The organism is Sphaerisporangium sp. TRM90804 (genome assembly GCF_029846175.1).
Lineage (GTDB): Bacteria > Actinomycetota > Actinomycetes > Streptosporangiales > Streptosporangiaceae > Sphaerisporangium.
The window spans coordinates 283751-340036 of the sequence record NZ_JARWAC010000011.1; the positions used below are offsets into that span (position 1 = coordinate 283751).

The window sequence follows — 56286 nt, forward strand, 5'->3', positions numbered from 1 at the left end:
CCGCTCACCTCCCACCTGTCGGCGGACCTCAAGAAGGTCGGCTGACCCGCTCCCGAGGCGCCTCGCGGGGCGTCGCCCCGGCCCCGGCCGCCGCCGGGGCGGGCCGGCCGGATCTCGGTTCTGTCCGGCTTGAGACGCGTTCCAAACGGTTCTTCCTAAAGCTGTGGATCACCCCTAGGGTCTGGCGTGAACAGTGGCGGTTTCCCCCCGCGAACCGGTCCGGCGCCGGACCGGCGAGTGGCTGATCCCTAGGAGAGCACGATGGTGTTCCGCAAGCTCATGGCGGCGTTCGGCGCCGGCGTCGAGGTCGACACGGTCCTGAACAACGCGACCGTGCGGCCGGGCGAGTCGCTGCGCGGGGTGGTGAACTTCCGCGGCGGCGGCTCCGAGTACCGCGTGGAGGGCATCTACGTCGACCTGACGGCCGTGGTCGAGGTGGAGAGCGGCGACAACGAGCACAAGACCACCTACAGCTTCCTGCGGCAGCAGGTGGCGGGATCGTTCCAACTGGGCGCGGGCGTGGCGCACGCCCAGCCCTTCGAGATCCCGGTGCCGTGGGAGACCCCGATCAGCGCGATCGGCGGCCACTCCCTGTACGGCATGAAGCTCGGCGTCTCCACCGAGCTGGCGCTGGCCGGCGCCCTGGACAAGGGTGATCTCGACCCGCTGTTCGTCTCGCCGCTGCCCGCCCAGGAGCACATCATCATGGCGCTCGACCGCCTGGGCTTCCGCTTCAAGAAGGCCGACCTGGAACGTGGCACGCTGCGCGGCTCGCACATGCCGTTCTTCCAGGAGATCGAGTATTACGCGGGCGGCCAGTGGCGCGGCCACTTCAACGAGCTGGAGCTGACCTTCATCGCCGGCCCCACCCAGATGGACGTCATCCTCGAGGCCGACAAGCGCGGTGGGTTCCTGACCTCCAGCCACGACACCTACAACCGCTTCACCGTCCGCTACGGCGAGCACCCCGGGGCCGCGGAGCAGGCCCTGCAGAACGGCCTGCAGCAGATGGCCCGCCGCCGGGGCTGGTTCTAGACACGTAAAAACCCCGGGCGCGCTCCGCCTCTTTGGTGAGACGGGCCGACTGGACCATGAGGGGAGTTCGCTCCCCTCGCCGGCTGCCCGGGGTTCCGGTGTCTGCTTGGATTCGCCGGACGCCACCAGTGCCCCGGAGGGCACGACGTCTGGACGGAGGTCCTGACTCTGGCGATGTCCTAGCGGACAGCCACCTCGCTAGCCCAATAATGATCAACCATTGTTCGGACCACCTCCCTTCTGCGTGCTAGTAAGTTATGCGACGCCTCGGCGGCAGGCAAGCGAATAACCCGCGCGCCGCCCCGCCGCCCGGGACCCCTACGACGTGCCGCCGCGTGAGCGAACAGCCCGCCCGCCATCACGCTGCGCGGGGCCCTACGGCGGGTCGCGGCGTGAGTGGACAACCCGCGCGCCGTCCCGCCGGACGGGCCTCTACGGCGGGTCGCGGCGTGAGTGGACAACCCGCGCGCCGCCCCGCTGCCCGGGCCCTCTACGGCGGGCCGCAGCGTGGCGGCCTGTCCTCGGGGCCGGGGCCGGGGCCGGGGCCGGAAACGGCCCGGCGCGGGCGCACGGCTCCTCGCGTGCGGGCCCTGCCGCCCGCGCCGGGCTCGTACACTCGGTTCATGACCGGGACATGGCACGAGGAGTTGCGGGCGCGCGGTTACAGAGTCACTCCGCAACGGCAGTTGGTGCTGGAAGCGGTCGCGCGACTCGGCCACGCCACCCCCGAGGACATCTGCGGCGAGGTCCAGGAGACGGCGAGGGGCATCAACATCTCCACCGTCTACCGCACCCTCGAACTGCTCGAAGAGCTCGGCATGGTGACCCACACCCATCTCGGGCACGGCGCGCCGACCTACCACCTGGCCAGCGAGGCCGACCACGTCCACCTGGTCTGCCGCGAGTGCGGCAACGTCACCGAGATTCGCCCCGAGCTCGTGCAGAACCTGGTGGCAACCCTCGACAACGAGCTCGGCTTCACCACCGACGTCCACCACCTCACCGTCTTCGGCCAGTGCCGCGACTGCCGCTCCTGAGTCACCGGAGGCGGCCGCGGCGCAATAGCCTGGGGGCATGCGAAGCCCTCTGCTCGACACGCCCGGAGCCGTAGCCGCCCAAGCCCCCGACGAGGCCGTCGCCGCGCACTACGGCGAGCCCTACGCCGAGCAGCGCGCCCTGGCGGCCGGGCAGGCCCTGGTCGACCGCAGCCACCGCGAGGTCGTCCGCATCTCCGGGCCCGACCGGCTGAGCTGGCTCAACGACCTCAGCTCGCAGAAGCTCGACACCCTCACCCCGGGCACGCCCGCGCAGACGCTGTTCCTCGACCCGCAGGGCCGGGTGGAGCACCACCTCACGCTCGTCGACGACGGCGAGTCCGTCTGGGGGCACGTCGAGCCGGGCGCGTCCGCCGGGCTGGTCTCCTGGCTGGAGAAGATGCGCTTCATGCTGCGCGTCGAGGTGTCCGACCTGACCGCGGCCTACGCCGTCGTCACGGTCCGGGCCCCGGGCGCCGGGGAGGACGCGGGCCCCGTGCCCGCCGTCGAGGGCGCGATCGCGGTCGGCGGCGACCTGCTGGTCCCGCGCGAGCGGCTGGCGGGGCTGCCCGCCGAGCTGGGGCTGCGCCCGGCGGGCCTGTGGGCGTACGAGGCGCTGCGCATCGAGGCGTACCTGCCCCGGCACGGCTTCGAGACCGACCACAAGACCATCCCGCACGAGATCGGGTGGATCGGCAGCGCCGTACACCTCAGCAAGGGCTGCTACCGGGGCCAGGAGACCGTCGCCCGGGTGCACAACCTCGGGCACCCCCCGCGCCGCCTGGTCTTCCTGCACCTGGACGGCAGCGCCGACACCCTGCCGCCGCACGGCACGCCGGTCACCTTCGGCGTGGGCGCCCCGAGGGAGGCCGACCCCGAGGCGGCCATGGAGGGAAGCGCCGAGCCGGGCCAGGTCGGGTTCGTCGGCTCGTCCGCGCGCCACCACGAGCTGGGCCCCATCGCCCTGGCCGTGGTCAAGCGCACGGTGCCGGTGGACATCACCCTGCTGGCCGGCGGCGTCCCCGCGAGCCAGGAGGTCATCGTCCCCCCGGACGCCGGCCGCAACGTCAGCATCGACCCCGCCCTGCGCCGCCGCATCCGCTGACCCGGGCCGGCATCCCGGCCGATCGCCCGCCCCCTGGTCCCCAGCGGGGCGGAAACGTCGTCCCTTCCGGCAGGCGTGTCAGCGCCTTCGCTGTGGATGCCGGGAGTCCCGCGACCGTGTGACCGGGATCGGCGGCCGGGCCGTCGTCCGCTTCGGGTGGTGTCCTGTGGCCTTCTCGGGGCGTGGGGAGTTCCCGCGAGCGGTGTGGCTGGATCGGCGGACGGGGCCGTCGTCCGCTTGGGGCGGGGCTTCGGGCGGGCCCCTCAGATCTCCACGATCAACGTGATGGGGCCGTCGTTGACGAGGGAGACCTTCATGTCGGCGCCGAACACGCCGGTCTCCACGCGGGCGCCCAGGGCGCGCAGCTCGGCCACCACCGCCTCGACCAGGGGCTCGGCCACCGGGCCGGGGGCGGCGGCCTGCCAGGTGGGCCTGCGGCCCTTCCTGGTGTCGCCGTACAGGGTGAACTGGCTGACCACGAGAAGCGGCGCGCCGATGTCCGAGCACGACTTCTCGCCCGACAGCACCCGCAGGCCCCACAGCTTGGCGGCCAGCTTCGCCGCCTCGGCCGGCCCGTCGCCGTGGGTCACGCCGACCAGCACGAGCAGGCCCGGCTCGTCGATCGCCCCCACGCTCCGCCCGTCGACCACCACCGACGCGGACATCACCCGCTGAACTACGGCTCGCATGGTCCCCGATTCTCCCACCCCCGGCGCCCACCCCGGCGCGGCGCGGGTTTCCGCAGGCGTGCGGAGATGGGCGGCGGCCTGAACGGAGCCGTTCCGGCGTCCGTACACTCATGCACGAAGGGAGATTACGTGTCCGTTGCGCCATTGATTGTGGAAGTTGTCCGTTCTGGGTTCGTCGAGTCGGTGCACCACGCCCGGGTGTTCGCCATCGACGCCGAGGCCGCCACGGTGGCCGCCTACGGGGACGTGGCCGCGGCGGCGTCGCCGCGCTCGTCCATGAAGCCCCTGCAGGCCCTCGGGATGCTGCGCGCCGGGCTCGACCTGGACGGGGAGCTGCTCGCGCTGTCGTGCGCGAGCCACTCGGGTGAGGACTTCCACATCGAGGGGGTCGGCAAGATCCTCGCCGGGGTCGGGCTGGACGCCGGTGCCCTTGAGTGCCCCGAGGACCTGCCCCTGGACACCGCGGCCGCTCACCGGGTGCTGCGCGCGGGCGGCGCGCCGGCCAGGATCACCATGAACTGCTCGGGCAAGCACGCCGCGATGCTCGCCACCTGTGTGGCCAACGGCTGGCCGACCGACGGCTACCTGCACCCCGCGCACGCGCTGCAGCGGGCGATCCGCGCGACCGCCGAGGAGCTGACCGGCGAGCGGGTGGCCGCGACCGGCGTCGACGGGTGCGGCGCGCCGCTCTTCTTCGCCTCGATGGCCGGGATCACCCGTGCCTACCGTGCCCTCACGCTCGCCGCCCCCGGCACGCACGAACGCCGCGTCGTCGACGCCATGCGGGCCCACCCCGAGTGGACGTCCGGCACCACGCGCGCGGAGGCCGCACTGATGCGGGCGATCCCCGGCCTGGTGCTCAAGTCGGGCGCGGAGGCCTTCGACGCGTTCGCGTTCGAGGACGGCCGCGCGGCCACCGTGAAGATCGAGGACGGCGGCCAGCGTGCCCGGGTGCCGGTGACGGTCGCCACCCTGCGTGCCCTCGGCCTGGACGCCCCCGAGCTGAACGCCCTCGCCACACCCCCGCAGCTCGGCGGCGGCCGCCCCGTGGGGGAAGTCCGCGTCCGCGGCCGTCTCTGACCCCGTCAGACGACCCGGAACCACCGAACGCCACGCCCCCGGGGCCGTGCGCGTGGACCGGCGGACGAGACGTGCCCGCTCGGTCGGACGGCGGGCAACCGGCGGATCACCGGGGCCCGGCGAAGCGATCGTGCCTGTGGACCGGCGGACCGGACGGGCCGCTCGGTCAGACGGCGCGAGACCGGCGGATCACCGGGCCCGCGAGGCGGTCGTGCGTGCGGGCCCTCGGTCACAGGGCGCGGCGGAACTGGCGGGAGGCCGAGATCGCGCCTGAGGTGGTGAGGGTGAAGGTGCGCATGGAGTCGGCGAACTTGGACAGGTCCCACTCGGCGGGGCCGTGGTACCAGTACAGGTTGTCGGCGCGGGTGCCGTCGCCGTTCATCGAGCTGACCACGCGGGCCCAGCGGTCGACGTTGTCGAACACCACGGCGTACGGCAGGTAGCGGGAGAACAGCTCGATGCGCTGCGCGGCGGGCACCTCCCCGACCGCGCCGGAGGCGAGGTACTCGCGGAAGCCGAGGGTGTGGGCGAGCGCCGACGCGCCCTTGGAGGTGCGGGCGGGCATGTACTGGCCGCCCACCGACAGCGCGGCCCCCGCGATGATCACCGCGAGCCCGAGCAGGCCGTAGGTGGTGAACCAGGCGAGCGCCACGGTGGCCAGCACGCCGAGCCCGGCGACGATCACGCCGAGGGTGGTCCAGCGGGTGCGCACGGAGTCGGGACGCCGGGCGAACCAGCCCTGGGTGACGACGTCGCGGTACAGCGCGTCGCGCACCTTGCCCAGCCTGGCGGCGAACGAGCCGTGCAGGTGCGAAAGCAGCACGGACTCCTCCCCGTCGAAGATGGCGTTGTACAGCGCGCGCTCGTAGTCGAGCAGGGAGTCCACCGGCGCGCCCGGCACCTTGACCAGCAGCCAGTCGGGCGCGTCGTAGGCGCCGCGCGGCTGCTCGTCGATGCGCAGGAAGCCGCGCACGGCGAGGTCGACGACGGTGGCGGTGACGTCGATCACGTCGGCCTGCTCGTCGAGCAGCGTGCCGATCTGGCCCGGGCGCACGCCGTCGGGCGGGGAGAACCGGCCGTTCTCGATCGGGGTGACCGCGCCGGCCTCGCTGTCGATGACCCTGGCGTCCCTGCCGCGGGTCCAGTAGAGCAGCGCGACGCCCCCGAGCAGCAGCACCAGCAGCGCGGCCAGGGCGCCGCCCGTGACCGGGCTGAGCGTGAAGGCGCTGGCGAGCTCGAACCTGCGCTCCAGGATGGGCTTGGCGCCGCTCGTGCCCGGCGGGAAGCCCACGACCACGGTGAACGCCTGCGAGGGCCCTAAGCCCTGCTGCTCGAACTCCGCCCGCGTGCCGCTCTCGTCCATCGACGCGGCGGTGCAGCCGGTGGCCGCGGTGAGGTCGCCGGCGAAGCAGGAGAGGTTCTGGACGATGCTCGGCCCGGTGAGCCGCACGACCGCGCCGCGCACCGGCGCCGACCAGCCGTTGACGGCGAACCAGCGCAGCTCCTCGCCGCCGCCCACGGGGGTGACGGCCCCGGTGACGTCGTACTCGATGGCCGCCCTGCCGCCGCCGCCCAGGGTGATCACGCCGTCGGCGAGCGTGCCGTCGCCCTTGAAGCCGGTGACGCGGTAGAGGCGGTCGTTCGCGTCGTCGTGCCGCACGCGGGTGATCAGCGTGCGCCGCACCTGACCGGTGTAGGAGATCTGCTCCTTGACGTGGAGCACGCCGTCGCGGCGCAGCTCCATGGTGATCTGCGTGCTCTCCACGGCGTCGGCCCCGGCCAGGGCCGGGGTGGACAGGAGGACGGGGGCGGCGACGAGAAGGGCCGGCACGGCCGCGGCCAGGAGTCGACGGGCTAGATCCACCATGGGGCGTCAGCCTAGCGGCGAACCCCCGGGCGCGTCGTCAGACCACCGGCGCCTGTGGATGACCGCGCGACGGCCCGCGAGCGGCGTCCACAGGACGCCGCTTTCTGGGGACGACCGCCCGCCGCCGGCGCCGGAGTCGGCGCGGCCGACGATCCCCGGCGAGGCTGAGGTGGCACGGCCCCCGGCGCGGCCGACTGGCTACGGCCCCGGCGCGGCGCGCCCTCCGGGACGGCCTACCAGCCGCCGTACGGGCCGCCGCCGCTGTTGCCCCGGCCGATCTCGTTGACGGCGGGCTTCACGTCGGCCAGGTAGATGCCCGACCCGATCACCGAGGCGATCGTGAAGATGCTGAGCACGTTGAGGTACTGCACCGCCGCGGCGAAGGAGAACAGGCTGCCCAGGATGAGGATGAGCAGCCAGAGCTTCTTGCTCAGCTTGCCCGCCATGGCGAACGAGCGGGCGGGGGTCCTGACGGCGTGGAACAGCGCCCATGCGCACAGACCGAACGCCCCGATGGCGAGCACCCAGAAAATGAGATCCAGAGCACTGTGAATCTCGATCATCGTCTCTCCCGTGGTCGTGTCAGGGGCGGGGGTGAACGGCCGGGTTCAGCCTAGCTCGCCAGAAGACGGGCTTGGGGGCCTGCCGGAGCTCACGACGCCGCCTGGACGTGCGGCTGCGTGGCGCCGGCTCCGGCTCGGGGCCGCATGGGGGCAACGTACGCGGCCCGCCCCGGGTTCCCGGGACGGGCCGTGGACGCGGAGCGGCTCAAGCCTTGGTGGTGCCGGTGCCGCGCGGGCCCTTCTTGGGCTCGGTGGTCCGCGAGGCGATCGCGGGCTCGGCGGCGGTGGAGACCTCTTCCAGCTCCAGCGCGGCCTCGCCGCTCATCTTGCTGACGACCTTGCGGCCCCGGTTGGCGAACTGGTCGTACAGGGCCGCGGCCCTGGAGGACAGCGTGTCGGCGTACTCCTTGGCCTTCTCGGGCAGGTCGCGGGCCACGGCCTCGGCCTTGACCTGGACGGTGCTCGCGTACTTGCGCGCCACGGTCGGCAGGTCGCGGGCGACGTCGCGCGCCTCGCCGCGGCGGGACTGCAGCCGCTGGATCTGCTCCGGCAGCTCGCGCAGCTTCTCGACCGCGAAGTCGCCGGCTCCGGCGACGGCGTAGAACGGCTTGGACTCGGCGAGCTTCTTGACCTCGGTATTGATGGGCATGGGTTAACCTTCCTTGGGTTCTGATTGACCGCGGCCGATCCGCGAGGGGGCCACACCCTCTTCCGGAGGAACCGTGTCCGTGCCTGACGGCTCCGGCCCGGGCTGAGCGTTCTGGGAGGTCCGCTCAGCCTCGGCCGCCGCCTCGGCCTGGTTCTCCTTGCGGAACGACTCGTATATGTCGAGCAGCACCTGGCGCTGCCGCTCGCTGAGCTCCTGGTCGGCCCTGATGGCGGCGAGCACGTCGCTGTCGGGCTCGCGGTCGTCGATGAGCCCCGCCTGCACGTACAGCGCCTGCGAGGAGATCCGCAGCCCCTTGGCGATCTGGTTGAGGATCTCCGCGCTCGGCTTGCGCAGCCCACGCTCGATCTGGCTCAGGTAGGGGTTGGAGACCCCCGCCTGGGTGGCGAGCTGGCGCAACGAGATCTTCGCCTGTTGCCGCTGATCGCGGATGTACTCGCCGATCGAGCCGACCTTCGGCAGTTCCATGCCCCTAGTCTGCATCAGCCTGCTTGCAATTGCAAACAGTTGAGCATGCATCAGCAAGCATCGCAGGTGAGAGGGGGTAGACAGGCCTCGCCAGGTGAGGAATGAAGGGCTCGGGGCTCAACCCGGGTAGATCCACAGCAGCGGCGCCGAGACCGCCAGCAGGACGGAGAACGTCACCAGGCTGTAGCTGAACCGCCTCGGCAGCGCGGCGCCCGGCTTGATCAGCCGGTTGACCCGGGCCATCACCTGCTCGCCGGCGGCGCCCATGGCCCCGTTCGGCGCGGGGACGGCTCCGGCGGTGCCGAAGCGCAGCAGGGCGGTCGCCAGGCGGCGCGGCGAGCAGTAGCGGCGGGCGCGGTCGTCGGCGGCCATCTCGACCAGCAGCGCGACCGAGGAGTGGGCGTTGCGCACCACGCTCAGCCAGGGCAGCGCCCAGTTCAGCGCGGTGAACGGCAGCAGCACGAGGTCGTGCCGCTCGCGGACGTGGGCCGTCTCGTGGGCCAGCACCGCGGCCAGCTCGTCGCGGTCGAGCAGGGTCAGGGTGCCGGCGCTGACCACGACCTCCGACCGCAGGCCGGGCAGGCAGTACGCGGCGGCGCCGGGGTGGTCGACCACGCGCACCCCGGGGACGCCGGGGTCGTCACGCGCGATGAGGGACAGCAGGACGCGGTGCCGCCGCCGGGCGCGCAGGGTCTGCACCCCGGCCAGCAGCAGCACCGTCACCAGCACCGCGAGCACCGCGAGGCCCGCGGCCAGCGAGGCCAGGCGGGTGGGGTCGTAGTGCTGCGGCAGGCCGTGGCCCGTGCCGAACGAGACCGCCGACTCGGCGAAGGCGTGCAGGCCGTAGAGCACGCCGCTGCCGTAGGGTTCGAGCGCGTACGCCAGCAGCGCCCCGACCCCGGCCAGGCCCCACGTGACGCCGAGGGACTGCCAGAGCAGGATGGCCGCGCGCGGCGCCCGGTAGGTCCAGCGCGCGGTCGTGAGCCGCCAGGCGCCTACCGCGCACGCCAGGGCGAGCGCGGTCAGGACGGCGGCGGCGATCACTCTTCTTCCAGCTCCGTAAGTGCTTTGCGAAGGATTTCGGCTTCTGAGCCGGAGACCGTCTGCGCGAAGCGCGTGAGCGCCGCCGACCGGTCGCCGGTCATGTCGAGTGCCTCCAGCATAAGCTCGGCGACGTACGCGTCGCGGCTGGCGTGCGGTTCGTACCGCCAGGCCCTGCCGTCGCGGGTGCGCGTGAGGAAGTTCTTGCGGGTGAGCCGGTCGAGCACGGTCATCACCGTGGTGGGCGCGAGGTCGCGGTCGGCGATCAGCCGGCCCACCTCTCGGGCGGTCAGCGGGCCCTCCTGGGCCCACAGGATGTCCATGATGCTGCGCTCAAGCTCGCCGAGACCCTTCACGAGAACAAGGCTACCCCGGGTAGTACTACGTCGCGTAGAGGGATGCCCTCCACCTTGTGATCCGTTCTCTCCCGGGCCGGTGGGCGCGGCCTTCCGGAGCGCCGCGAACGGACGGCTCCGCCCGCCCGGCGGGCGGTTCGGGGGGCGCCGCCCGTGCCGCGGTTAGGCTCGGTCCATGGACACGACGCTGGTACGCGGGGACATCACCGAGCAGGCCGTGGACGCCATCGTGAACGCGGCCAACTCCTCCCTGATGGGCGGCGGCGGGGTGGACGGCGCGATCCACCGGCGCGGCGGGCCGCGGATCCTGGAGGAGTGCCGGGCGCTGCGCGCGTCGAGCTATGAGAAAGGCCTGCCCACCGGCCAGGCCGTGGCCACCACGGCCGGCCGCCTGCCGGCCCGGTGGGTCATCCACACCGTCGGGCCGGTGTACGCCAGGTCGGACGACCGCTCCCACCTGCTCGCCTCGTGTTACGCCGAGTCGCTTCGGGTGGCCGACGAGCTCGGCGCCAAGGTGGTCGCCTTCCCGGCCGTCTCCGCCGGCATCTACGGATGGCCCCTGGACGACGCGGCCCGCATCGCCCTGACCACCGTGCGCGGCGCGTCCACCAGCGTGGCCGAGGCGCGCTTCGTCCTGTTCGGCGACGACGCCTACGCCGCGTTCGAGAAGGCCCTGGCCGGCCTGACCGCCTGACCCCGCCGTCAGCCGGTCCCCTCCGGGGCGACCGCCGTCCATGGGACGGTCACCTCGCCCAGGCGCCACCTGCGCCTGCCGCCCAGCGGCGGCGAGGCGGGCACGGGCCAGGTCTCCGCGAGCCGCTCCACCGCGGCGATCCACCGCGACCGGGCGCCGTACGCGCCGTAGGGCGCCGACACCGTCCAGGCGTGGTCGAAGTCGCGCAGGAAGGCGTGCACGCGCTCACCGGGCACGTTGCGGTGGATCAGCGCCTTCGGCAGCCGCTCGGCGAGGTCGGAGGGCCGCCCGAGCCCGCCCAGGCGGGCCGACAACGTCACCGTGCGCGGCCCGCTCGCGTCCAGCGTCACCCACGTGGCCCGGTGGCCGATCTCCGAGCAGGTGCCCTCGACGACCACGCCGCCGGCCGCCAGCCGCGACCGCAGCATGCCCCACGCCTCCCACGCCTGCGCCTCGTCGTACTGGCGCAGCACGTTGAACGCCCGGACGACCAGCGGCGGGCGGCTCACCGGCAGCTCGAAGCCGCCCCTGACGAAGGTCAGCCCCGGCCGCTCGTACGGCTTGGCCGCCGCCACGCGGAGCGGGTCGATCTCCATGCCGACCACCTCGACGTCCGGGCGGACCCGGCGCAGCCGCAGGAACAGCTCGGTGGTGGTCACGTGGGACGCCCCGTAGCCGAGGTCGACGACGAGCGGCCGCTCGCCGGACACCAGCAGCCGGCCGTACACCGCGGTGATCCACCGGTCGGAGCGGCGCAGCCGGTTGTGCCCGGTGGTCCCGCGCGTCACCTCGCCGACGGGCCGGGCCTTGACGGCCCGCGCGACCGGCGGCCCCTGCCGGGTCACCCGGCGCCCGCGGGCGTCATCGCCGTGCTCGTCCGGGAACGTCCAGGAGACTCTCATGCGGAGGGCGCATGTCTCACGAGACCCGGTGGACCTTGTGCTGGGCGGCCTGGGCACGGGGCCGGATCACCAGGCGGTCGACGTTCACGTGGGAGGGCCGGGTGACGCACCAGGCCACCGCGTCGGCGACGTCGTCCGCGCTCAGCGGGTCGGGGACACCCTCGTAGACCTTCTCGGCCCGCTCGGCGTCGCCGCGGAACCGGGTGAGCGAGAACTCCTCGGTGTGCACCATGCCGGGCGCGATCTCCACGATGCGCACCGGCTCGCCGCACAGCTCCAGGCGCAGCGTCTCGGTCATGGACGTCTCGGCGTGCTTGGCCGCGCAGTACCCGCCGCCGCCCTCGTAGGACACCAGACCGGCCACCGAGGTGATCATCAGCAGCACGCCGTCGCCCGAGTCGACCAGCTTGGGCAGCAGCGCCTTGGTCACCCGCAGCGTGCCCAGCACGTTGACCTCGTACATGCGCCGCCAGTCGTCGACCAGGCCCTCGGCGACGGGCTCCAGGCCGAAGGCCCCGCCCGCGTTGTTGATCAGCACGTCGCACCGGCCCAGCGAGGCGACGAGGTCGGCGACCGACTCGTCGGAGGTCACGTCGAGCGTCACGGGCGTGATGGAGGGCACCTCGGCCGCGAGCTTGTCCAGGCGGTCGCGGCGCCGCGCCGCCGCGACGACGTCGTACCCCTCGGCCGCGAGCCGCCGTGCCGTGGCCTCGCCGATGCCGCTGCTCGCGCCCGTCACCACCGCTGTCTTGGTCATGTCGTCCAGTCCTTAACGTCGCCTGTGGTCCCCGGCCCCCGAGGGCCGATGCCGTCCGTGGCCGCCCGCCCGTCATCCTGCCAGCGCGCCCGCCCGGACGGGCGCCCGGGACCGCGCGATCCCCACCCCCGCTTGCGCCCGAGGGGCCGGGGGGCCGCATAGTGGATGCCGGTTGAGGGAGTCGAGCCCATAAGTGGGTTTCTAGGGGGTCCGCAGCCGTATGACGGGAATCGTGCGCAGAATCCGACAGTTACCCCTGTGGAGGTGGTGTCAGGTGCCGGTCAGGCCGGTCGAACCCAGCGTCAGACGGGTCGCCACGATCAGCATGCACACATCCCCCCTCGACCAGCCGGGCACCGGCGACGCGGGCGGCATGAACGTCTACGTCGTCGAGGTCGCCAAACGCCTCGCGGGCCGCGGCGTCGAAGTGGAGATCTTCACCCGGCAGACCGCCCGCGACCTCCCGCCCGCCGTCGAGATCGTCCCCGGCGTGACCGTCCGCCACGTCACCGCCGGCCCCTACGAGGAGCTCGACAAGGGCGATCTGCCCGGCCAGCTCTGCGCCTTCCTGTCGGGGGTGCTGCGCACCGAGGCGATGTACGACCCCGGCCACTACGACCTCATCCACTCGCACTACTGGCTCTCCGGCCAGGTCGGATGGCTGGCCAGGGAGCGCTGGGGCGTGCCGCTGGTGCACACCATGCACACCATGGCCAAGGTCAAGAACCTCTCGCTCGCCTCGGGCGACAAGCCCGAGCCCGTGGGCCGCGTGCTGGGCGAGGAGAACGTCGTGGGCGTCGCCGACCGCCTGGTGGCGAACACCGACGCCGAGGCGCGCGAGCTGATCGACCTCTACCAGGCGCCGGCCGAGCGGGTGACCGTGGTCAACCCGGGCGTCAACCTGCGGGTCTTCCGCCCCGGCCCCAAGGACGTCGCCCGGCGGCGCCTGGGCCTGCCGCCCGGCGCCCACGTCATGCTCTTCGTGGGACGCATCCAGCCGCTCAAGGGCCCCGACGTGCTGCTCCGGGCCGCCGCGCGGATGCTCGCCGAGGACCCCTCCCTGCGCTCTCGCCTGGTCGTCGCCTTCGTCGGCGGCCCCAGCGGCAACGGGCTCGCCCGCCCCTCCCACGTCGCCGAGCTCGCCGGCGAGCTCGGCCTGTCGGACGTCCTGTGGCCGGCGCCGCCGGTCCCGCAGCACGAGCTGGCCGAGTGGTACCGAGCGGCGGACGTCACGGTGGTGCCGTCCTACAACGAGTCCTTCGGCCTCGTGGCGCTGGAGTCCCAGGCGTGCGGCACCCCGGTCGCGGCGGCCTCCGTCGGCGGGCTCAGGACGGCCGTCCAGAACGGGCACTCGGGCCTGCTGATCGACGGCCACGACCCCGCCGCCTGGGCCAAGGCGCTGCGCACGCTGGTCGACCGCCCGGCGCTGCGCGAGGCGCTGGCCGCCGGCGCCAGGACCCACGCGGCCTCCTTCGGCTGGTCCGCCACCGCGGCGCGCCTGATGGACGTGTACGCCGGGGCCCTGGCGGGTCTCCAGTGCTCGGCCGTCGGGGCCGAGTGCCGCTGAGCCGCCGCCGGCGGATCGGACCGCCGGCGCCGGGTAGACACCGAACATCGGGGTAGGAACGCGGGAATGGGCACTGTCATGGATCACGAGGCCGCCGTGGAGTCCGCGCTGAAGGCCGCCGACGTCCCCTTCCAGCGGCCGCGCCCCGGGGCCTTCCTGGTGAAGCTCCCCGGCCAGCACAAGCTCGCCACGGTGACATGGCTGACCGTCACCGACAAGGCCCTGCACGTGGAGGCGTTCTTCTGCCGCCAGCCCGACGAGAACCACACCGCGTTCTACCGGTGGCTGCTGTCGAAGAACGGCTCCATGTACGGCGTCCACTTCGCCCTCGACTCGGTGGGGGACGTCCACATCGTCGGCCACCTGCCGCTGGCGTCGATCTCCGACGAGGAGATCGACCGCCTGCTCGGGTGCGTGCTCACCTACGCCGACGAGTGGTTCGACCGCGCGCTGGAGCTGGGCTTCTCGTCCTCGATCCGCCGCGAGTGGGACTGGCGCGTCAAGCGCGGCGAGTCGCTCGCCAACCTGCGCGCGTTCGAGGGCATCGTCGAACGCTCCCGGCGCGACGAGTGAGCGCCGCGGGCGGGCCCGGGGCGCTCTCCCCGCGACGAGGTAAAGGCGGCACGCCCTAAGCTTGGCGCATGGCTAACTTGGTGCTGTTGCGGCACGGCGAGAGTGAGTGGAACGCGAAAGGCCTGTTCACCGGCTGGGTGGACGTTGCGCTCTCGCCCAAGGGCGAGGAGGAGGCGCGGCGCGGCGGCAGGCTGCTGGTCGAGGCGGGGCTGAGCCCCGACGTCGTGCACACCTCGCTGCTGAGCCGCGCGATCCAGACCTCGAACATCGCCCTGGGGGCGGCCGACCTCTCGTGGCTGCCCGTCACCCGCTCCTGGCGGCTGAACGAGCGCCACTACGGCGCGCTGCAGGGCAAGAACAAGGCGCAGACCCGCGAGGAGTTCGGCGAGGAGCAGTTCACGCTCTGGCGCCGCTCCTACGACGTGCCGCCGCCCCCGATCGCCGACGACGACGAGTACTCGCAGGCGGGCGACCGCCGCTACGCGGTGCTGCCGCCCGAGCTGCTGCCGCGCACCGAGTGCCTCAAGGACGTCGTGCACCGCATGCTGCCCTACTGGTACGACAGCATCGTCCCCGACCTCACGACCGGGCGCACCGTCCTGGTCGTCGCGCACGGCAACTCGCTGCGCGCCCTGGTCAAGCACCTGGACGGCATCGGCGACCAGGAGATCGCCAAGCTGAACATCCCCACCGGCATCCCGCTGCTCTACCAGCTCGACGAGGCCTTCAAGCCGCTGAAGACCGGCGGCGAGTACCTCGACCCCGACGCCGCGAAGGCCGCGATCGAGGCCGTCGCCAACCAGGGCAAGTAGCCACCGACCACGCGAGAAGGACCCGCGCCCCTCCTGGGGCACGGGTCCTTCTCGCGCGTCCGCCGGCACCGGGCCGGGGCCCGGCCGCCGTCACGGCTCGTCGGGGTCCCGGGTGCCGGTGACCAGGTAGACCACGTCGCGCGCGACGCGCACCGCGTGGTCGGCGTACCGCTCGTAGTAGCGGCCCGTCAGGGTGATGTCGATCGCCGGCTCGATGCCGTACGTCCAGTCCTTGGACAGCAGCACGCGGAACAGCCTGCGGTGCAGGATGTCCATCGCGTCGTCGTCGCTCTCCAGCTCCTTGGCCAGCTCGACGTCGTGCGTGGCGATGCAGGTGCCGGTCTTGGTGACCAGGCGCTCGGCGATCTGCCCCATCTCCAGGATGGTGTCGCGCACCTCCGGCGGGATCGCCGATTCGGGGTGGCGCATCCGGGCGATCTTGGCCACGTGCTGGGCCAGGTCCCCCATGCGTTCGAGGTCGCCGCCCATGCGCAGGGCCGTGATGGCCGTGCGCAGGTCGACGGCGACGGGCTGCTGGGTGGCCATGAGCTCGAAGATGGAGGTCTCGATGTCGGCGTACAGCCGGTCGACCTCCCCGTCCTGGGAGATCACGCTCTCGGCGAGCTGAAGGTCGGCGTCCAGCAGTGCGGTGGTGGCCCGCGAGATGGCCGAGCGGACGAGGCTGGTCATCTGGACCAGCCGTCCGGTGAGGGCGTTGAGTTCGTCGTGGAAGGCGTCGCGCATGCCGCTCACGCTAGCCGCGCGTCTATGAACGAACTCCGTCCGGAACGTGAACTCTGCAGGAAAGGGGCGCATTATCGGTCCTGGCCAGCGGGGGAGGACGCCTACCATCGAGAGCGTGAGTGAGATCCTGACGAGCCTGGCCGCCTTGGCGGGGTTTGTGGTCGGGGCGATCCTGATGATGGCCGTGCGTCAGCGCGACCGGCGGCACCCCGACTCCGACGAGGCCTCCGAGGCCGTCCTGCCCCAGGGCGTGGCCTCGGTGCTCGCCGTGCTGCCTTCATCGGCCGTCGTGCTCGACCGCGACGACCGCGTGCTGCGCGCAAGCTCCGCCGCGCGCGCCTTCGGCCTGGTCAAGGGCGATCATCTCATGGCGGCCGAGCTGCTGGCGCTGGCGCGGCAGGTGCGAAGGAACGGCGAGATCCGCGAGAGCGAGATCGAGGTCCAGGGCAGCAAGTTCGGCGTCGAGCCCACCACGTTCGCCGTGCGGGTGGCCCCGCTCGGCACCCACGGCCAGGTGCTGGTGCTCGCCGAGGACCAGACCGAACGCCGCCGGGTCGAGGCCGTCCGCCGCGACTTCGTCGCCAACGTCAGCCACGAGCTGAAGACCCCCGTCGGCGCCCTCAGCCTGCTCGCCGAGACCGTCCAGGACGCCGCCGACGACCCCGTGGCGGTCACCCGCTTCGCCGGGCGCATGCAGCACGAGGCCGCCCGGCTCACCTACCTCGTCCAGGATCTGATCACCCTGTCGCGCATCCAGGGCGGCGAGCCCATCCCCACGCCCGGGTGCGTGCCGGTCGACGAGGTCGTCCACGAGGCCATCGACCGCTGCAACACCAAGGCCATCGCCAAGCAGATCTCCCTGGTCGCCGGCGGCACCGAGGGGCTGCGCGTCTGGGGCGACGACGAGCTGCTGGTGACGGCGCTGCGCAACCTGATCGACAACGCCGTCGCCTACAGTCCCGAGAGCACCCGCGTCGTGGTGAGCGCGCGGCCCGCGGGCGACTGCGTCGAGGTCAGCGTCAGCGACCAGGGCATCGGCATCCCCGAGACCTCCCAGGAACGCATCTTCGAGCGCTTCTTCCGCGTCGACCCCGCCCGGTCCCGGGCGACGGGCGGCACCGGTCTCGGCCTCGCCATCGTCAAGCACGTCGCCGTCGCCCACAGTGGCGAGGTGACGGTCTGGAGCAAAGAAGGCTCCGGTTCCACCTTCACCCTCCGTCTGCCCGCCTTCGGCGGGATGGCTATAGCGGTGCCCAGCACCACGTCTACTCCTCTGGAGGCCGCGAAGTGACCCGCGTGCTGGTGGTCGAGGACGAGGAATCGTTCTCGGACGCCCTGTCCTACATGCTGCGCAAGGAAGGGTTCGAGGTCGCCGTCGCGGCTACCGGCCCCGAGGCATTGGACACCTTCGACCGCAACGGAGCCGATCTCGTGCTCCTCGACCTCATGCTCCCGGGCCTGCCGGGCACGGAGGTCTGCCGGTCGCTGCGGCAGCGATCCAAGGTTCCCGTCATCATGCTGACCGCCAAGGACAGCGAGATCGACAAGGTGGTCGGCCTCGAACTGGGCGCCGACGACTACGTCACCAAGCCGTTCTCCTCGCGCGAGCTGGTGGCGCGCATCCGCGCCGTGCTGCGCAGGCAGGGCGACCTTGAGGAGGTGGAGTCGGCCGTCCTCGCCGCGGGCCCCGTGCGCATGGACGTCGACCGCCACATCGTCGCGGTGCGCGGCCGGCAGGTGCAGCTCCCGCTGAAGGAGTTCGAGCTGCTGGAGGTGCTGTTGCGCAACGCGGGCCGGGTGCTCACGCGCGGGCAGCTCATCGACCGGGTGTGGGGCGCCGACTACGTGGGCGACACCAAGACCCTCGACGTGCACGTCAAGCGCCTGCGTGCCAAGGTCGAGGCCGACCCGTCCAACCCGCGCTGCATCCTCACCGTCCGCGGGCTCGGCTACAAGTTCGACCCCGCCGAGGAGTAAGTGATCCCCGGCAGGCCCCGCGAGGCGGCCTGAACGGCCTCACGGGCCCGTGGAAGGCCCGGTGGCGCCCGGCGGCACGACCGCCGCGCCGCCGGGCCTTCCACGCGTCTCAGCCCGACGGGGTCGCGGAGGGCGACGCGGTGGTCTCCGGAGCCGCAGGAGAGGCCGGGGAGGCCGGCGTGGGGCTCGTGGAGGGGCTGGCGGCGGGGGCGGCCGGCGCGAGGCTGGCGAACTCCCTGCTGCGCGTGATCACGGGGACCGTCAGGCGGACGTCGCCGGCGTTGGCGAACCGAAGGACCAGCGCGACCGTCTCGCCGCCGGAGAACGGCTTCTTGGCGCCTTCCACGACGAACTGGGAGACCGGCCTGCCGGTGTTGACGAGTCGGCCCGGCGGCAGTGTGATGGAGCCGGGCGTCCGTACGGAGGTGACGCTCTGGTCGGCGACGGCGATTCCGCTGAGGGTCTCTGGCCTGCCGCCGTAGTTGACCATGGTCATGAAGAGAGGGAGGGAGCCGCCCACCGCGATCTGTGCACCGGGCTCCGGGCCGAGCAGGAACGCCTGGGGGATCTTGATGCCTTTGCTGCCGTAGGTCTTGCCGGAGTCGTCACTGGCGATGAGCACGCTCGCCTCGGTGGGGGCGTAGGCGTTGCTGGTGTTCGCATCGGCGCCCGCGCCGCACGCCGCCAACGCCGGGGCGGCCGCGAGCAGCGCGGTGACGAGGATCACCCTGCGGCGGCTGGTGCTGGTCACAGTTCGAGGTCTCCTTGATACGCATGGGCATGGCCACGCTTACCTTATCGGCGGCCGCAGCCCCCTTCCCAGCCGGGCCACCGCGTCTTCGGAAACGCTCAGGACCGCAGGTCATAGGGCGTTTAAGAAGTTGCGAAACACGTACCTGGTCGGTTGTCAAGTCCCAAATGGAGGCTTTGACCTGCAGTTATGTTGATTTCACTGTTCCGGGAGGGGACTGGCGCGTGGTATCCTGGAGTACAGCGGAAGGGGTACTTGTCACATGACTTTCCAGGTCGGCGACACTGTCGTCTACCCCCACCACGGGGCTGCTCGAATCGAAGCCATCACGACCCGCACCATCAAGGGCGAGGATAGAACCTATCTGGTGCTGAAGGTCGACAAGGGCGACCTTACCGTTCAGGTGCCGGCGGACAACGCCGAGCTCGTCGGTGTACGTGACGTTGTAGGCCAGGAAGGCCTGGAGCGTGTCTTCGACGTGCTGCGCATGCCGCACACCGAAGAGCCCACGAACTGGTCCCGTCGTTACAAGGCCAACCTCGAGAAGCTGGCGTCCGGCGACGTCAACAAGGTGGCCGAGGTCGTTCGCGACTTGTGGCGGCGCGACAAGGAGCGCGGGCTGTCCGCGGGCGAGAAGCGCATGCTGGCCAAGGCCAGGCAGATACTGGTCAGCGAGCTCGCTCTGGCTGAGAAGACCAACGAGGACAAGGCCGAGGCCCTGCTCGACGAGGTCCTGAACTCCTGAACGGCACATTCCCAAGGGTGGGCGTCGGTGTCGATGTCCACCCTTTCGCCTCTGACCGGGCGCTTCACCTCGCGGGCCTGCACTGGCCCGGTGAGACCGGCCTGGCGGGCCACTCCGACGGCGACGCCGCCGCGCACGCGTGTTGCGACGCGCTGCTGTCGGCCGCCGGGCTCGGTGACATCGGAGGGCTCTTCGGCACGACCGACCCACGCTGGGCCGGCGCGTCCGGGGTCGCCATGCTCCGGGAGACCGCGCGGCACGTGCGCGCGTCCGGTTTCACCATCGGCAACGTCGCGCTCCAGGTGATCGGCAACCGGCCCAAGCTGGCCCCCCGGCGGGTCGAGGCCGAGAAGGCGCTGAGCGAGGCTCTCTCGGCCCCGGTCAGCGTCAGCGCGACCACCACCGACGGCCTCGGCCTCACCGGCCGCGGCGAGGGCGTGGCGGCCGTCGCGACGGCGATCGTCTTCGCGCCCGTCACCACCTGACGGCCGGCCCGTCCGCCGGGCTCCACGAGGCCGCCCGCACCGGGTGAACGCGCCTCTCGGCTTGCGACGAACTATTTTTTCGCCGTCTGACCAGGGTTTCTTTGCTTCCTTGGATTACTTTCGCTTTGGCGGGTAGCCATCTGTTCAGCGTGAAGGTGTGACCCCCAAGTGGAGGCTCGATATGTCCATTCAGACCATCCTCGGTGCGATCGTCATCGGCGCCATCATCGGTGCCCTCGGGCGGCTGGTCCTCCCCGGCAGGCAGCCCATCGGGTGGCTGCTGACGATCGTCGTCGGCATCGTCGCCGCCCTGATCGGCACGGTGATCGCCCAGGCCGTAGGCGTCGCCACGACCGACGGCATCGACTGGATCGAACTCGTCCTGCAGGTCGTCGTCGCCGTGATCGGTGTCGGCCTCGTCGCGGGGCTTCGCGGGCGCTCGAGGGTCTGACGCGAACCCAGCACGTCGCGACCGGCTACGCCGGAGTCAGAGCCGCCGAAGGCGAGCTCCGAGCCGTCCGGCCCGGAAGCACGGCGGTCACCCCATCGGTGTCGTGACCGCACCGGAACCATACGAAAGGCCCGCCCGGTCGATGACCGGGCGGGCCTTTCGCTTGCTCGGACGGGTCACTCCCCGGGCGGCAGCGGGGTGCTGCGCATGCGCCCCGACGGAGGCGCCGCGCTCTCCCCCCCATAGGGCTGCCGGCCGGCGCGCGGGGCCTCCTCCTCGTCGGCGAGCTCGGCGTGGTGCGCGGGATCGGGCCCCGCCTCCAACTCCGCGGCCGACAGGGCGGCCACCTCGTCACGCAGGTGCGGGTAGGGCTGGGTGTCGACCTCGATGCCGGGAGGCTCCTCGGGCGCCTGCGCGGCGTCGGCGGGCTCGGGGTCGCGGACCCTGCTGGGAAGCGGGTGGACGAGCACGTCGCCGGAGGTGGGGCGCACGAGGTCGCCCCAGCGCAGCGGCACGTCGGGGTCGCGCGGCGCCTCGGCCGACCGGTCGCGCGGCTGGGGCACGGTGGGAGGCTCGGGGGCGTCCTGAGTGGCCTCACGACGTCCGGCGTCCGGCGGGGTGCCGGCCTCGGCCGAAGCGGGCCCGGTGGCGGCGTGGGAGCCGCGCGCGGGCTCCGGCTCATCGCGATCCGGCTCGTCCCGGCCCTCAGGGCGGGGCAGCGGCGGCAGCTCGTCGACCGGCGGGGTCTCCGGCGCCGCGGTGGGCGGCACGACCGGCGTGATCTCGGCCGCCGGAACGACGTCGGGCACGGCGTGGCCGCGGGAATGCGGGTGCGGCTCCGGGCCCGGCCCGTGATCACGGTCGGCGCCGGAGGGATGCGGCGGCTCCAGCGGCGGAGCCAGCACCGGGTCGCGCTCCTCGCCGCCGAAGGGGACGACGTCGTTGCGCGTGCGCTCCGGCGCGGGCTCGGCGGCGTCCGTCCGCGCCCACTCGGCGTGGTTGCCCCTGGCCAGCAGCATGAGCAGCCACAGGCCGACGACGAGCAGCACCCAGGGCAGCACGGCGACGGCGACGGCCGCCTGCCGCATGTCGACGGCGATGCCCACGGCGGCCACGACGTTCGCAGCCGCGGCGGCCGCGACCAGCAGGGCCAGTACGAAGCCGGCCTGCAGCCGCACGAACCGCCGCCCGGGGCGCAGCAGGAGCACGGCGATCAGCGCGATGGCCAGAAGCGCGTCGAAGGCCGCCGGATAGAGGTGGGCGAGGCGGACCTGCGCGCCCCCCACCACGGCGAGCGCGCGCAGCGGTTCGAAGGAAAGCACGCAGGCGGCGCCCGCCAGCGCGGCGACCGCCAGGGCGGCGACGGCCGTTCCCGCGCGGCGCAGGACGCGCGCCGCTCCGGTCGGCTCGACGGGGGCGGACAGAGGCTCGTGCCGGCGGGAGGACTTGCCTGCCGCCAGGGAAGGGGTGACGTCCATGGCGCTTCGAGCCTACAGACTCAGGACTGCCGCGACCGGCACGGATGCGTATAGAGATCAGGTGACGGCGTGTCCGTCGCCGTGCCCGGGGCGGGGCCGCTCGGCCGGGTCGTGGCGCGGAAGGTCATGCCAAGAGCGGCGTATTCCGGCATACCTTCGGTGACAAGACGGTCTTCGAGTAAGAACACGGTCACCTCACTAGGACGACCGTGAGGACCTGCGGAATCACATCTCGTTTGACGAGGTGTGAGGTCGGGCAACCCGTGCTGCGGCGGCGTTGGAGGCATTAACCTTGCGTTCGTGAGCCTGCGCCTATACGACACCAGCACCCGTGCGGTCCGTGAATTCGTCCCGGTCCAGCCCGGCCGGGTCTCGATATACCTGTGCGGGGCCACTGTCCAGGCGCCGCCGCACATCGGTCACATCCGCTCGGGCGTCAACTTCGACGTGCTGCGCCGCTGGCTGGCGCGCTCGGGCTACGACGTCTGGTTCTGCCGCAACGTCACCGACCTCGACGACAAGATCATCAGAGTCGCCGCCGAGGAGGGCGTGCCCTGGTTCGTCGTCGCCGAGCGCAACCAGCGGGCCTTCACCTGGGCGTACGAGAGGCTCGGGTGCCTTCCGCCGACGGTCGAGCCGCGCGCGATGGGCCACATCCCCGAGATGATCGAGCTGATGCAGCGGCTGATCGACAAGGGCCACGCCTACGCCGCCGGCGGCGACGTCTACTTCGACGTCATGTCCTACGCCCAGCGGTACGGCAAGCTGTCCAACCAGCGTCCCGAGAACATGCGGGCCGCCGCCGACACCGACACCGACTCCTGCAAGCGCGACCCGCGCGACTTCGCGCTGTGGAAGGGCGCCAAGCCCGGCGAGCCCACCTGGCCCACGCCGTGGGGAGCCGGGCGTCCGGGCTGGCACCTCGAATGCTCCGCCATGGCCACCAAGTACCTCGGCGAGACGTTCGACATCCACGGCGGCGGCGTCGACCTGATCTTCCCGCACCACGAGAACGAGGTCGCGCAGTCGCAGGCCGCGGGCGACGGCTTCGCGCGTTACTGGTTGCACAACGGCATGCTCAAGATCGGCGCCGAGAAGATGAGCAAGTCGCTCGGCAACTCCCTGCTCGTGCCGGCCATGCTGGGCAAGGTGCGCGCCGTCGAGCTGCGCTACTACCTCGTGGCGGCGCACTACCGCTCGGTGATCGACTACTCCGACGAGTCGCTGACCGAAGCCGCCGCCGGCTACCAGCGCATCGAGGGCTTCGTCACCCGCGCCGCCGAGGTGATCCACGACCTCGACGCCGCGGCGCCGCTGCCGCAGGCGTTCGTGGACGCGATGAACGACGATCTCGGCGTCCCGCAGGCGCTCGCCGTCATCCACGAGGTCGTCCGCGAGGGCAACGTCGCCCTGGCTCACGGCAACAAGGAGCAGGTCGCCCGCCTTCTCGCCGAGACGCAGAACATGCTCGACGTCCTCGGCCTCGACCCCCGCTCCCCCCAGTGGCGCGACTCCCGGGCAGACACCGGCCTGCGCGAGACGGTCGACGCCCTGGTGGGCGTCGCCCTGGAGCAGCGCCAGGCGGCCCGCGCCCGTAAGGACTACGCCGCCGCCGACGCCATCCGCGACCAGCTCGCCGCGGCCGGCGTCGCCGTCGAGGACACCCCCGAGGGCCCCCGCTGGGAGATCGCGCACTGATCGCGGGAATGACGCGATCGGCGAGTGGCGACCCCCGGCTGGGAAGTGGCGCGCTGACCGCGCCTATCCCTTGGAACCGGGGCGCTCGGGCGACGGAAGGTCCTCGATGGGAAATGGCGCACTGATCGCGCCGGTAGGCTGGGGCAATGGCTGGTGGTGCAAAAGGGTCCGGTAGGCCCGCGAAGAAGAAGGGCCCCACGCGGGGCACCGGTGGGCAGGGCAAGCGGTCTCTCCGCGCCAGGGGCGCGACCCCGCCGGCCGAGATGCGGCACTGGTACAAGGACAAGCGCGGCGCCCCCGCGGCGCCGGGCACGGCACCGGCCGAGTCGGCCGAGCGCCGGCCCCGCCGCACCACCCGGCGCGACGACAACGCCCCCGAGGTGATCGGCGGCCGCAACCCCGTGGTCGAGGCGCTGCGCGCCGAGGTCCCGGCGAACGCCCTGTACGTGGCCCAGCGCATCGACTACGACGACCGCATCCGCGAGTCGATCAAGATGGCTGCCGACCGCGGCGTCGCCCTGCTCGAGGTCAGCCGCGACAGGCTCGACAAGCTCACCGAGGGCACCGTCCACCAGGGCGTGGCCCTCCAGCTCCCGCCGTACGAGTACGCGCACCCCGAGGAGCTTGTCGAGCGCGCGTCGGACGCCGCGGAGGTCCCGCTCATCATCGCGCTCGACGGCGTCACCGACCCCCGCAACCTCGGCGCCATCGCCCGCTCCGCCACAGCCTTCGGCGCCCACGGCATCCTGGTCCCCTCCCGCCGCTCCGCGAGCGTCAGCGCGGGCGCCTGGAAGACCTCGGCAGGCACCCTGGCCCACATCCCCGTGGCCCGCGCCGCCAACCTCACCAGCACCCTGCGCGAGTACCGCGAGCAGGGCCTGTTCGTCGTCGGCCTGGACGGCGAGGCCACCACCGACATCGGCGACGTCGACCTCACCACCGAGCCCCTGGTCCTCGTCGTCGGCTCCGAAGGCAAGGGCCTGTCCCGCCTGGTCCGCGACACCTGCGACCAGATCGCCCGCATCCCCATGCAGGCGGCCGCGGAAAGCCTCAACGCCGGCGTAGCAGCAGGCATAGCCCTCTACGAGATAGCCCGCCACCGCCGCCGCCGCTGACCCCCGCCCCCAGTCATGTCCGGTGACGCCGTCCACCCCAAGCCACTAAACTTGACCCGCACAGCCCGCCGACGTAGCTCAATCGGCAGAGCAACGGTCTTGTAAACCGTAGGTCAGGGGTTCGATTCCCCTCGTCGGCTCCCAGCCCAAAGGCCCCTAGGCGAGACCGCCAGGGGCCTTTCGCTAACACTCTCGCTAACAAGCGAAGTGGCGGCGTCCACAGCCACGCTTCCTCAGGTCGAGCCCAGCGACAGTATGGTCCTTCGCTTCGCTCAGGGCTGTTCTCCCGGTACGCCCCCTGGCCGACACCCGAAGGATTCCCGGGGGTGCCTGCCCCCCACAGCCCTGGCCGAGCTGGGCCACCGTCCGAAAAGACGCCTTCGAGGAGCTCACCGTCCGGCCCTCAACCGAGGAGGAGGCCGACGTTCTCGTTCTGGACAGGGGGGCGTTGATCGTCGTGCTGTTCCGGATCGTTGTGGACGAGGACGGACCACTTTTCGAAGTCAGCGTGATGACGATGCGCCCGGAAGGCCGGCGGTTCCGCTACCGAGTGAGAATGGGCTGACACAGTGACCAGGAAGACCGACGGCCGGTCACCCGCGCCCCCAGCACCTGCTCCGTCGGCAACGACAAGATCATCACTCATCGGATCACTACGACCAGCTGGAGCTCTGCAGCCAGCTTGGTGGCGAACGCGTCTTCGGCGGTCCCTCACCGGCATAGCCCGGCGTGCGGTCGAACTCCGCATGCCAGAGGCGGGAGCCCTGCCTGGCGGGCGAGCAGGAAACTGGTCGTCGACGTGTGTGGACGCAACGGTCGCCCGAGTTCGGCGGTGGAGACGCAACCGCTGTCGCTGCTGTTGTAGCGGTGCGGGAAGTCTCCGAGGGCATCGGTGCGTTCGTCACTGCTGGCGTAGGGCCGTAGGTGAGCCCATTCCTCTACCAGGCGCCCCGACGGCATCGAATCGATCCGTTTGACTGTGAAAGTTCGACACAGGTCTGGATGGTCCTGAGCATGCCGATTCGATCTTGGAACCGTGTTCGAGGCGTCCAATGCAGCCTGAAAATTACACGACGTCTAGGACCGCGTGATCTCATCGGGCGTGCTGGGAGCCAGACGGCCGAAGTGATCCGATCTCTGTGGAACCCCGAGCATTGACGGGTGGGAGCCTGGGCCTTATGTGTGGTGTCCGGCCGTCGAACCGATACGACGATCCCCTTACGAGGAGACAGGATGCCCCCCTCAAGCCGTCGGCTTTCGCCGGCGAACGGCGACGGCCTGAACGGCCGGGCGGTGGCGCCCGCGGAGGGGCGGCCGGACCCGGGAAGTGCCTCACAAACGGGATTCACCCGAAAGGATTACCGATGAAGCGGAGCGACCCCTCCTCCCGTCCTCGACGTACGGCGAGCAGGTGGCCGGCTGTGGTGGCGGCCCTGCTGGTCGCGACGATCGGGGCTCAGCCGGCTGTCGCGGCACAGCGGTCCGCGCCGTCGGAGTCCACCGCGACGGTGTCCACTGCGACGGAGTCCACCGCGACGGCTGCCGCCGCCGCTGGAGACCTCGACGGCTTCACCGCGGGCAATGCCGCGGTCGCCTCGGTCGATCTGGCCGGGACGTGGAGCTTCACTCCGGCGGGCCGGTCGACGACGTCGATCAGGGTGCCCGGAGGCGGCTGGTACAAGCAGGGTTTCACCGATGTGTCCCAGGCGGTGTACTCGCGTACGGTGACGGTGCCGGACTCGGGGCAGCCGCAGTCGGCGTGGATCGAGTTCGGCGCCGTGAACCACCAGGCGACCTTGTCGGTGGACGGCCGGGTGGTCGCGACGCAGACCACGGCCTTCACTCCCTCGAAGTTCGACATCAGCGCCTACGCCGCTCCGGGCACCACTCATACGATCAGCGTCGATGTGAAGGGCCGCGGCGCGTTGAAGGCATCCAACGGCCGGTACCTGGTGCCCGACGCCGCCGACTGGTCCGAGGCGATACCGCAGGGGATCTTCCGCTCCGCGTTCCTGCGGGTGTACCCGGCGGTGTACGTCAGCGACACATTCGTGCGTACGTCGGTGGCGAACAAGACGTTGAGCTACGACGTGTCGGTGCGTAACACGTCGGGCAGTTCCCGGTCGGTGACGTTGACCGGGTCGCTGTCGTCCGACAACGGAACGGCTTTCAGCTACCCTGACCTGCCCAGCCGTACGGTCACCGTGGCGGCCCGCTCGACCGCGACCGTGACCGTCGGGTCGGTCGCGTGGAACCTCGACCGCACCTCGTACTGGTGGCCCAACGTGCCGTACCGGTCGGGGTACCGGGCGCAGCTGCACCGGCTGGCGGTGCATGCCGCCACCGATGACGGGCACACCAGCGACGCCACGTACCGGTTCGGGTTCCGGGAGGCCACCCAGAACGGTGACTACTACTACCTCAACGGCGTGCGCGTGAACTTCCGCGGCGACAACCTCCAGGGTGCCGACTACGACCGGGTCAACAACGGCGGCAAGGGCGACGCCTACGACACCCTGCCCGGCTTCCTGCCCCCGTCGCCCGGCAACGGCGGCTGGCCGCAGGCGGTGGACAACTACCAACGGCTGAACTTCAACGTGGTGCGCATCCACCAGGAGCCCGCGAGCCCGTACATGTTGGATGTCGCCGACGAGATGGGCCTGATGATCATCGGCGAGACCGCGATTCGCGGCTCCTCCGGCAAGCAGGACTGGATCGCCGGGCACGACAACATGGTCAACCACGCCCGTGCGCTGGTTCTGCGCGACCGCAACCACCCCGCGGTCATCCGCTGGAGTCAGGCCAACGAGCCGAACCAGAGCGGCCAGGATTCCGAACAGTTCGAGAAGGACCTGTACGCGGCGATGAACGGCGCCGACGGCACCCGGCCGATCATTGTCGAGGTGGGCGTCGGCGGGAATGTCAGCTTCTATCCCGGGATGACGTACGCCAACTGGGCGGTGATCCCGCACTACGTCGACGGCTTCGGCAGGTACGGGGAGGGCCTGATCACCGTGAATGGGCGGCCCGACGGCGAGGGCGAGTACATCTGGCCGGCATGCAACACCAAGCAGGGCTTCGAGTGGTTCGCCACGGCGACCCTGGCCAAGCGCGGCAAGGGCGCCACCGATCTGCGTCCGTACACGCTGCTGTCCGCCTGGGCCAGCGTCGTGCCCGGAGTGCGGACCACCGACTTCACCCCGGAGGAGGGCGGTCGCCCTGTCTACGGCGCGGACAACCTTTCGGACCCCTGGAGCAACCCGCAGTTCCAGCGCGTGCAGGCGGCGTTCAACCCGGTGGCCGCGGTCGACCTCCCCTACTGGTCGGCCTCCGGCGTCTCGGACTCGAACGGCACCTTCCCGCTGCCGCAGGCCGTGCCCACCTACGCCCGGAACGCCACGGTCACCCGCAACATCACCGTCTTCAACGACGACTTCGCCGACACTTCGGTGGGCTTCACCTGGACGGCGCGGCTCGACGCGCCGGACGGCGCGGTCGTCGCGTCCGGAAGCACGACCCTGACCGTCCCGCTCGGCTCGCGGGTCACCCAGCCGGTGTCCTTCACCACCCCGGCCACCGGCAACCGCGTGTACCTGCAGCTGTCGACCACGAAGTCCGGTAGCCCCGTCTTCACCGACGCGGTGGAGTACTTCAACCTCGGAAGCGGCGGAGGCGGACCCGAACCGGGCAACTACCGCATCGTCAACCGCAACAGCGGCAAGCCGCTCGCTGTCGCGGGCAACTCCACCGCGGACGGTGCCAAGGTGGTCCAGCAGACCGGCACCGCCACCTGGACCATCGCCACGACCTCCGACGGCTCCTACACCCTCAAGTACGTCCCGAGTGGAAAGGTGCTCGACGTCAACGCCGGCAGCAGCACGGCCGGGCTGCAACTGCAGCAGTGGACGGCCAACGGCGGCACCAACCAGAGGTGGTATCTGCGGTCCACCGGCAACGGCTACTACACCATCGTCAGCCACGTCAGCGGACTGGTGGCGGACGTCTCCGGTGCGGCGACGAGCGACGGGGCGCAGGTCGTGCAGTGGGCCGCCAACGGCGGGGCCAACCAGCAGTGGCAACTGACCCGGACCTGACCGGACGACCCGGTTCTCGCCTGCTGCCGCGGCGTCGACCGCTACCCCTGGCCGCTCGGCCCTGCGGCCAGGGGTAGCGGCGAGATCTCAACTCCGAACGTCGGCAAGCGACCACCACCGAGCACCTTGTCTCCGCTCCCATAGGTACGGGCCGGCAGACCACCGCAGTGAACGGCATCGAACCGCCTCGCTCGCGAGCGGTAGGCGCTCGTCATTGATCGAACCCCCATGGGGGTTCGATCAATGACGGCTCAATGGACCGGCTCCCAGCCCAAAGGCCCCTAGCCATGATCGCCAGGGGCCTTTAGCCAACACTCGCGCTAACCGCCAGAAGTGTGACTCCGCCGGGATATGGTCCTTCGCTCCGCTCAGGGCTGTTTCCGGGAGGGCTTCGCCCCCCGGCGAAGGGCTCCGCCCCTCGCGCTCCCCGTCCGCTTGCCGTCCCCGGCCTCCAGAGCCTGAGAAGTACAGTGAACGCGTACGGCGACTGCTGCTTGAGCCGCTAATGCCATGGGGAGTCGAGCATGGTGCGTGACGCCTGGACGGACAGAGGCGACTCGGCGGCTTATGTTGCGCCGCGTGACAAAGGGCGTCCGGACGCGTGGACCGAGGAACTCGCCGAGGCCGGACGCGCGGGCTCACAGCGGCTCATCGAAGTCACGCAGATCCGGCCGCCGGTGAGGGTGGCCGAGGCCCTTGGTCTGTCTCCCCAGGACAAGGCCGTGGTGCGGCGCCGTGTGATGCTGGTCGACGGGGCGCCCATCGAACTCACCGATTCGTACTACCCATCGGCCCTGGCCACCGGGACACCCCTGGCCGACGCACGGAAGATTCCCGGCGGCGCCCCCACAGCCCTGGCCGAGCTGGGCCACCGCCCTAAGGACGCCTTCGAGGAGATCACCGTCCGGCCCTCCACCGACGAGGAGGCCGACGCTCTCACCCTGGACAGGGGTGCGTTGGTCGTCGTGCTGTTCCGGATCGTGGTGGACGAGAGTGGACTACCTTTCGAAGTCAGCGTGATGACGATGCGTCCGGAGGGTCGGCGGTTCCGCTACCGAGTCGGAATGGGCTGACACAGTGACCAGGAAGACCGACGGCCGTCCGAGACATCAGCGGATCGCCGCCGAACCGCGAAGCTGTCATGCCCGGTGAACTCCTCCCGGCACCTCGCTACCGGTTTGTCATTTTCCTGATGGAGTCGGCGCAGAACGGGGCGGCGAGCATAGGTCAGGTCGTCAGCGCGGTGTGGAAGACGGCTTGGTGTCGCGCGATGTGCTCGGCGTCGGTGCGGTAGAGGGTGTCATGGCCCGCCGCGACGTGGGCGGCGAATGCTTCGTTGCCCGCGTCGGCCTGATCGTGCATGTGATCGATCAGGTGGTCAAGCCGGGCTCGCGCGGTGTCGGATAGCGCGTTCCTGCCGGTGTCGCTGAGGCGGTAGGCGTCGGCGAACAGGCGTAGCCGGCGTGCCTGCTCCTCGACGGGAGCAATGCCGTCCTCGTGGTGCGGGTCGGCCAGGGGCACGAACCGGTAGGCCGCGTAGGCGACGTCCCAGATTCGCGGTCCGGGGTGGGCGGTGTCGAAATCGATGAACGCCACCGGGTGCCCATGACGGAAGACGCAGTTGTAGGGGGCGATATCACCGTGGCAGATCACCTCGGCGGGGCTTTGCGGGGTGAAGTACCAGCTTGCGTCGGCCGGTGCGACGAAACCGGCGGTGGCGTCATGGTAATCCCGCAGCAGCACACCTACGGCGCACAGAGCGCTGTCCGATCGCGCGTACTCGGGCAGCGGGTGGTCGGGGACCTCGCCGGGCAGGAAATCGAGGATTTCCCTGCCTTCACCATCGATTCCGTGGCCTGCGGGAGCGCCGGTGAAACCGACTGCCGCCAGGTGGTTCAGCAGTTCGTGGACGGCCGGCGTCCAGGGGCCGGTGGGCCGTCGCACCGTGGTGCCGATCCTGACGACGTGGTTGACGCCCCCGCCGGCCAGTTCCTCTTCGTCGCTCTGCGATGACGTCACTGTCGCGGATCCTTCAGGTCACTTCAGGCATGACGCCAGCCCTTCCGTGGTGCCTGGCGTGATACCGATCATCCCCAGCCATGATCAAGCATGACAAGATCAGTGATTGTGTGGTCACTCCGCCGACCAGGCCGGCGAGGCGTTGGAGTCACTTGCTGTAGTTCTTCCCGAGGGGCTTGCCGGGGATGGGCTTTGCGATGAGGGCGACGGGGATGAAGAAGCAGATCTGGGCGATGGCCAGGGTCAGCGTCCAGAGGGCCTTTTCGTCGTAGTGGGCGGAGGCCTTGGCGTAGAGGTCGTCGGGGACGCGTTCGCCGGTTGGGGGCGGGGTGAGGACGGCTTCCACGAGTTGCAGGGCGACGCGTTCCGGGTCGGTGAAGTAGGGGGCGTCCTGCCAGGACGCTACGGCGGTGATGCGTTCCTCTGTCTCCCCGGCTTTGCGGAGGATCTCGGTCTGGCGGACGGTGTGGTACGTGCTGCCGACCAGTTGGCCGGCGCGGAGGTGTACCAGGGTGATGGTGGTCTGGGGGATCGCACCGTTTCGGGTGGCCTTGGACATGGCTGCGGCGATCGCCGCCATCTCGGGGAAGAACTGGATGGGGTCGGGCAGACGTGACTGGAGGGTGTCCTGCTCGGTGGTGGTGGACATCAAGAGGTCTTCCTTTCTCGATCTCAGGGTCGTCGTGAGGCTTGTGATCTGGTGGGGTTGGTTGGTCGCCAGCAGGTGTTCGGCCGCTGGACGATTCGGGGCCGGCCCGGGTCGGGTCGGGTCTTGGACGGTGATCCGCATACCGGCCGGGGGGCTGAGCTTTTGCGGCGTGTTGGATGGTGTCTCGGTAGTCCGACGACACAGCCGCCGGGAATGTGAGGCGACGCGCCGACCTCACATTTCCGGATGGTGTCTCGTCGGTCTGGTGAGGGCAGAACGCGACCGAGGGAGCCGGTGACACCGTGACCACCCCGTCCCAGCCAGGAGACGATCGGCTCGATCCGAGGTTGAGCGCGGTCATGCGGGAGCGGCGTCAGCTGATGGACCTCGCGTACCGGCTCCTCGGCTCGCTGGCCGACGCCGAGGACGTCATTCAGGAGACCTACGCCCGCTGGTACGCCATGTCCTGGCAGCAACGGGAGGCCATCGAGTCGCCCGGCGGCTGGCTTTCGAGGGTCGCCGGCCGCATCTGCCTCGACCAGCTCGGCTCGGCGCGGGCGCGGCGGGAGCTCTACGTGGGCGAGTGGATCCCCGAGCCGGTGCCCGATCGCACCGAGTGGATCGACGGGCCGTCGGACGGCACCACGGTGAACCCGGCCGACCGGGTCACCTTGGACGAGTCGGTCAACATGGCGTTCCTCGTCGTGCTCGAATCGATGACCCCCGCCGAGCGCGTCGCGTTCATCCTGCACGACGTCTTCCGCTTCCCCTTCGCCGAAGTGGCGGAGATCGTCGGCCGTACGCCCGCGGCCTGTCGCCAGCTGGCCTCCTCGGCTCGCCGCCGCGTTCGCGCGACACAGACTCCCGCGGCTTCGGCGGGCCGGCGCGCGGACGTCGTCAAGGCGTTCAAGCAGGCGTGGGAGGCCATGGACATCGACGCCCTCATCGGCCTTCTCGACCCCGACGCCACGGTGGTCGCGGACGGCGGCGGCCTGGCCAGCGCCGTGCTCCGTCCGATCGAAGGCTGCGAGCAGGTCGTGCGCTACGCCGTCGACCTCGCCGGCAGGATGCCCGACCTGACGATCCTGGAGCGTACGGTCAACGGTCAGCCCGGGCTGGTGGCTCAGCGAGACGGCGTCACCGTCACGGTGATGGCGTTCGACGTCGTCGGCGACCGGATCAAGCACATCTGGGCGGTACGCAATCCCGAGAAGCTCAGGCCGTGGACGGTCGAGCCGCGGCACTAGGGTCACCCGGACGCGCGGCCGTCGAGGCGTCTCGACCGTCGCACCGCGGGCGCGATGACGCGCTCCGCTCGGCGCGTCGCCTCACGTTTACGGCCGTTGTGTCGTCGGACTACTGAGACACCGTCCACCACGCGGATCGGCGCCGTCTTCAACCCGTCGGCAGCCGTTAAGGAGCCACCCATGTTGTCGCGTGCCGTGATCACCCTGCAGACCTTGGCCCTCTTCGCCGCGCCGGTCACCGCCGGACTGTTGTTGTCCTCGCCCGGCGGACGGGTGTTGCACAGCGCTTCGGCGTACGCGGTGTTCACCGTGGCGGTGGTGCACGTGGTCACCGCGGTCCTGGCGTGGCGGCCGGGCGGCGGCTCGCCCAGGCCCATCCTGTACGCGGCCGTGTTCCTGGGGCTCACGCTGGCGCAGATAGCGCTGGGCATCGCGCAGGTGAAGACCCTGCACGTCCCCTTGGGCGTGCTGATGTTCGGCATGAGCGTCCTTCAGCTCAGCCGGGTCTCGGCCGGTCGCCGCACGCGTGTGGCCGCCGTGAGTCAGGGGTAGCGACGTTCACGCGTCACCCGGCCGTTCTGACCGCCTCAAGTCGTAGCCCGCCGTCGGACTGAGACGGCCGGCTGTCCGTCGGCGAGTGCGTATCTCGCGGACACGTCGGTCGTGGCGTGGTGTAGTGGTTCGTGGCGATGATGGCGCGCAGGTTCCTGCTCGTGACCGCGGGTTCGGCGCTCTTCTTCTCCGGGCTGTTCGGTCTGTCGGCGCTCGGCGAGCTGCTGTCGGCCATGGGGAACCTTCCGGCTCGGGTGCTTCGTCGGGCTCTGGTCTTTCCCGGGCGGGGCGAGGCGCTGACGCCGGGCACGGTGGCGGCGCTGGTCGTCTTCGCGGTGGTGCTGGCGGTCGGGATGTACGCGGTGCTCCGGTGGGCGGATGTCGGTTGGTCCTGGCGGGGCTACGTGGGATCCGGGGCGCTGGTGGGGGCGCCCGCCGGGGTGCTGGCCGTCCTGGTGTGGGCGCTGGTGCGGGCGGGCGTCGAAGGCGCCGGGGAACCCGAGGGTTCGCCGGCCAGCCTGTTCTACGGGTCGCTGACCTACGCGCCCGCCTGGGGGGTGACGATGGGGGCGCTCACCGGCCTGGTCGTCTGGGTCTGGGATCCCGAGCTGCCCGCGGGTTCCGAGCGCGCCGCGCGTCCCTTCCAGGCCCGTGGCTGGGTGCTGCCGTCCCTGGTCGTCGGCTGGGCGCTGATCTGGAGTGTCATCGCCACGCGGCTGGGCCCTTCCGGCGCTCGTGACCAGCCCCTTCTCATCCCGTTGCGCTGGCTCGTCATCGACGACCGTCATCTCGGCGTGCTCGCGGTGGTGGTGGCCGCCGGGGTGGCGGGCGGGGTCGAGGCGCTGCTGCGCCGGCGATTACCCGTGGAAGGCAGGCCGGGCCGGGCCTTCGTCGTCGCGTGGATCGCGCTGTGCGCGGCTCCGCCCGCCTATGCGGCGGTCACGGCCATCGGCGACGGCATGCTCGATCTGTACGCCGCCGGCCCGCTGAACATCGGCTGGGTGGCGGAGTACGCCGAGGACACAGGAGCGGCGCTGGTGAGCGAACCCACCCGGATCGCGGTGCCCCCGCTGCTGCTGGCGCTCGTGGTCACGGCCATCCGGCTGCGCCTTCCCGCCCGGGAGCGGGTTCGCGCCGAGCCCGACCCCGTGCGCCCCGACCGGCGGTGGGCGCTGCTCGTGGCGGGCGCGGCCGTCCTGTACACGTACTTCCGCATAGCCGTCGCGTCGCTCTCACCCGCCCCGGTCCGCCAGGCGGAGATCGTGGACGCGCCCCTGCTCAGCCGGGCCCTGTTCCTGCTCACCCCGCCGAGCCCCCCGGGGGACGAGGCCGCCCTGCTCTGGTTCTGGTCGGTGGCGGGCACCTTCCTGGTGCTGTCGGCCTTGCTCGGCTACGCGGCGGTACGCGGCCAGACGAACCGGATCCTCCCGGTCGGCGCGTACCTGACGCTGCTGGGCGGGCTCGCGCTGGCGGCCCAGCTCGCGTGGAACGGCGGCGGCACGATCGCCCGCGCGCTGACCGACCAGCGTCCGCCGACCAGCGCGACGGTGAGCGAGGCCGCCGCGTTCACCGCCGTGTACGTGCCGTTCTGCGCCCTCGTGATGCTTCTCGTGCATGTCGCCGTCGGGTTCAGGGTCGTCCGCAGCGTCCTCGACCTGGGCAGCTTGGGGGAGGACGAGGATTTCGACAGGGTTTGGGACAAGCTGACCGCGGACTATGGGGTCTGGAAGCGGAAGACCGCCGCGTTCACGCCGAGCCGGGACGAACTCAGGTTGATGTCGGTGAAGGCCGCCGGCATCGCCGTGGTGGTCGCCGTGGTCGCGGGCGCGTTCCAGGGGTTCGGCGTCGGGCGGCCGGTGGGCCAGGTCACCGTGCCTGCTGACGGGTTCTTCCTCGCTCTCCCGTCGCTGCCCCTCGTGCCCGGCCCCCAGGGGGCCGACCTTCACTGGGTGCTGGAGATCATCACGGGGATGCTGTACGCCCTGTCGCTGGGCGGGCTGGTCTGGCTGGGCCTGCGCAGACTGAACGTGCGGGAGCGGCGTCTTTCGGCCGGTCTGGCCGTGTGGGGCCTGTCGGTGGTGGCCGGCGGGCTGGTGATGCTGGTCCGGGCGCTGCTTGAGGCGGCCCTGCTGGACGGCGGTTTCGGCCCCGGCGACCTGGTTGAGGCGTATTCGGGGGTGGGGTGGCAGATGGGGCTGCTCGCCGGGATCCCGGTGGCCGTGGGCGTCATGATGCGGCCGGGGTGGGCGCCACGCGGGCCCGTCCTGCGGTACGGCGCCGCGCTGACGCTGGCGGTCGCGGCGGCGCCGCTGGCGCGCCTGGCCCAGGACGACGGACAGGTCGCGATCGCCACGGCCACCTGGCGGGTGGAACACCGCGACCCGCAGCTCACCGTCGACGTGCGCCACCCTCTCGTGCAAGGCGGGGACGCCGGGGAGCGCGGCCGGATCGGCGCGGCGCTGAGCGCCCCGGTCAGGGAGTTGGTGGAGACGACGCTGGAGGACTACCGGCGGTATCCGCCGAGGCCCACGCCGGAGGGGGGGACGCACACCACGAACTCCGTGACGAGCCGGTTCACCGTGGTGCGCGACGACTCCACGGTGATCTCGATCCGGTACGTGTCCCTGGTGCGGACGGTGGGCCTCCGCCCCCGCGAGATCGGGCACGCGGTCGACTTCGACCGCGCCTTCGGCAGGACGCTCACCACACGGGACGTCTTCACCGCCGCCGCCTTCTCGCGCACCGGCCGTGAGCGGCTGGCCGCCGCGCTCCGGCCGCACCTGCCGCCGAACCTTGCGGCGAGTCTGGGCAGTGTGGACGTCGACGACGGCCTGCTGCAGATCAACCTGGGGCGAGGCGCCGTCGAGTTCACCTTCGGGCGGCCCTACTTCTGCAACGCCTGCGAGACCTTCACGGTGCGGATGCCGCCGGAGCGGCTGCCCGGCCTGCTCCGCCGGAGCCGTTGACGTCGCCCCGGAGGAACTCCTGGATCCGCTGGTGCCGGAACTGGTAGACCGGGCCGATTCGGCGAAGGACGCCCAGTTCGTACAGGTCGTCGAGGAACGTCATCAGCCGCCAGGGCAGCCGGCCTCTCGCGGCCAGCACGGTGTGCGCCAGCATGTAGGGGAACCACGGGCCGGTGAGCAGCGTGCCGGCGCCGATGATGACGCCGAAGCTCGCACCCAGCAGCACGCCCAGCCGCGCCGCGCCGTCCACCTGGAGCGCCAGTTCGAGGAACAGGCCGATCACCAGCGCGCACAGCCCTCCGGTGACGACCCCGAGCCCGGCGCCGATGACCAGCCCCCGGTTCCGCGCGGCGCGCAGCGTCTCGGCGGGGCCGGTGTCGCCCGCGACCGAGACGGGGCGAAGGCTCCACGAGACCACGCCCCGGGTGAGCCCGGCCAGCAGGCCGCCCGCGATACCCCCGGCGAGGATCCGGGTCGGGCCGACGTCCAGCCCGGCGACGACCCTGATCAGGTAGACCGCGGCGGCTCCGCCCATCGTCCCCGCGAGCAGCCCCTCCCACCCGCCGCGCACCAGGTGCCGGCCCAGCGCCCCGACGCGGCCGGCCAGCTGGAAGGCCGGGCTGACGAGGGGGTTCTCCGCGCGCAGGTTCCTCATCACCGCCTGCAGGGAGAAGACGAAGGCGACCGTCACGCCCGTGGCGAGCCCGGCGATGCCGGTGGCCGTCGTGGCCACGGCCGCCATGGCGACGGCCGCGGCCACCGCCAGAACCGCCACGACGACCGACGCGGCCAGCGTCTGGGCGCGCAGCGTCCGGTGCAGCCGCCACCAGGCGAAGTCGCTGCCGCCTGCGCGGGCCAGGAAGCGCAGCCAGCGAAGGACCTGGGAGTCGCTGTAGCGCAGCGGCGGGTCGGCGGCCGCCAGGACCGACGGCACGAGTGCGGCGATGAGATGGCGCTCGATCGACTCCTGGTCGGGAAGGGTGAGCAGCTCCGCCGGGTCGCCCTGGGCCAGGTAGACGCTACGGGCCAGCGAGACGCATAACGGGCTGAACAGCGCCTGGGTGAGCGGCTGGTGCGTTTGGCGGTCGAGTGCCGTGAAGACCGGCTTCCAGCGCCGGCTCGCCCTGCCCGGCGGTATCGATCTGCGCAGATACTCCACGGCGTCGTGCGGCCGCACCGGCTGCGCCTCCACGACGAAGGCCGCCGTGAGGACGTCCCCGGACTCGACGGCCGTCTCGTACTCCGCCGCGCGGCAGGTGACGATCAAGGGGGCGTCCCCGGGGATGGCCCGGTTGATCTGGGTGAGCGCCGGCCCGGCCAAGTGGGCGGGCAGCTCGTCGAGCCCGTCGAGTATCGGCAGCAGGCGGCCGGACGCGAGCAGTCGCCCACCCATGTCGGGGCCGAAGTCCGGGGCGCCGCTGATCGAGGGATGGTCGATCGTGATCCGCCTGGCGATCCAGGCCGCCAGCCCTTCCTGAAGGGGGTCCCACGAGGCGAGGGACAGCAGCACGGGCACCGGGTGGCCCGGCTCGGACTCGCGGGCCAGCTCCAGCGTCAGCAGGAGCGCCAGCGTGCTCTTGCCCGACGCGGGCGGCCCGATGGCGGCCATGCGCCTCCGGGGCAGCCGCAGGAAGGCCTGTGCCAGGTGGGGGACGTCGTCGCTGCTGCCGATCACCGAGCCGCCGATGACGTCGTGGTGGTCGGAGATCTCCCTGCCTGTCGGCTTCCACATCACGCGCAGCGGGCCGGGGTCGACCAGCCCGCGGCTCGCCGCCTCCGATCGCCAGCGGACGTGCACGACGCTTCTGAGCAACGCCGCGGCCCGGTCGAGCTGCTCCGGACCCGGCGGATGGCGGCGCGACCGCGCGGCCCAGGTGGTCAGGCTGGCGCCCAGTGCCGTCAGGCCCAGCACTCCGGAGAGCTGGTTGGCGTAGTCGAGGCCTTTGACGATCATCACCGTGACGACCAGCGTGGCCACGACGCCGACCACGAGCACCGAAGCCGGCAGGCGCCAGTCTCCCGCCCTCTCGCGTCGTCGTCCCATGCCCCCGATCGTCCCGCACGCCTTCGTCGATGGGAATCGCCGTGTCCCGGGGACCGGCAGCCGTCCCGGCGAGCTCGTCCCGGCCTTTCGGCCACCGGCGGGGGAGCGGCACGGATCGGTCGCCCCCGCCCGCGCGGGATCGACACCCCCGCTAAAGCGGGTGCCCCTGGGAGCGACGGCTCCTGAGCAGGAGTTCCACCGCCTCCGGGGCATGGGTGACCATGTGGTCCGCGTTGTGACGGCTTCCGGCGGAACCGTGGTTGATCCAGATGGTGCGCAGGCCGGCGTCGCGACCGCCCGCGATGTCCTTGGCGAGGTCGTCGCCTACCATCCAGCCGCCGTCGTCCAGCGATGCTCCGCACCGGCGGGCGGCGATCTCGAAGAGGGCGGCGTCGGGCTTGCGGACGCCTTCGGCGCCTGACAGGGCCCAGCCGTCGACCACGTCGGCCAGGCCGGTTCGGCGGATCTTGGCGGACTGGTTGTCGGCGGCGCCGTTGGTGACGATGCCCACGCGCCAGCCGTCGGCTCTCAGCGATGAGAGGCCGTCGAGGATCTCGGCGGGGCAGTGGACGAGGGAGGGAATGCGGCGGCGGTAGGCGGCCCACAGGTCGTCGACCGGGGCGGGCAGGGTGAAGTGGGCGCGGACCTGCGTGAAGAACGCTTGCCGGTGGGGGAGGTCTTGGCTGTCGAGGGCGGTCAGCCAGTCGGCCGCGCCGGGGCCGAGGCGGTGGTCGTCGGCGAACTCCGCCGCCCACAGCCGGAACGCGGCTCGGAGATCGATGAGGGTGTCGTCGAGGTCGAAGAGCGCGAGCCGTTGCACGGGTCGCCAGGCTACTTCTCCAAGGGCCGGCGTGAGACCGTAGGTCAGGGGTTCGATTCCCCCCGCCGGCTTCTCTCCGAGGGCCTCGGCCACGGTCGCCGGCGGCCTTTGGCCGGTTGAACGTTTCAGCGCTGCGGCGCGGGGTCCTTTCGGTCGCCGCTCGGCTCGCCGGGCCGGCGGGCGGTCGCCGTTCACCCAGGTTGAGGCGGTCGTCGGTGCGGCGCGTCAGCGGTCGCCGCGCGGCGGGTGATCACAGCGCGTCTCACACGGTGAACGCCGTGGCGGGGGACCGATCGCGACCCGTCCACTCAATCGATTAATTTCGGGAGGCTCGGTCGGTGGCGCGCCGCGTGGCGTGCCGCTGAATCCGGCCCCCGACCGGCACCCTCGACGCGGGCGGCGGCTGTCTGACGTCGTTCTCCGAAAGGACTTCCCGATGAGACGGAGTCTCGCCCCTGTCGCGGCCGCCGGGCTGGCCGCCGCGCTGGTCGTCGGCGGTGGGATCGCGGCGGTGACGGGGCCGGCGGCGGCGGCCGCCGGGTGCAAGGTGACGTACAAGATCGTCAGTCAGTGGGGTGGCGGCTTCCAGGGTGACGTGGCCATCACCAACCTCGGCGACCCGGTCAGCGGTTGGAAGCTGGAGTTCGACTTCCCCGACTCGGGCCAGAGGATCGAGTCCGGCTGGAACGCCACGTGGACGCAGTCCGGCGCACGCATGACCGCCACCAACGCGTCCCACAACGGCTCCATCGCCACCAACGCCACGGTCAGCGGCATCGGATTCACCGGAAGGCTCACCGGCGCCAACCCTCTGCCCAACACCTTCTGGCTCAACGGGTTCATGTGCAGTGGGCCCGTGACCCTCACCCCCACTCCGACGCCGACCGCGACGCCGACACCCACGCCGACCCCGACACCCACGCCGACCCCCACCCCGACACCTACGCCCACCACCTCGCCGGGCACGCCGCGTCCCGGCGTCGGGCCGTGCACGCCGGGCACGACCTACCCCAACCCGCTGCCGGCGGCGTCGGTGACCGCCACGAAGATCCGGGACGGGTTCAACTTCCTGGAGGGCCCGGCCTGGGACGCGACCACCCAGACCCTGCTGCTGTCGTCGATGCGCGACGGCACCGGGCCGGAGGGCGTCCAGCCCTCGGACGTGCTGCGGTTCACCGAGCCGAACACCTTCGAGACCTTCATCGCCGGCGCCGGCGGCAACGGCCTGGCGCTCAGCCGGGACGGCGGCACGCTGCTGGCCGCGACGCACGACCAGCGCAGCGTCTCCTCCTTCAGCCTGGCCGACCGGACGAGGGGCGTGGTGGCCTCCTCCCACCAGGGCCGCGCCTTCAACTCGCCGAACGACCTCACCGTCGGCGCCGACGGCACCGTCTACTTCACCGACCCCGACTTCCAGCGCGCGAACCGGCCGGACCAGATGTCGGGCCGCACCGGCGTGTTCCGGGTCAAGGACGGCGTCGTCTCGCTGATCGACGACACCATCCGGCAGCCGAACGGCATCGTGCTCTCCCCCGACGGCAGGACGCTCTACGTCGGCGGCAACGGCACGGGTCGGGTCTACAAGTGGCCGGTCAACGCCGACGGCAGCGTCGGCGCGCGTGCCGACTTCGCGTCCCTGTCGGGTTCGGACGGCGCGACCATCGACTGCGCCGGCAACCTCTACCAGGCCTCCTTCAGCGACGGCAGAGTCCACGTGTACGCGCCGTCCGGCGTGAAGCTCGGCACCATATCCGCAGGGCTGAACACCACCAACGTCGCCTTCGGCGGCCCCGACGGCCAGACGCTGTACATCACCTCGGGCACGCCCTCCCGGGGCGGGAACAGCGGAAACTTCGGCCTCTACCGCGTCCACCTGAACGTCCCCGGCTGGCCGTACTGACCTTCGCCGCTGCCTGTATCTGTATCGACGGACGGTGGAAGGGCCGCCGAAGTCCCCGGTGTGAGACGTCCGGCCGGCCGGACGCCTCACACCGGAGGTCGCATCGGGCCGGCGGGGACAGGTTTCCGTCGAAGGGGTTACATCGGCACTCACCTTCGGGTCGAATGCTTGGTGTGACCTCACGGCAAGCGCGGCGGCGGCGGATCTTGGTCTGGTCGGCCGGCGTGGTCGTCGTCACCGTCGCCGCCGTGGCCCCGTATCTGCTCGCGGGGGCGTCTGACCCCGGCTGGTGGCGGCCGGTTCTGGAGTGGCTTCCTCCTCACCTGGTGCCGCCGTACTCCACGGCGGATCTTCCTGCCCTGGTGCTCACCATGCTCGCGGCCGTCGCCCTCCTGGTCGGCGCCGGTTGCCGGTTCGCGGGCAGACGGCGTCGCAGCCCCGGCGAGCGGCCGCTCGGGCCGGAGGAGATCGAGGACGGCCCGCCTGAGGAACCTTTCGTGGCGCTCGCCGCCGAACGGGGGATGCGTCTTCAGCGGGTGAGCACCTGGGGGCTGGTACTGGGGTTGCTGCTGCTCACGGGCAGCCTGGTCTACGACGACGCCAGGTCCGTGGAGACCTCGCGAGACGAGCGGAGCGTCGACTACGGCCAAGCCGTGGAGCGGCTCGGCTCCGGGAGGATCGAGGTCCGCCTGGACGCGATCCACACGCTGCGGCGCCTGGCGCGGGACTCCGAGCGAGATCGGGTGGCGACCGTCGACGTCATGGCCGCGTACGTGCGCGAGCACGCTTCGATGGCGGAGGCCGGGCCGCCCGGGCAGCCGGCCACCGATGTGCAGATGGCCCTGACCGTGCTCGGCAGCGTCTACGACGCGCCGACCACCGAGCTCGGGCACGCCTGGGTCTGCGGCTGCGACCTGCCGCGCATCCGTGTTCCGGGCGCGAATCTGAGCGGCCTGAACCTCGGCACCGCCGTGCTGACGCGGGCGAACCTGCGGGGGGCCTCCCTGAATGGGGCCAACCTTGCCTATACCGACCTGTCCGGCGCCGACCTGCACGGGGCGTATCTGGACAGCGCCGACCTGCCGCACGCGGTGCTGTTCATGGCGGACCTCAGCGAGGCCGACCTGAGCGGCGCCGACCTGCGCGGGGTCGATCTGTTCAAGGCGGACCTGAGGGCGGCGGACCTGGGCTCGGCCGACCTGAGCGGGGTCGACCTGTTCGAGGCGGACCTGCGCGGGGCGGATCTGCGCGGCGTGAACCTGAGCGGGGCAAGCCTGCGCGGGGCGGACCTGCGCACGGCGGATCTGCGCGAGGCGATCCTGCGCGGGGTGGACCTGAAGGGGGCGGACCTCAAGGGCGCTGACCTGACGGGAGCGGACCTGACCGGCGCGAATCCGAACGCGGCCGAGACCGACGACGAGACCAGGCTCCCCGCAGGGGCCCCCGGGACGTGAGTGGGCGCAGTCCCGCGAAAGAAATCTCGCGGTGGACGTCGAGAACCCGCGCGCGGTTTCGTCCCTGGAGCGAACACGGCCACAATGGGCCGCGACGCACTGAGGAGATACACGATGGCCAAGTACCTGCTGCTCAAGCACTACCGGGGCGCGCCGGCGGCGGTCAACGACGTGTCGATGGAGAAGTGGACGCCGGAGGAGGTCTCGGCCCACGTGAAGTACATGCAGGACTTCGCCGACCGGCTTGAGGGCACCGGCGAGTTCGTCGACGGTCAGGCGCTCTCCCCGGAGGGCACCTTCGTCCGCTACGACGGCGAGGGACGGCCGCCGGTCACCGACGGCCCGTTCGCCGAGACCAAGGACCTGATCGCCGGCTGGATGGTGATCGACGTCGACTCCTACGAGCGGGCGCTCGAGCTGGCCGGCGAGCTGTCCGCGGCTCCGGGGGCGGCCGGGGAGCCGATCCACGAGTGGCTCGAGCTGCGCCCGTTCCTGACCGAGCCCCCGACCATCACGGAGTGACGCATGGTGGATGAGGCCGAGCTGCGGACCCTCACCCCCACCGTGATCGGCATCCTCGTCCGCCGCGGAGCCGACTTCGCGGCGGCCGAGGACGCCGTGCAGGACGCCCTGGTCGAGGCCGTGCGCGTGTGGGCGGACGACCCGCCGCGGGACCCCAAGGGCTGGCTGGTCACCGTGGCCTGGCGCAAGTTCCTCGACGCCGCCCGGGCCGACGCCTCCCGGCGGCACCGCGAGGAGCGCGTCGAGGGCGAGCCCCTGCCCGGGCCGGGCGAGGCGGTGGACGACACCCTCCAGCTGTACTTCCTGTGCGGGCACCCGTCCCTGACACCGGCGTCGGCCGTCGCGCTCACGTTGCGCGCGGTCGGCGGCCTGACCACGCGTCAGATCGCTCAGGCCTACCTGGTGCCGGAGGCGACCATGGCCCAGCGGATCAGCAGGGCCAAGCGGACCGTCGCGGGCGTCCGGTTCAACCAGCCCGGTGACGTCGCCACGGTGCTGCGCGTGCTCTACCTGGTCTTCAACGAGGGCTACTCCGGCGACGTCGACCTCGCCGGTGAGGCGATCCGGCTCACCCGCCAGCTCGCGGCCAGGATCGATCATCAGGAGGTCGCGGGCCTGCTCGCGCTCATGCTGCTCCACCACGCCCGGCGTCCGGCGCGCACCGGCCCAGGCGGCAGGCTCGTGCCGCTCGCCGAGCAGGACCGAAGCCTGTGGGACACCCGCCTGATCGCCGAGGGCGTCGACGTGCTCCAGACGGCCCTCGCCCGCGACCGCCTGGGCGAGTTCCAGGCCCAGGCCGCCATCGCCGCGCTCCACGCCGACGCCCGGAAGGCCGAGGAGACCGACTGGGTGCAGATCGTCGAGTGGTACGACGAACTGGTGCGCCTCACCGGCAGCCCGGTGGCCCGCCTCAACCGGGCCGTCGCGGTCGGCGAGGCCGACGGCCCGCGGGCCGGCCTGGCCGCCCTGGCGGGGCTCGACCCCGCCCTGCCCCGCTACGTCGCCGTCGAGGCGTACCTGCGCGAGCGTGACGGTGACCCGGTGACCGCGGCCCGGCTCTACGCCGAAGCCGCCCGAGCGGCGGCCAGCCTCCCCGAATGCGAGCACCTCACAAGACAGGCCGCACGCCTGAACGGGCGGCTGCGCGGATGAGCACGGGGTCGTGATGACGGGGATCCGTGGACGGATGCCGGCGACCCGGTGGCCTACCTGACCCCAGGCGTATGGGACGGCCGGAGGCGTGGACCGAGGAGTTGGCCCACACCGGACGGACCGACATGGCGAAGCCCCTGGCGTTGATCGCCAGGGGCCTTCGGTTTCTGCCCGGCTCAGGGGCCGCTACAGCCCGGGGCGCTGGTGTGGTGCGTTTCTGTGGGTGTGGTCATGGCTGGGGCATCGGGAGGCAGGGTGGGGTCTGGAAGGTGACGCCGTCCAGGAAGTTGCCGGCTGTCGGGGTGCCGCCTGCGGCTGAGACGGACTCGAAGGCGAAGCGGGTGGTGGTCTGGCCGGGCGGGACGATGTAGACCCCGGTGTAGTGGCCCCAGGCGGTGTTGCCGTCGGTGAGGTCGGGGGTAGTGGTTCCGGTGGGGGTCTGCGCCGTGGTCGCTCCGGGGGCGCCGATGAGTACGCGCATCACGTCGGTGCCCAGGCGGCCTCGGTGGTACAGCGACCAGGTCATCGGGGTGCCCGGGACGGTGGGCAGGTCCTGGTAGAGGGTGGAGACCTGGTTGGCGTTGAGTTCGGCGAACTGCCCGCCGTCGGCCGCCGGGATGCCCATGCCGGTGCCGTTCCAGAGCTCCAGCTTGCGGTCGGTGGCGGTGGTGTGCCAGCCGATGGCCGGGTTGGTTGAGGCGTCGGGCAGGTTGTAGTCGACCGTGGCGACCGGCGGGGCCTCGAAGCTGCCGTTGGTCAGGCTGACCGGGGTGTAGGGGCAGGTGACGGCCACGGTGACCGTGGCGGTGCTGGTTCCGCAGGCGGTGGTGACGGTGTAGGTGAAGGTGTCGGTGCCGCTGAGTCCCGCGGACGGTGTGTAGATCACCTGGTTGCCGGAGATCCGCACGGTGCCGTTGCGAGGCTGGGTGACGCCGCTGACCGTGGGCGCCGTGCCGGTGTCGTTGGCCAGCACGGGCACGGTGACGGCGGTGTCCTGCCTGGTGGTGGCGGTGTCGTTGACGGCGGTGGTGGGCGAGATGGACTGCCCGGCGACGATCTGGATCGGCGGGGCGGCCGTGTTGTTCCCGAGCTGGCCCGGAGCCGCGATGACGCTGCTGATGCCGGTCGGCCTGATGGTCATGCTTCGCCCGATGGTGCCCTGCTTGACGCGGAAGGTGATGACCTTCGGGGCGGGGTCGGTCTTGGTGCCCGACGAGGGGATCGTCAGGGTGGTGCCGCCGATGCCGCCGGCTCCGGACTCGCTGACGACGTCGGCGTTGGCCAGCAGTGACGAGACGTCCCAGGTGGTGGTGTAACGGGAGACCAGCAGCGGCCACTTGGCCGTGCGGTGCGCCATCGTGAGGGTGAAGGTGCCGCCCGGTGCGATCTGCCCGCCCCACAGGGACGGGGAGGTGTCGACCGAGATCGCCCCGTTGCCCAGCTGCATGCCGAACGCGTTCTTCCAGTAGTAGATGACAGGGTAGGTCGCCTGCCCCGGCCGGACACAGGGCGTGTTGGCGGGTCGCGCGCCGGCCTGCCGCACGGCCGCCTGCGCGGACGTATCCGCGGCCTGGGCGGACGTACCCGCCGCCGCCTGCGTGCCCGATGCGGCCAGCAGCGCCGACAGGGCGCAGGTCAGCGCGGTGAGGGCGGATCTAGAACGTTGCGAAATCAACACTGAACTCCCACTCCGGGTGGCCTCGTAGATCAACTCCACGACGCTACTGCGTGTGATCGATCAACGTCGCAACGTGTCGGCTCGGGTGGTCATCGTGTCGCGGACGCGGGCGGGCTCCGGTAGGGCGGCCTCACGTACGTGGCGTCTCCGCACACGGTGAGGCGTCCGGGGCGACGAGGAGCCGCACACTCCCCAGACGTCGTTCCCGCTCGATCGGTTCGCCGGCCCTCGGCGGGGTCAGCCGGCTTCGGCCGGCGGTCCCGAGGGCGGGCCCTGCCTCACCGGACGATCCGGTAGGTCAGGTGGGTGGCGTCGGGGGTGGTGACGGTGGTCAGCGGGTCGAGCTTGAGGGCCGTGCCGAGCTGGTCGAACAGTGAGGTCCCGGACGTCAGCACGATCGGCGCGACGTGCAGCCGCAGCTCGTCGACGAGACCGGCCCCCAGCGCCTGCTGGATGACGCCGGCCCCGCCCATGATGTGGACCCGCTTGTCGCCGGCGGCCTCGGCCGCCCGGGCGACCGCTTCCTCGATGCCGCCGGTGACGAAGGTGAAGGTGGTGTCGCCCTTCACCACGGGCTCGTGCGCCCGGTGGGTGACCACGAACACCGGCTTGTGGAAGAAGCCGTCCTCGCCCCAGCCGCCGGTGTCGTCGTACACCTTCCGGCTGGTGATCACGGCGCCGGTCGCGGCGAAGGTGGCGGCGAGCAGCTTCTGCCCTTCCTCGTGGCCGAGCCAGGCGTGCAGGATCTCGCCGTCGTCGCCGAGGCCGGGCCGCTCGTCCACGCCCGGGCCGGTGATGTAGCCGTCCACGGACATCGATATGTCGGCTTCGATGAGGGCCATGAGGGCCGTCCTTCCTTGTGGCCGGCGATGAGGCTCGGACGGGCAGCGGGGGCTGCGGGGGGCCGAACCCATCGGTCCGCACGGGATCTTCTCGTTGCCATCGTGCCGGGCCGGACGGCGCCGGGCGGTCGAACGGCGGGGATGACTCTTCGATCAGCGGGTCCTTAGGGGGAGGGATCGTCTTGATCGGCGGATCCCGTCCTCGGGGAGAGGATCGTCACGTAAGCAACTCATGTTGACTATCTCCGAGTTAGTCAACTAATGTTGCTTGCATGCCCGCGAGTGACATCCCCGTCCCCCAGGACCCCGCCGACGCCCTCGCGGCCGTGGTGGCGTTGCGGCGCCTGGCCGACCACCTGGAGGACGCCGCCGTCGAGCAGGCGATGCGCGCCGGCTGGGCCTGGCCGCAGGTCGCCGAGGCGCTCGGTGTGACCCGTCAGGCGGTGCACGGGAAGCATGCCAAGCGGCTCATCGCCGCCGGCGTCAAGCTGAGGAGACGCTCACCGTGAACGCGTTCGACAGGTATCTCCACACGGTCATCACGGAGGGGGCGGTCGAGGCGCGGCGGCAGGGGTCCGCCACGGTCGAGGCGCAGCACCTCCTGCTGGCCGTCGCGGCCCAGGAGGGCACCGCGCCGCAGCGGGTCCTGGCCTCGGCCGGCCTCGACCACCCGGCGATCGTGGCCGCTCTCGACCGGGAGTTCCACCACAGCCTCGCGGCGGTCGGGGTGTCCCGCGGCTCGTTCGGCCTCTCTCGCACGGGCGGAACGTCCAAGCCGCCGGCCCTCGGCGCCACCGCCAGGCTGTCCCTTGAGCGGGCCTTCGGCGCGGCCTCCCGCAAGAAGGATCTGCGGCCGGCGCACGTACTGCTCGGAATCCTGCGGGGCGAGGTCGGCACGGTGGCACGCGCCCTGGCCCTGGCCGGCGTCGACCGCACCGACCTGCTGGCCCGCGTCCAAGGCGCCGTCACCGACGGCCCCGAGTGACAGGCGGGCGCTCTCTTCACCGCTCCACGGGACGCCGCTCCGCGCTCGCGCACCTCTCTCCAGCCACCCCCAACCATGACGGGACCGCCATGACGACCTCCGACGCCTCCGCGACCGACCGCGACCGAGGCCATGCCGGCATCCAGCGCGCGCTCGACCGGGCCGTGGCCGACGGCGGCGGCCCCGGCGTGGTCGCCGAACTCAGGGACGCCGATACGCCACCGTGGTTCGGCGCCGCGGGGGTGGCCGACCTGACGACCGGCCGCGGGCGCGGCCCGGGCGAGCACTTCCGCATCGGAAGCCTCACCAAGGCGTTCACCGGCACGGTGGTCCTGCAACTGGCGGCCGAGGCCGGGCTGACCCTGGACGACACGGTCGCCAAGTGGCTGCCGGGCGTGGTGGAGCAGTACATCCCCGGCGCGGACGGCGCCGAGATCTCCGTCAGACGGCTGCTCAACCACACCAGCGGCCTCCCGGACGCCCTGCCCGGCGAGGAGCCCCCACCCGCCGAGGAACCCGGCGCGCGCTTCATCTACTCCAAGATCAACTACACCCTCGCCGGGATGATCGTCGAGGGGGTGACGGGCTCGACGCTCGCCGACGAGATCGACCGCCGCATCGCCCGCCCGCTGCGTCTGACGGGCACCTACCTCCCGGCCGCCGAGACGACGATCCGCGACCCGCACCCCCGCCACTACTCCAGGCTGGGCGAGACCGGCCCCGAAGCGGAGATCCACGACGTGACCGAGATGGACGTGAGCTGGGCCTGGGCCGCCGGCGGGATGGTCTCCACGACCTCCGACCTGCACCGCTTCCTGAGCGCCCTGCTGCGCGGCCGCCTCCTGCCGCCCGCCGAGCAGAAGGAGATGTTCACCACCGTCTCGACGGAGGGCGCCGACTGGGTCCCCGACACCGCGTACGGCCTCGGCGTCTACTCCCAGCGGCTCCCGTGCGGCGTCACGCTCTGGGGCGGCGGCGGCTCCATCCCCGGCTCGACGTCCTACGCGATGGGCGACCGCCAGGGCGCCCATCTGCTGGTGAGCAACCTGAACGGCGACTGGAACGACTACCTGGAGACCTTCACCGACCTCTTCGAGACGTGCTTTCGCCCGGCGCCCCCCCGATCGTGACGGTGAGCCACCGACAGTGTCGTCCGGGCACTGGGCACCCCGCCGGAGCGGTGTTAATTTGGGGATTTTCCTGACGGACTCGGGAGGCAGGCATGCCCGACCACAACTCGCCGCGTCCGCCGGGGAACCACGACGACGCGCTGCCCGCCCTTCAGATCACCCGGCATTTCGACTTCGGGCAGTTCGTCTTCCTGCACTCGGAGTTCGAGGACGCGCGGGAAGAGCCGCAGCAGGTCGTGATCGACCCCACCGGCGGCAAGTACGCGGCCTACCACGAGTGGCTGGTCAAGGTGGGAAAGATCGAGCTGGCCAAGGTGGGTCCCCGGCCGCCGGAGCAGGTCCCGCATGAGCTGCGCGATCCCCTGGGCGGGCTGTCGCTGGACCGGCTCGTCGAGGGGCGCGAGCCTACCGCCTGGGCGCCGACCGAGCTCGTGATCGATTCGGCTCATCTCAAGGAGGTCGTGAGCACGAAGCAGGTCCCCTTCGAGGACAAGACGATCGTGCTGGAGCTCGACGAGCAGGCGGTGGCCTCCCTGAGCGCGGGCCGCAAGACCCTGGTCATGGCCGGGCCTCATGACGGCGGCACCCAGCCGTTCCTGGTGGAGCTGGCCGTCGACGTGCCGCTGGTGCAGCTGAGCGAGCCGAGCGTCGACAGGCTGCTCGCCGACGGCCGGGTCGACCAGGGCGCCGTCGTCCACGACGTCGAGCTGCACGAGAGCGTGACGCGAGCCCTGCTGGACGGCCGGCCGGCCGTCGCGTGGACGAAGGGGAGACAGGCCAGGCTCCTGCGGCTTGAGCCGCCGAGCAGGGGCGAGCGGGTGACGGCCGCCGAGGTCGTGGTGGACGACATGGCGGGCTTCCTGACCCGGCCCCTGGTGCCCGGCACCGATGGGCGTCCCGTCTCCGTCACCCTGTCGAGCGCGCACGTGAGCGCCCTTCGCCTGGACGGCACCGCCACCGTCACCGTCGGGGACGACCAGGTCACGCTGGTCGACGGGCGCCGGGAGGCCGCCGCGGCGCTCGACGGGCGGCGCCTGGCCAACCGTGCGCTGGCCGATCGGATCCATCTGAAGGACCCGGCACCCGTCCAGGTCCTGGCGGACGGCGTGGCCAAGTGGACGAAGATCAGCGGGGCGCCCCCCGCGCCGGCCAATCCGATCGGGCTGCCCGTCGCGGTGTTCCTGCCCTGGCGGCAGACGTGGGCGCTGACCGGTTTCAGCCAGGGCGACCTGCGCAGCAGCCTGGCGCTGGCACCGCAGGAGGAGATGACCATCGAGGTGTCGAGCTGGGAGCGGCGGCTGCGCACCCTCGACCAGTCGTCCCAGACCGACGTCGAGCAGTCCTTCGAAAGCGTCCAGACCCAGCGCGACACCGACGACGTCTTCTCCGAGCTGACCAACCGGCACGACTTCGCGTGGCAGCTCGAAGGCTCGGTGGACGCCACCTACAGCACCGGGAACGGGTCGATCACCGTGGGGGCCGGTGGGCAGGTGAGCGACACCAGCCATCTCCAGTCGATCGCCCGGGTCACCCAGCAGCGTGTCAAGGAGTCGACCCAGAAGTCCGCCGCCCGGGTCAGGGCGATCCGGACGACGCGCATCACCGACGCCGTCGAGACCGGCGAGCAGACCCGGGTCACCCGCAAGATCAAGAACGCCAACTTCTCCCGCACGCTCACCCTGGACTTCTTCGAGACCCTGGCCCACTACAGGGTCACGCTCGCCCCCCGGCCCGAGCGGATGATGCTCGTCGCGCTGCTGCCCAACCCGCTGGCCACCAAGGAGTTCACCCGCGAGCTGGTGCGCCGGCACGAGTCGACGCTCCAGCGGGCGCTGCTCGACGGCTCCCTCAGCGAGGGGTTCGCCGCCTGCCGTAAGACCCGCGCCTACGAGAAGGCCAAGGAGATCATCTCTGATCTCGCCGCTCTTGGCGGCCAGGTCGACAGCGCCGCCGACGGCCTCGGCAAGGGGAAGCGGGGCTCGGGCGTTCCCGTGCCCACCGCGCAGGAGAAGGCCGTGGTGGAGCTCCTCACGCACATCGCCGCCGCCTACAAGAAGTTCGAAGGCGCGACCCCGGACGCCGCGCTCAAGAGGATTCCCCCGGGTCAGACCATCCAGGACGAGGAGCGTGCGGACGCCCAGCACTGGCTGTTCCTGCGGCTGGCCGGCAAGTACCTGCCCAGCGTGGTCGCGGGACTCGCGGGCCTCCCGAAGGTGCCGGCGATCACCGACGCCGAACCGCTCGTGGCCGTCATTCCCGCGCCCGGTTCGGCCACCACGCTCGAATCGCTCAACGACAAGTCCGACTGGGACAAGGAGCAGGCCGGCCTCGGCGTCAAGATCGGCGACCATGTCGGACGGGTCGACTGGAACTGGTCCAGCGGGCGGGCAAGGGAAGAGGGCCTCTACACCGCCGGTGACGGCGGGATCTCCGGCCTGCTCGGACGGCTGCAGCAGTCCTACGGCGCCTACCTGGCCAAGCGTTCCCAAGGCGACATGGAGGCCGAGAAGGAGGTCGTGATTGCCCAGGCGAACGCCCAGCAGGATCGGCTGAGCACCGCCGACCAGCTCGCGATGGCCTTCCCCCTGGACGAGCTGGCCGCCGCGCGGGAACGCGAAGAGGCGCTGCTCAGCCATCTCAACGAGCACCCCGACCACTACAGCTTCGCGCTGTTCCAGGGGCTCTCGCCGGCCGAGCAGGCCCGTCACATCGAGGCCGGCTCCAAGGGGGCGCTCAAGGTCGGCATGTTCGAGCCCCGGGTGATCGCCGTCAACGGCCCCCACCTGGCGGTGCCGCTGGCGCCGCAGCCGGCCGGTGAGTTGCGCGACTTCGTCGAGGTGCTGCGCACCGGCTTCCGGGACGCCTTCGGCGGCACCGCCGACACCCCGGACGAGCTGGTCTTCCCCACCCCGGGCCTGACCATCAGCACCCGGCTGGGTGAGCGCACCACCGCCGAGGACTACGTCGAGCGTTCGCGGGCCGCCGAACTGCGCCGCCTGGTCGCCGAGGCCCGCGCGGCCGAGCTGGAGGCCGACCGGCGCAGAGCACGCATCAAGCGTGGGGACCTCGAAGATCCGGAGCTGTCGGAGACTCCCTTCAAAGTGAGCCTTGAGCAGCCGGGCGACGACTGATGGCCGGCGGGACCACCTTGGGCGGCACCGGCGAGCCCGAGGTCGCGCGGCATCGTGACGGGCCCGCCGACGCCGCCTCGGTGCTGGTCGTGGTGGATCCCGGACCGGACAAGCCCCGAAGCGCCCAGGCCTCGCGCGAGCGGGACCACCTGGCCTACCGGGCGCCGCCGCGGCGTCCCCTGGTCACCGTCAACGGACGGCTGTACGAGCTGCCCCACGACGACGAGGCGGCCCTGCTCGACTTCCTGACCATGGCGTATCTCGTCTACGGCTGGGGCCCGATCGTCGCCGTCGGCCGGGAGCTGGCGCAGATGCGCTTACTCAAGCTGCATCCCGGCCGGGGCGCGGCGTCCCCGCTGAGCCTGCGCATCGTCGACGTGGGACTGACGGAGATCTCACAGTGGATCCTCGCCTACGAGAAGGCCGCCCTGGAGTTCCGGCTGGAGGTGCTGCGCAAGGCCCGGAGCCTGGAGGACACGGCCAGGGACATCGTCCTGACGATGCTGCGGCGCAGCGCCGGGCGGGTCGTGGACGAGGCGATGCGCTACTTCCAGTGGAAGTCGCGCGACGGTGCGGTGGCGGCGCTCCAGGCCCTGCCCGCGGCCGAGATCCAGGAGGACGAGGAGGCGGTGCGCGACCTGCGCGACCGCCTGGAACGCCTCGCGCCGTCCGCCAGAACCGTTCAGGAGCTGAACCGGGAAGCGCAGGAGGAGGAGGCGGGACAGAGACGGTCTCTCGGCCGCGACCAGGTCGGCATCGTCTCGCCGACGAGGGTCGCCAAGCTGGAGAAGACGCGCGAGGCCGGTCGCCGGGCGCGCGACGCCTACGTGAAAGCCCTGTTCGACGAGGCGGCGGGCGCCGCCGTGCTCTTCCGCTTCGACCTGGAGTCCGTGGTGACGGCGGTCGACAAGCCGGCGGAGCTGAGCGGTCTCGTGTTCACCCGGCTCCAGGGCACGTGGAACGCAACCCAACGGCTCTACGAGCCCCTGCGCGCCAGACGCCCCGCCAGGGTCGTCGGCGAGCAGGACGTACGCGGGGGCGGCCTGCCCGAGCGGCTCATCGCGGCGAAGATCGGCGACTCGGTCTGGACGCACCGGAAGGTGGTCGCCGCCGCCCTGGACCGGCTGCCGGTGATCGACCGCGACCTTTACGAGCGCATGCTGGACAATCTCGCCGCCGCGCAGGCCGATGAGGAGATCGCCGGCACCCGCCTGGGCGTCCTGCGGGATCTCGGCCTCGGCGCGCTGACCATCGCGCTCACCGTCGTCTGCCCGCCGGCCGGCATCGCGCTGGACGTCGGCCTGTCGGTGGGCGACGTCGTCTCCACCGTCGCCGAGTACCTGGAGACGGCCGCCGAGAGCCTGTCCGATCTCGACCCGCGCGAGTGCCTGGCGGACGTCGAGCCGTCGGCCGTGCCGATCATCCTGTCGGTGGCGGGCGCGCTGCTGAGCGTCGGCTGATGGCTCCCAAGATCCCCGCGCGGATCCAGGAGCTGACCCAGTGGCTCGACAAGATGCACCACGTGGATCCCGACCTGATCGAGGAGCTGATCCTCAGCACGTCCCAGATCAGGTTGTTCCGCAAGGGCGCCCGTGGGGTCGAGACCGACCTGCTGATCGAACCGGTGATCCGCGCGCTCGGCGAAGACCTGCTGCGGGAGCATTCGGCGCTGGTGCCCCTGATGAAGGGCGTCTACAAGCAGTTCCAGCTCGCCGTCCGCCATCCGGGCAAGGCGTCGTTCGCCGTGGACGAGCTCCTGGAGCTGCGGCGCGCGTGGCAGCCCCTGAAGGCGGAGCTGAGCAGGAGCGAGGTCGAGGACGCGGGCGAGTTCGCCCGGTGGTTCGACCAGGAGGTGGAGGAGATGACGGCGATCGTCCGGCGCGGCGGGACGCCGGGGCGCGCCCCGCGCAAAGGTGTTCAGGCGGCCCCCCGGAAGGTCAGCCGGGAGGACGCGCGCGCCGCGTACAAGGTCTTCACCGGCGCGATGGCGGACTCCTCACCCGCCACGTTCGTCCTGATGCAGCAACTCAGCTTCTTCTTCCGGCCGAGCGACCCGATCTGGCTCTCCATGGCGGAGGCGGTCGCTTCGACCGGCGTGAAGAACGTCGACGCGCTGGCCGTCAGAATCCAGGGGATCCTCGGCGAGGGGCTGGCACTTCGCCATCCGTGGGTCTTGCATCTGATGTCCGAAGGCGCCAGACGGGCGCAGAGACTGGCGGGTCTGCTCGGCCCGGAATGGAAGATCGTCTTCGTGGAGGGGGCGGCCTACGCGAGCAAGACCTCAGGCGCCGGGCTGGGGCAGCTCTACGACGGCTCGATCTGGATCGTCCGGAAAGGGCAGGGCGGGGAGCCGCTGGAGGCCGCGCCGGTCTGGGTGCTGGAGGTCAAGAGCGGGCGGGTGTCGGAGGCGATGAGGCAGATCGCCAAGGGCTTCGTGCGGGAGCTGGACAAGACGGTCCGGTTGCCCCGGCCGGACGGCTCGACCGCCGAGTGCACCGTCAGGAGCCTGCGCGCCCTGCTCGGGGACAAGGCCGATCTGGTCAAGGACGAGATCGGCGAGGCCTCGACCCAGCGGGTGCTCGTCGCGCCACGCGCCCCCGGCGACCGCTCCGTGCGGCACCTGCCGAAGGGGGTGGCGGTCGACTACATCATGTCGTTCATGTCCCAGCGGGATATGCGGACCGTGTCGCGGGCCTTGGCGGCGGCCCATGCGAAGGTTGCCCGGTAGGCGTGGTGCGGCCGCCCGTCGTCAGCGGTCCGGCGGGATGCGGTAGACGGACACGTGGGAGCGGCTGTCGGCGGTGAAGGGGGCGCCGGACCAGTCGCCGTGCCTGGTCTCCAGTTCGAAGCCGGCGAGCTGGGCCATGAGGTCGAGTTCGGCGGGCCAGATGTAGCGGTGCGGGCTGCGGGACAGCCGGGCCTGCCTGCCGTCGTCGAACTGGAAGTGGTGCGACACGACGTGCTGCAGCAGGACGTCGTAGGTGTCAAGGCCGATGTATCCGGGCTCGCACTGCCACACCGTGGCCTGGCGGCCCGGCGGGAGCTGGCGCAGCTCGGGGACCCACAGCTCGATCACGAACCGGCCGCCGGGCGTGAGGTGGCGGGCGGCGTTGCGGAAGCACGCGACCTGCTCGGCCTGGGTGAGCAGGTTGGAGATCGTGTTGTAGACGAGGTAGACGAGCGTGTACGTCCCGGGCGCGGTGGCGGTCGCCATGTCGCCGGCGACCACCGGGATCGCCGTCTCGTCGGCCTTCTCGCGCAGCCGGTCGAGCATCGCGGGTGACAGCTCGATGCCGGTGACGGGCACGCCCCGCCCGGCGAGCGGGACGGCCACGCGGCCGGTCCCGACGGCGAACTCCAAAGCCCGCCCGTCGCCGGCGAGCGCGGCCAGGCGGTCCACGGCCGGCCCAACGACCTCGGGCGCGAACATGCCGGTGCCCGGCGTGTCATAGCGCCGGGCGGTGTCGGCGTCCCAGATCTCCTGTTCCATGTCCCCCACGATCGTCATGAGGCGCACGGACTGTCCAACGATTTTGCGGCGGTCACGCGTCTCTGCGGGTGATCAGGAGGGCCGCCACGACGAGCGGCACCACCGCGTAGGCGGCCAGGAGCGCCGCGGCCACCGGAGGCGGCAGCAGCGCCCCGTAGACCGAATGGGTCAGGTCGGCGCCCGTGATCTGGCCCGGCAGCGCGGGCAGCATCACGGAGCCGAGTCGCTCGCTCCACGGCTCCGGCAGGTTCCCGGCGATCATCGGCAGCAGGTAGACCAGCACCACGATCGAGGCGATCGCCCCCGCCGACGACCGCAGGATCGCGCCGAAGCCCAGCCCGGCCAGCGCGAACACCATCACCGACACGCCCGAGGCGAGCATCATGGGCGCCTTCTCCGCGAACGGCGCGAGGTAGACGCCGCCGAACCGATCGCCGATCATGGCGCGGCTGACGAAGTAGGTCGCGAACACGACCACCGGCCCGACCGCCAGCGCCACGGCTCCGACGATCGCGGCCTTGGCCGCGAGTACCCTCCGGCGCCGCGGCTCCGCGGTGAAGGTGAGACGAATCGTCCCGGTGACGTACTCGGAGGTGATCGCCAGCACGCCCAGCACGCCCATGCACAGCTGCGGCACCAGGAGGGTGACCAGCTCGATCTCGGCTATGCGGGCCGTCGCCCGCCGCTCGGGCGAGGCGCCGTCGAAGACGTTCACCGCCGACCAGGCGACCACGACGCCGAGCAGGATGCCCGCGAGGGCGGCGGCGACGGCGATGCCGGTCGAGCGGATCGAGCGGAGCTTCAGCCATTCGGCCGACAGGACGGCGCTCACCGTCCGCTCCCGTGTCGCGGGCCGGACGCGGCGGGGCCCGGACGGGCGTCCTCGGGCGGGGCGTCCCGGGAGGCCGGCTCGGTGCCGGCGACCGGCTGTCCTCGCCCGACGACCGCCGGCTGACG

At 71.7% G+C, this 56286-nt stretch carries 51 protein-coding genes and 1 tRNA gene (1 of these 52 running past the window's edge); 32 read left to right on the forward strand and 20 right to left on the reverse strand.

Going from position 1 to position 56286, the window contains the following annotated elements; all coding sequences use genetic code 11:
* The 4 genes from PYR91_RS16150 to PYR91_RS16165 all read left to right on the forward strand — a co-directional run.
* Positions 1-45: the 3' end of an FABP family protein gene (locus PYR91_RS16150; RefSeq protein WP_279780628.1), read on the forward strand. Its footprint begins 444 nt before the window's first position; only the last 45 of its 489 coding nucleotides appear in the window; its start codon lies beyond the left edge, outside the window; the stop codon is at positions 43-45.
* A 216-nt stretch (positions 46-261) separates the two neighbouring features.
* Positions 262-1035 carry a sporulation protein gene (locus PYR91_RS16155; RefSeq protein WP_279780629.1) on the forward strand — a complete coding sequence of 258 codons (774 nt, stop codon included), beginning with the start codon at positions 262-264 and terminating at the stop codon, positions 1033-1035.
* Positions 1036-1658: 623 nt separating this feature from the next.
* Positions 1659-2072: a Fur family transcriptional regulator gene (locus PYR91_RS16160; RefSeq protein ID WP_279780630.1), complete on the forward strand. Its 414-nt coding sequence runs from the start codon at positions 1659-1661 to the stop codon at positions 2070-2072.
* A 37-nt stretch (positions 2073-2109) separates the two neighbouring features.
* Entirely contained in the window at positions 2110-3174 is a 1065-nt protein-coding gene (locus tag PYR91_RS16165; RefSeq protein WP_279780631.1) for a folate-binding protein, read from the forward strand.
* A gap of 263 nt (positions 3175-3437) precedes the next feature.
* On the opposite strand, the gene dtd is transcribed toward PYR91_RS16165, so the two are convergent.
* Positions 3438-3863 (reverse strand): D-aminoacyl-tRNA deacylase, encoded by a 426-nt coding sequence (gene dtd, locus PYR91_RS16170; protein ID WP_279780632.1) that lies wholly within the window; start codon positions 3861-3863, stop codon positions 3438-3440.
* A 150-nt stretch (positions 3864-4013) separates the two neighbouring features.
* Between dtd and PYR91_RS16175 the strand changes: the two genes are divergently transcribed.
* Positions 4014-4943: an asparaginase gene (locus tag PYR91_RS16175; RefSeq protein WP_347943189.1), complete on the forward strand. Its 930-nt coding sequence runs from the start codon at positions 4014-4016 to the stop codon at positions 4941-4943.
* A gap of 229 nt (positions 4944-5172) precedes the next feature.
* Here the strand turns inward: PYR91_RS16175 and PYR91_RS16180 are convergent, their stop codons facing one another.
* The 6 genes from PYR91_RS16180 to PYR91_RS16205 form a co-directional block, all read right to left on the reverse strand.
* Entirely contained in the window at positions 5173-6810 is a 1638-nt protein-coding gene (locus tag PYR91_RS16180; protein ID WP_279780634.1) for a DUF2207 domain-containing protein, read from the reverse strand.
* Between the two features lie 233 nt (positions 6811-7043).
* Positions 7044-7373 (reverse strand): DUF2516 family protein, encoded by a 330-nt coding sequence (locus tag PYR91_RS16185; protein ID WP_279780635.1) that lies wholly within the window; start codon positions 7371-7373, stop codon positions 7044-7046.
* A gap of 205 nt (positions 7374-7578) precedes the next feature.
* Entirely contained in the window at positions 7579-8022 is a 444-nt protein-coding gene (locus PYR91_RS16190; protein WP_279780636.1) for a hypothetical protein, read from the reverse strand.
* A 3-nt stretch (positions 8023-8025) separates the two neighbouring features.
* A complete protein-coding gene (locus tag PYR91_RS16195; RefSeq protein WP_279780637.1) occupies positions 8026-8508 on the reverse strand; it encodes a helix-turn-helix transcriptional regulator in 483 nt (160 codons plus the stop codon).
* A gap of 117 nt (positions 8509-8625) precedes the next feature.
* A complete protein-coding gene (locus PYR91_RS16200; RefSeq protein WP_279780638.1) occupies positions 8626-9552 on the reverse strand; it encodes a M56 family metallopeptidase in 927 nt (308 codons plus the stop codon).
* Positions 9549-9905, reverse strand: coding sequence for a BlaI/MecI/CopY family transcriptional regulator (locus tag PYR91_RS16205; RefSeq protein ID WP_279780639.1), 357 nt, complete (start codon positions 9903-9905; stop codon positions 9549-9551). Before PYR91_RS16205 ends, PYR91_RS16200 begins: the two co-directional genes overlap by 4 nt.
* 175 nt (positions 9906-10080) lie before the next feature.
* Between PYR91_RS16205 and PYR91_RS16210 the strand changes: the two genes are divergently transcribed.
* The gene (locus PYR91_RS16210) at positions 10081-10599 is read left to right on the forward strand and encodes an O-acetyl-ADP-ribose deacetylase (RefSeq protein WP_279780640.1); all 519 of its coding nucleotides are present in this window, start codon (positions 10081-10083) and stop codon (positions 10597-10599) included.
* An 8-nt stretch (positions 10600-10607) separates the two neighbouring features.
* On the opposite strand, the gene PYR91_RS16215 is transcribed toward PYR91_RS16210, so the two are convergent.
* On the reverse strand, positions 10608-11501 hold the full coding sequence (locus PYR91_RS16215; protein WP_279780641.1) for a class I SAM-dependent methyltransferase: 894 nt from the start codon (positions 11499-11501) through the stop codon (positions 10608-10610).
* 16 nt (positions 11502-11517) lie between these two features.
* Positions 11518-12258, reverse strand: a complete 741-nt coding sequence (locus PYR91_RS16220) for an SDR family oxidoreductase (RefSeq protein ID WP_279780642.1) — start codon at positions 12256-12258, stop codon at positions 11518-11520.
* Between the two features lie 325 nt (positions 12259-12583).
* On the opposite strand from PYR91_RS16220, the gene mshA reads away from it, so the two are divergent.
* The 3 genes from mshA (at position 12584) to PYR91_RS16235 (ending at position 15210) form a co-directional block, all read left to right on the forward strand.
* Positions 12584-13825: a D-inositol-3-phosphate glycosyltransferase gene (gene mshA / locus PYR91_RS16225; RefSeq protein WP_279780777.1), complete on the forward strand. Its 1242-nt coding sequence runs from the start codon at positions 12584-12586 to the stop codon at positions 13823-13825.
* Positions 13826-13891: 66 nt separating this feature from the next.
* Positions 13892-14398 carry a YbjN domain-containing protein gene (locus PYR91_RS16230; protein ID WP_279780643.1) on the forward strand — a complete coding sequence of 169 codons (507 nt, stop codon included), beginning with the start codon at positions 13892-13894 and terminating at the stop codon, positions 14396-14398.
* 68 nt (positions 14399-14466) lie between these two features.
* Positions 14467-15210: a phosphoglyceromutase gene (locus tag PYR91_RS16235; protein WP_279780644.1), complete on the forward strand. Its 744-nt coding sequence runs from the start codon at positions 14467-14469 to the stop codon at positions 15208-15210.
* 90 nt (positions 15211-15300) lie between these two features.
* On the opposite strand, the gene phoU is transcribed toward PYR91_RS16235, so the two are convergent.
* The gene (phoU, locus tag PYR91_RS16240) at positions 15301-15954 is read right to left on the reverse strand and encodes a phosphate signaling complex protein PhoU (protein WP_279780645.1); all 654 of its coding nucleotides are present in this window, start codon (positions 15952-15954) and stop codon (positions 15301-15303) included.
* A gap of 175 nt (positions 15955-16129) precedes the next feature.
* On the opposite strand from phoU, the gene PYR91_RS16245 reads away from it, so the two are divergent.
* Positions 16130-17245 carry an ATP-binding protein gene (locus tag PYR91_RS16245; protein ID WP_279780778.1) on the forward strand — a complete coding sequence of 372 codons (1116 nt, stop codon included), beginning with the start codon at positions 16130-16132 and terminating at the stop codon, positions 17243-17245.
* Positions 17242-17931, forward strand: a complete 690-nt coding sequence (locus PYR91_RS16250; RefSeq protein ID WP_279780646.1) for a response regulator transcription factor — start codon at positions 17242-17244, stop codon at positions 17929-17931. Before PYR91_RS16245 ends, PYR91_RS16250 begins: the two co-directional genes overlap by 4 nt.
* A gap of 109 nt (positions 17932-18040) precedes the next feature.
* On the opposite strand, the gene PYR91_RS16255 is transcribed toward PYR91_RS16250, so the two are convergent.
* Positions 18041-18682 (reverse strand): copper chaperone PCu(A)C, encoded by a 642-nt coding sequence (locus PYR91_RS16255; RefSeq protein WP_279780647.1) that lies wholly within the window; start codon positions 18680-18682, stop codon positions 18041-18043.
* 262 nt (positions 18683-18944) lie between these two features.
* On the opposite strand from PYR91_RS16255, the gene PYR91_RS16260 reads away from it, so the two are divergent.
* From PYR91_RS16260 to PYR91_RS16270, 3 genes are all read left to right on the forward strand, one after another.
* Positions 18945-19427 carry a CarD family transcriptional regulator gene (locus PYR91_RS16260; protein ID WP_184978896.1) on the forward strand — a complete coding sequence of 161 codons (483 nt, stop codon included), beginning with the start codon at positions 18945-18947 and terminating at the stop codon, positions 19425-19427.
* Between the two features lie 17 nt (positions 19428-19444).
* On the forward strand, positions 19445-19912 hold the full coding sequence (gene ispF / locus PYR91_RS16265) for a 2-C-methyl-D-erythritol 2,4-cyclodiphosphate synthase (protein WP_279780649.1): 468 nt from the start codon (positions 19445-19447) through the stop codon (positions 19910-19912).
* A 181-nt stretch (positions 19913-20093) separates the two neighbouring features.
* Positions 20094-20363 (forward strand): GlsB/YeaQ/YmgE family stress response membrane protein, encoded by a 270-nt coding sequence (locus tag PYR91_RS16270; protein WP_279780650.1) that lies wholly within the window; start codon positions 20094-20096, stop codon positions 20361-20363.
* A 176-nt stretch (positions 20364-20539) separates the two neighbouring features.
* Here PYR91_RS16270 and PYR91_RS16275 read toward each other — a convergent pair whose 3' ends face one another.
* Complete coding sequence (locus PYR91_RS16275) at positions 20540-21841, reverse strand: DUF2637 domain-containing protein (RefSeq protein WP_279780651.1); 1302 nt, start codon at positions 21839-21841, stop codon at positions 20540-20542.
* A 300-nt stretch (positions 21842-22141) separates the two neighbouring features.
* Here PYR91_RS16275 and cysS point away from each other — a divergent pair, with 300 nt between their 5' ends.
* From cysS to PYR91_RS16300, 5 genes are all read left to right on the forward strand, one after another.
* Positions 22142-23539, forward strand: coding sequence for a cysteine--tRNA ligase (gene cysS, locus PYR91_RS16280; RefSeq protein WP_279780652.1), 1398 nt, complete (start codon positions 22142-22144; stop codon positions 23537-23539).
* A 146-nt stretch (positions 23540-23685) separates the two neighbouring features.
* On the forward strand, positions 23686-24654 hold the full coding sequence (rlmB, locus tag PYR91_RS16285) for a 23S rRNA (guanosine(2251)-2'-O)-methyltransferase RlmB (RefSeq protein ID WP_279780653.1): 969 nt from the start codon (positions 23686-23688) through the stop codon (positions 24652-24654).
* Positions 24655-24721: 67 nt separating this feature from the next.
* Positions 24722-24794, forward strand: a tRNA-Thr gene (locus PYR91_RS16290).
* A gap of 1224 nt (positions 24795-26018) precedes the next feature.
* Positions 26019-28748 carry an RICIN domain-containing protein gene (locus PYR91_RS16295; protein WP_279780654.1) on the forward strand — a complete coding sequence of 910 codons (2730 nt, stop codon included), beginning with the start codon at positions 26019-26021 and terminating at the stop codon, positions 28746-28748.
* 524 nt (positions 28749-29272) lie between these two features.
* Positions 29273-29821, forward strand: coding sequence for a UTRA domain-containing protein (locus PYR91_RS16300; RefSeq protein WP_279780655.1), 549 nt, complete (start codon positions 29273-29275; stop codon positions 29819-29821).
* A 154-nt stretch (positions 29822-29975) separates the two neighbouring features.
* Here the strand turns inward: PYR91_RS16300 and PYR91_RS16305 are convergent, their stop codons facing one another.
* Positions 29976-30767 (reverse strand): aminoglycoside phosphotransferase family protein, encoded by a 792-nt coding sequence (locus tag PYR91_RS16305; protein ID WP_279780656.1) that lies wholly within the window; start codon positions 30765-30767, stop codon positions 29976-29978.
* A gap of 148 nt (positions 30768-30915) precedes the next feature.
* Entirely contained in the window at positions 30916-31416 is a 501-nt protein-coding gene (locus PYR91_RS16310) for a carboxymuconolactone decarboxylase family protein (RefSeq protein ID WP_279780658.1), read from the reverse strand.
* Positions 31417-31775: 359 nt separating this feature from the next.
* Here PYR91_RS16310 and sigJ point away from each other — a divergent pair, with 359 nt between their 5' ends.
* From sigJ to PYR91_RS16325, 3 genes are all read left to right on the forward strand, one after another.
* Positions 31776-32663 (forward strand): RNA polymerase sigma factor SigJ, encoded by an 888-nt coding sequence (gene sigJ / locus PYR91_RS16315; RefSeq protein ID WP_279780659.1) that lies wholly within the window; start codon positions 31776-31778, stop codon positions 32661-32663.
* 180 nt (positions 32664-32843) lie between these two features.
* On the forward strand, positions 32844-33215 hold the full coding sequence (locus PYR91_RS16320; protein ID WP_279780660.1) for a hypothetical protein: 372 nt from the start codon (positions 32844-32846) through the stop codon (positions 33213-33215).
* Between the two features lie 131 nt (positions 33216-33346).
* A complete protein-coding gene (locus PYR91_RS16325; protein ID WP_279780661.1) occupies positions 33347-36181 on the forward strand; it encodes a hypothetical protein in 2835 nt (944 codons plus the stop codon).
* Here PYR91_RS16325 and PYR91_RS16330 read toward each other — a convergent pair.
* Complete coding sequence (locus tag PYR91_RS16330) at positions 36126-38225, reverse strand: NACHT domain-containing protein (protein ID WP_279780662.1); 2100 nt, start codon at positions 38223-38225, stop codon at positions 36126-36128. The genes PYR91_RS16325 and PYR91_RS16330 overlap by 56 nt on opposite strands.
* Before the next feature lie 151 nt (positions 38226-38376).
* Positions 38377-39045, reverse strand: a complete 669-nt coding sequence (locus PYR91_RS16335; protein ID WP_279780663.1) for an HAD family hydrolase — start codon at positions 39043-39045, stop codon at positions 38377-38379.
* 436 nt (positions 39046-39481) lie between these two features.
* Here PYR91_RS16335 and PYR91_RS16340 point away from each other — a divergent pair, with 436 nt between their 5' ends.
* The 4 genes from PYR91_RS16340 to PYR91_RS16355 all read left to right on the forward strand — a co-directional run bounded on the left by PYR91_RS16340 (position 39482) and on the right by PYR91_RS16355 (position 44073).
* Positions 39482-40945, forward strand: coding sequence for an SMP-30/gluconolactonase/LRE family protein (locus PYR91_RS16340; protein ID WP_279780665.1), 1464 nt, complete (start codon positions 39482-39484; stop codon positions 40943-40945).
* A gap of 173 nt (positions 40946-41118) precedes the next feature.
* Positions 41119-42399, forward strand: coding sequence for a pentapeptide repeat-containing protein (locus tag PYR91_RS16345; RefSeq protein ID WP_279780666.1), 1281 nt, complete (start codon positions 41119-41121; stop codon positions 42397-42399).
* Positions 42400-42513: 114 nt separating this feature from the next.
* Entirely contained in the window at positions 42514-42921 is a 408-nt protein-coding gene (locus PYR91_RS16350; protein ID WP_279780667.1) for a YciI family protein, read from the forward strand.
* 6 nt (positions 42922-42927) lie between these two features.
* Positions 42928-44073 (forward strand): DUF6596 domain-containing protein, encoded by a 1146-nt coding sequence (locus PYR91_RS16355; RefSeq protein WP_279780779.1) that lies wholly within the window; start codon positions 42928-42930, stop codon positions 44071-44073.
* 229 nt (positions 44074-44302) lie between these two features.
* On the opposite strand, the gene PYR91_RS16360 is transcribed toward PYR91_RS16355, so the two are convergent.
* On the reverse strand, positions 44303-45748 hold the full coding sequence (locus PYR91_RS16360; protein ID WP_279780668.1) for an Ig-like domain-containing protein: 1446 nt from the start codon (positions 45746-45748) through the stop codon (positions 44303-44305).
* A 281-nt stretch (positions 45749-46029) separates the two neighbouring features.
* A complete protein-coding gene (locus tag PYR91_RS16365) occupies positions 46030-46593 on the reverse strand; it encodes a dihydrofolate reductase family protein (RefSeq protein ID WP_279780669.1) in 564 nt (187 codons plus the stop codon).
* A 272-nt stretch (positions 46594-46865) separates the two neighbouring features.
* Between PYR91_RS16365 and PYR91_RS16370 the strand changes: the two genes are divergently transcribed.
* The 6 genes from PYR91_RS16370 to PYR91_RS16395 all read left to right on the forward strand — a co-directional run bounded on the left by PYR91_RS16370 (position 46866) and on the right by PYR91_RS16395 (position 54567).
* Positions 46866-47102 carry a hypothetical protein gene (locus tag PYR91_RS16370; RefSeq protein ID WP_279780670.1) on the forward strand — a complete coding sequence of 79 codons (237 nt, stop codon included), beginning with the start codon at positions 46866-46868 and terminating at the stop codon, positions 47100-47102.
* Positions 47099-47578, forward strand: a complete 480-nt coding sequence (locus PYR91_RS16375; RefSeq protein WP_279780671.1) for a Clp protease N-terminal domain-containing protein — start codon at positions 47099-47101, stop codon at positions 47576-47578. Before PYR91_RS16370 ends, PYR91_RS16375 begins: the two co-directional genes overlap by 4 nt.
* 89 nt (positions 47579-47667) lie before the next feature.
* Positions 47668-48708: a serine hydrolase gene (locus PYR91_RS16380; RefSeq protein ID WP_279780672.1), complete on the forward strand. Its 1041-nt coding sequence runs from the start codon at positions 47668-47670 to the stop codon at positions 48706-48708.
* A gap of 92 nt (positions 48709-48800) precedes the next feature.
* Positions 48801-51839, forward strand: a complete 3039-nt coding sequence (locus PYR91_RS16385; RefSeq protein WP_279780673.1) for a hypothetical protein — start codon at positions 48801-48803, stop codon at positions 51837-51839.
* Positions 51839-53299 carry a hypothetical protein gene (locus PYR91_RS16390; protein ID WP_279780674.1) on the forward strand — a complete coding sequence of 487 codons (1461 nt, stop codon included), beginning with the start codon at positions 51839-51841 and terminating at the stop codon, positions 53297-53299. Before PYR91_RS16385 ends, PYR91_RS16390 begins: the two co-directional genes overlap by 1 nt.
* Positions 53299-54567: a hypothetical protein gene (locus PYR91_RS16395; RefSeq protein WP_279780675.1), complete on the forward strand. Its 1269-nt coding sequence runs from the start codon at positions 53299-53301 to the stop codon at positions 54565-54567. The genes PYR91_RS16390 and PYR91_RS16395 overlap by 1 nt, the downstream gene beginning before the upstream one ends.
* Before the next feature lie 21 nt (positions 54568-54588).
* Here PYR91_RS16395 and PYR91_RS16400 read toward each other — a convergent pair whose 3' ends face one another.
* Together PYR91_RS16400 and PYR91_RS16405 are read right to left on the reverse strand one after the other, a co-directional pair.
* A complete protein-coding gene (locus tag PYR91_RS16400; protein ID WP_279780676.1) occupies positions 54589-55329 on the reverse strand; it encodes a class I SAM-dependent methyltransferase in 741 nt (246 codons plus the stop codon).
* Between the two features lie 52 nt (positions 55330-55381).
* Positions 55382-56161: an ABC transporter permease gene (locus PYR91_RS16405; protein WP_279780677.1), complete on the reverse strand. Its 780-nt coding sequence runs from the start codon at positions 56159-56161 to the stop codon at positions 55382-55384.
* Positions 56162-56286 lie beyond the last annotated feature (125 nt).

What these genes read in the sequence shown, in the direction of transcription:
- PYR91_RS16155 (WP_279780629.1), top strand. Translation starts at nt 262, where the DNA reads ATGGTGTTCCGCAAGCTCATGGCGGCGTTCGGCGCCGGCGTCGAGGTC.
- PYR91_RS16160 (WP_279780630.1), top strand. Translation starts at nt 1,659, where the DNA reads ATGACCGGGACATGGCACGAGGAGTTGCGGGCGCGCGGTTACAGAGTC.
- PYR91_RS16165 (WP_279780631.1), top strand. Translation starts at nt 2,110, where the DNA reads ATGCGAAGCCCTCTGCTCGACACGCCCGGAGCCGTAGCCGCCCAAGCC.
- dtd (WP_279780632.1), bottom strand. Translation starts at nt 3,863, where the DNA reads ATGCGAGCCGTAGTTCAGCGGGTGATGTCCGCGTCGGTGGTGGTCGAC.
- PYR91_RS16180 (WP_279780634.1), bottom strand. Translation starts at nt 6,810, where the DNA reads ATGGTGGATCTAGCCCGTCGACTCCTGGCCGCGGCCGTGCCGGCCCTT.
- PYR91_RS16185 (WP_279780635.1), bottom strand. Translation starts at nt 7,373, where the DNA reads ATGATCGAGATTCACAGTGCTCTGGATCTCATTTTCTGGGTGCTCGCC.
- PYR91_RS16190 (WP_279780636.1), bottom strand. Translation starts at nt 8,022, where the DNA reads ATGCCCATCAATACCGAGGTCAAGAAGCTCGCCGAGTCCAAGCCGTTC.
- PYR91_RS16195 (WP_279780637.1), bottom strand. Translation starts at nt 8,508, where the DNA reads ATGGAACTGCCGAAGGTCGGCTCGATCGGCGAGTACATCCGCGATCAG.
- PYR91_RS16210 (WP_279780640.1), top strand. Translation starts at nt 10,081, where the DNA reads ATGGACACGACGCTGGTACGCGGGGACATCACCGAGCAGGCCGTGGAC.
- PYR91_RS16215 (WP_279780641.1), bottom strand. Translation starts at nt 11,501, where the DNA reads ATGAGAGTCTCCTGGACGTTCCCGGACGAGCACGGCGATGACGCCCGC.
- PYR91_RS16220 (WP_279780642.1), bottom strand. Translation starts at nt 12,258, where the DNA reads ATGACCAAGACAGCGGTGGTGACGGGCGCGAGCAGCGGCATCGGCGAG.
- mshA (WP_279780777.1), top strand. Translation starts at nt 12,584, where the DNA reads ATGCACACATCCCCCCTCGACCAGCCGGGCACCGGCGACGCGGGCGGC.
- PYR91_RS16230 (WP_279780643.1), top strand. Translation starts at nt 13,892, where the DNA reads ATGGGCACTGTCATGGATCACGAGGCCGCCGTGGAGTCCGCGCTGAAG.
- PYR91_RS16235 (WP_279780644.1), top strand. Translation starts at nt 14,467, where the DNA reads ATGGCTAACTTGGTGCTGTTGCGGCACGGCGAGAGTGAGTGGAACGCG.
- phoU (WP_279780645.1), bottom strand. Translation starts at nt 15,954, where the DNA reads ATGCGCGACGCCTTCCACGACGAACTCAACGCCCTCACCGGACGGCTG.
- PYR91_RS16245 (WP_279780778.1), top strand. Translation starts at nt 16,130, where the DNA reads ATGATGGCCGTGCGTCAGCGCGACCGGCGGCACCCCGACTCCGACGAG.
- PYR91_RS16260 (WP_184978896.1), top strand. Translation starts at nt 18,945, where the DNA reads ATGACTTTCCAGGTCGGCGACACTGTCGTCTACCCCCACCACGGGGCT.
- PYR91_RS16270 (WP_279780650.1), top strand. Translation starts at nt 20,094, where the DNA reads ATGTCCATTCAGACCATCCTCGGTGCGATCGTCATCGGCGCCATCATC.
- PYR91_RS16275 (WP_279780651.1), bottom strand. Translation starts at nt 21,841, where the DNA reads ATGGACGTCACCCCTTCCCTGGCGGCAGGCAAGTCCTCCCGCCGGCAC.
- rlmB (WP_279780653.1), top strand. Translation starts at nt 23,686, where the DNA reads ATGGCTGGTGGTGCAAAAGGGTCCGGTAGGCCCGCGAAGAAGAAGGGC.
- PYR91_RS16295 (WP_279780654.1), top strand. Translation starts at nt 26,019, where the DNA reads ATGAAGCGGAGCGACCCCTCCTCCCGTCCTCGACGTACGGCGAGCAGG.
- PYR91_RS16300 (WP_279780655.1), top strand. Translation starts at nt 29,273, where the DNA reads ATGGTGCGTGACGCCTGGACGGACAGAGGCGACTCGGCGGCTTATGTT.
- PYR91_RS16310 (WP_279780658.1), bottom strand. Translation starts at nt 31,416, where the DNA reads ATGTCCACCACCACCGAGCAGGACACCCTCCAGTCACGTCTGCCCGAC.
- sigJ (WP_279780659.1), top strand. Translation starts at nt 31,776, where the DNA reads ATGCGGGAGCGGCGTCAGCTGATGGACCTCGCGTACCGGCTCCTCGGC.
- PYR91_RS16320 (WP_279780660.1), top strand. Translation starts at nt 32,844, where the DNA reads ATGTTGTCGCGTGCCGTGATCACCCTGCAGACCTTGGCCCTCTTCGCC.
- PYR91_RS16330 (WP_279780662.1), bottom strand. Translation starts at nt 38,225, where the DNA reads ATGGGACGACGACGCGAGAGGGCGGGAGACTGGCGCCTGCCGGCTTCG.
- PYR91_RS16340 (WP_279780665.1), top strand. Translation starts at nt 39,482, where the DNA reads ATGAGACGGAGTCTCGCCCCTGTCGCGGCCGCCGGGCTGGCCGCCGCG.
- PYR91_RS16350 (WP_279780667.1), top strand. Translation starts at nt 42,514, where the DNA reads ATGGCCAAGTACCTGCTGCTCAAGCACTACCGGGGCGCGCCGGCGGCG.
- PYR91_RS16365 (WP_279780669.1), bottom strand. Translation starts at nt 46,593, where the DNA reads ATGGCCCTCATCGAAGCCGACATATCGATGTCCGTGGACGGCTACATC.
- PYR91_RS16370 (WP_279780670.1), top strand. Translation starts at nt 46,866, where the DNA reads ATGCCCGCGAGTGACATCCCCGTCCCCCAGGACCCCGCCGACGCCCTC.
- PYR91_RS16380 (WP_279780672.1), top strand. Translation starts at nt 47,668, where the DNA reads ATGACGACCTCCGACGCCTCCGCGACCGACCGCGACCGAGGCCATGCC.
- PYR91_RS16385 (WP_279780673.1), top strand. Translation starts at nt 48,801, where the DNA reads ATGCCCGACCACAACTCGCCGCGTCCGCCGGGGAACCACGACGACGCG.
- PYR91_RS16390 (WP_279780674.1), top strand. Translation starts at nt 51,839, where the DNA reads ATGGCCGGCGGGACCACCTTGGGCGGCACCGGCGAGCCCGAGGTCGCG.
- PYR91_RS16395 (WP_279780675.1), top strand. Translation starts at nt 53,299, where the DNA reads ATGGCTCCCAAGATCCCCGCGCGGATCCAGGAGCTGACCCAGTGGCTC.
- PYR91_RS16400 (WP_279780676.1), bottom strand. Translation starts at nt 55,329, where the DNA reads ATGGAACAGGAGATCTGGGACGCCGACACCGCCCGGCGCTATGACACG.